A 56,741-nucleotide genomic window follows, 5' to 3' on the forward strand; every position below is an offset into this window, starting at 1 on the left:
GTCTGTATGGCAGATTGTCGGTGGTTGTGATGGCCTCATCGCGAGCAGGCTCGCTCCCACAGAGTTCAGTGTGTGGATAGGAAAGTGGATGTGCAGAAACAACAAAGCCCTCGCATTTCTGCGAGGGCTTCGTTTTGTATGGTGCCGGCACCAGGAGTCGAACCCGGGACCTACTGATTACAAGTCAGTTGCTCTACCAACTGAGCTATACCGGCGTGTGGGCGACGATTATAGCGATTGGGTGCGTTCTGTAAACCCCTGAATTCTGACTATTTTTGCAGGGCCTTGGCTCAGGCGCGGCGTACGAGGTTGCGTACTTTCTGCAAGGTTCGCCATGTGCGGCTGTTTTGCAGGGCATGGAGTTGGGCTTCGGCCCGTTCGGCGCGTTGCAGGGCGGTGGTGAGTTGTTGGTCGGGTTCGCTGAGGGGGTGGCTGAATTTGTGGCCCTTGCAGAACTGGAACCCGTCGAGGTTGCACGGGGGGATGTCGAAAGCGGGTTTGAGCGCCAGGTGTTCTTCGGCGAGGTAAAAAGTGTTGAGGCCGTCGAACAGGATGGGCTGGTAGCCGGCGTCGGTGACGAGGGTTTCCCAGGTCTGGTCGCGGGTCCATGGGGTTTCGATGAGGATGATCCAGGGGCGCCAGCGGCTGAAGTCCATGCCGCGCAGCACGGTTTCTTCGTGGCCTTCGACGTCTATTTTTAAGAAGTGGATGGGGCGGTGCTGGGCGTATTGCTCGCAGATCGACGTCAGGGTGCGGGACTGGACGGTTTGGACACTCACATTCATGCCGGCGTCACGGTGTTGTTGGGCGACGCTGGCTTCGACGGTGGACAGGCCTGTGTCGGCAATGGTGTAGAAGGTCAGGCTGTCGGCGTTTTCGCCGGCCACGCATTGCAGGTTGATGTCGTCGGGACGTTGTTGGCAGAGGGCATCGTAGTACGCCGGCACCGGTTCGATGTTGATCCCGCGCCAACCGTGGTCGTAGAAAGCCCGGGTCACCGAATCTTCTGTCGGATGGTTGGCGCCTACGTCCAGATAAAAGCCGTTTTCCACCGATTGAAGGGCGCGCCACAGGCGTATGTCTTCGAAGTTTTGTGCGTAGGAAATGAACGTCACGGCCAGTCCTTGTGTGTGTCGGCATTGTGTCAGTCACGATACGTAAGGCTGTTGTACTGCACGGGCGCGGTGGGCGCAATTGCAGGCGTGTGGGAGCACTGAGTTCGGCGGTTATGTCGTTTTGTTTGAGCGCTTATGCACAACGGGCGGGGCGGGGCGACTGTCATCTTGCGATTTTGTGACAGTTTTCTCGTTTGCTCGCAAATGCCTGTTTTAATGGTTTTTTATCCATATGAACAAAAAATGACCAGCCCCGGTTGCAGCAGAAAATCGCGGATTTCTTGGATCCAAGACTTTTTCATCAACAGAGTTATCCACAGGCTGTTTCGTATCAGTAACGCTCGGCCAGTAGCATCAGATTGCGTGGCGTCAGCGGCGTTTCGCAGAAGGTGCCGAGGCGGACGTGGTAATTTTTCTGGCTGAGAAAAAGTGCCCGATCCAGCACCAACCACAGCTCCAAAGGCCGCCGGAAAAGGCCTCGGACCAATTCCAGGTTGCGCACTTCGGCCAGACGCTGATGGCCGGCTGCTTCCAGTGCTGTCCAGTCGGGTGAGCCGACTGTGGATAAGTCTTTCATGGCGGCCAGATCGATGCAGTAGTCGGCGAAGGACTTTTCCAGCCAGGTGCTGGGAAGTGACGGGGTGGGCAGATAGTCGTCGCGGCCCCGGATTTGTCGTTGCAGCAGGTCAAAGCTCAGGCGCCGAGCCATGGACTGGTCCCGTTGCCGCCGGATACGTGCGCCGGCCGTGACGGTTTCTGTCAGGGGTAGACCGAGATCGTCCAGCGATAGCTGTAGGACCGAACCCTTGGCAGCGTCGGACAGTGGTTGATAGCGCTCGGTGCTGATGCGGTTGTAGCAGCACGGGGCGATGGCCAGTTGCGCGCAGCCAGCGGTACTCGCCAATTGCATCAGACGCACATGCAGGTCGCCGCAGGCGTGCAGGGCTACCGGCGTGTGTTCAGGGCGGATCGCCAGGTCGGCCTCTGCCGCCAGCACGTCTTGCTGCAAGTGCGTGGCGGGTAAACGGTGGCGTTGGCTCAGCTGCTGGCCGCTGGCGACCAGGGCTGGGTCGTATTCCAGGCAAGTCAGCTGTTGTTCATCCTGCAGCAAGCGTCGGCCAAGGTGACCTTTGCCGGCGCACCAATCGAGCCAGTGGGTCGGTCGGGTGGCGAAGTGCAGGCGGCTGGCGAACGCTTCGATCTGCTGCCATTTACGGCCTGGCACGTCGACGCTGAGGCGATGGGCGGCGGCTTTGAGCTCTTTGCCCGGCAGTTCTGCGACGGCGCTCAACGCATGGGAAATGGCCGCCAGTTCTGGAAATGGCGCGGGTGCATGTTGAATCAGCCAGGGTTGGTGATGGTCGTTTTCCGCGTCCTCCAGCGAGCGCTGGCGTAGCCATTGGGCCAGCTCAGGGTAGGACCCTTCCCATGGCAGTTGCAGGTGGGTGAACGGACGCGGTTTCCACAATGCCTGGTGCGTTGTGAGAAAAGCATCCAGCGCGGTGAAACGGGCGAGTAACGCCTCGCCCGTCAGCACGCCGCGGTCAGCGCCCTTGGCAGGCATCGACGCGCAACCAGCGCTCCAGCAGCTTGAAGCCCTGCACCAGCACGAACGCCATCAGCAGGTAGAACATGCCGGCCGCGAAGAAGATCTCCACCGGCAAGTAGGTCCGGGCAATGATGGTGCGGGCCATGCCGGTGAGCTCCAGCAGGGTCACGGTGCTCGCTAGGGCGCTGGCCTTGAGCATCAGGATCACTTCGTTGCTGTAGGCCGGCAGGCCGATGCGCGCGGCGCGAGGCAGGATGATGTAGAACAACGCTTTGGGGCGGGACATGCCCAGGGCTCGCGCGGCCTCGATTTCACCACGAGGGATGGCCTGGATCGCGCCGCGCAGGATTTCAGCGATGTAGGCGGCGGTGTGCAGGGTCATGGTGGCTGTGGCGCACCAGAACGGATCCCGCAGGTACGGCCACAGCGAACTGCTACGCACGGCATCGAACTGCGCCAGACCGTAGTAGACCAGGAACAGCTGAACCAATAACGGCGTGCCACGGAAAAAGAAAATGTAGGCGTAGGGTAAAGCCCGCACGTACCACAGGCGTGAGGAGCGGGCGATGCCCAGCGGAATCGCCAGCAGCAGACCGGCGATCACGGCGATGGCCACCAGTTCCAGGGTCAATGTCGCGCCTTGGGCCAGTTTCGGCAGCCACTTGATGATGACTTCCCAGTTCATTGGGTGCTCCTGGCAAAGCCGCGAGCGGCACGTCGTTCCAGAAAATGCATGCCGATCATGGCGAGCACGGTCAGGCCCAGGTACATGAACGCGGCTACCATATAGAAGGTGAACGGCTGCTTGGACACGGTCACGCCGATTTGCGCATGGCGCATGATTTCTTCCAGGCCGATCACCGACACCAGCGCCGTGTCTTTCATCAGGATCATGAACAGGTTGCCCAGGCCGGGCAGGGCGATGCGCCACATCTGCGGCATGATCAGCCGGGTAAAGATCCGCCACTTGGACAACCCCAGGGCCACGCCAGCTTCGCGATGGCCCTTGGGAGTTGCCAGGATCGCGCCGCGAAATACTTCCGTGGCGTAGGCGCCAAAGCACAGGCCCAGGGCGATGACGCCGGCGGCGAAGGCGTTCAGGGAAAGGTCCGGGTTACCGAAGTATTCGCCCAGGGCACGCATGAGGTTGACGGTGCCGAAGTAGATCAGCAGCACCCAGAGCAATTCGGGGACGCCGCGAACCAGTGTCGAATAAGTGCCGCCCAGCCATTGCAGCGGCTTGTACGGGGAAGTCTTGGCCAAGGCGCCGAGCAAGCCGAGCACCAGCCCCAGGCAGAGGGCCGAGAGCGCCAGTTTGACGGTCATCAGCGCGCCAGCGGCGAGCGCCGGTCCGAATCCGTAGAGATCGATCATCATGGGTGTGTGTTCATATCGCGGCAGGCTTTGCTAAGGGCCGGCGCCGCAATGAAGCAGCGCCGGCCAGGCACGTCAGGATCAATAGATGCTGAACGGGAAGTACTTGTCGTTGATCTTTTTATAGGTGCCGTCGGCCACGATTTCCTTGAGCGCGGCGTTCAGCTTGGTGCGCAGTTCGTCGTCACCCTTGCGTACGGCGATACCGATCTTGTCGCTTTCCACCACCGGGTCGCCCTTGAATTCGAAGGCGGCGCCGTCTTTGCTCTTGAGCCATTCATATTGCACGTATTTGTCCGCCAGGATGGCGTCAACGCGGCCGGAGAGCAGGTCGAGGTAGGCGTTTTCCTGAGTATCGTAGAGCGTGACCTTGATGTTGTAGTCATCTTCCATGTTGCGGTCATCCAGCCAGGTACCGGCCAGCGTCGCGCGTTGGGCACCAATGGTCTTGCCGCTCAGGTACGCCTTGTCGGTGCTGAAATCGGTGGTGGCCTTCGGCGCGATGAATTGCAGCTTGTTGGAATAGTACGGCTCGGTGAAGTCCACGGCCTGCTTGCGTTCCTCGGTAATCGACAGCGAGGAGATCAGGAAGTCGAACTTCTTGGCGTTCAGGGCTGGAATGATGCCGTCCCAGTCGGAGGTCACCACGCTGCATTCGACTTTCATCTTGGCGCATAGGGCGTCGCCAATGTCCTTGTCGAAGCCGACCACGTTGCCGCTGGCATCTTTGTTGTTAAACGGCGGGTAGGCCGCTTCGATGCCCATCTTCAGTGTTTCCGTGGCCATGGCGCTGGCCGAGAAGACCAGACTGGCGGCAGCGGCCAGGAGGAATTTCTTGTAGGTCTGCATAGGTACTGCTCCGTTAGCGGTTGCTGGACATGAATTGTTTGCAGCGCGCCGAAAGCGGGTTTTCGAAGACCTGCTGTGGCGATCCTTGCTCCTCGACCAGGCCTTGATGAAGGAACACCACCTCGCTGGAAACCTGACGGGCGAAGCCCATTTCGTGAGTCACCAGCAGCATGGTGCGGCCTTCTTCGGCCAGGGCGCGGATCACACTAAGTACTTCCTGGACCATTTCCGGGTCAAGGGCAGAGGTGGGCTCGTCGAACAGAATCACTTTAGGCTGCATCGCCAACGTGCGGGCGATGGCGGCGCGCTGCTGCTGACCGCCGGAGAGTTCGGCAGGGTAGGCATGACGCTTGTCGGCGATGCCGACCTTGGCCAGCAGGGCTTCGGCCACTTCCACCGCCTCGGCCTTGCTCTGGCCGAGCACCCGGCGCGGGGCTTCGATGATGTTGTCGAGCACGCTCATGTGCGGCCAGAGGTTAAAGTTTTGAAACACAAAACCGATTTCGCTGCGCAGGCGGTTGATCTGTTTGCCATCGGCGGCCACTAGTTCACCGTTTTTCGCGGCCTTGAGCTTGAGTTCTTCGCCGGCCACCAGGATCTGACCCTGGTTGGGGTTTTCCAGCAGGTTGATGCAGCGCAGAAATGTGGACTTGCCGGAACCGGAGGAGCCCAGGATCGAGATCACATCGCCGTCGCGGGCGGTCAGCGAGACGCCTTTGAGCACCTCCAGCTTTCCGTAGCGTTTGTGCAAGTTGCGGATTTCAAGCGCGGGCGTGGCCTGGGCCATGTGCGGTCCTCATGGTGTGTGCTCCCTTGCTGTTGGCGGCCTTCCTGGCGAGGCGGCCAAGCTAGCATAGCGCCCGAATGGCAGCCAACAGCGCTACGGGGGGTAAACGGTGAATGTGCGGCAGCTTGTCGCATCGGCGCAGCAGACTGTCGCGCCATCAACAACCAAACGGTCGTTCGAACTCTGTTTACCGGTAAAAATCCCGGGGAGTCGCGTAAAAAAAGGCGCGATGGTGCCAGCTTTGGGCGGGGGTTGGAAGGGTTAACCGGATGAGTGTTGCCGTTGTACGTTTTTATCGTCCATAGGAGATTTTAGCTGGCTGTTCTCATCTGCGTGAGGCTGATCGCGTTCTGTCATGTAGTCAGCAGTCGCGTCGCCATTGTCGAACCACCTATCCCAGTCTTGCGAATGCTCAGAGTTATTTGTCATGAAAGTGTTTACGGCCTCTTCTCCGTCGGGCAAGTACTCGGTATCGGTGCCACGCAGCAGTGAGGAATACCGCGACACCGCCGACGCAGGCAGCGGTGCTGCACGAATAGCTGGCCGGCTTATTCGCTGGCGGGCTCTTCCATCAACTGACGATAACGATCCAGCGCCTCGCCGAAGTCCTTGATGAACTCCGGGGTGCTGAGCCAGCGCTGCGCCGTCTCGCGGTCCATGTCGTCGGCCCACATGCGGTAGTCCACCAGCATGTCGGCGGCCAGGTTGGTGGCGGCCATGCTTTCGTTCTCGGCATTTTTCAGGTCCAGCAGGCCGGGGCGTTCGCTGATCATCACGCTGACGGACGCGAGGAGGGTGTCGAGCATTTCGCTGCGGCTGATGGCCTCGGCTTCGCGCAGCTTGGCGAACAGTTCGAGCACGTAGACCGGTGGCTGGGCGGTGGCGTGGGCCGGGTCGCCATACATAGGGATGGATTTACGCCCGCTCATGCGGATTTGTTTGGCTTTGTCTTTGGCACGCTTGGCGCGTTTTTGCTGTTTGTTCAGTGAGGCCATTGGGCTTCGGTTTCCAGTGGGTTAGGGGGCGATGCCCGGCTCAGTTGATTTTCGGCACGGTAAAGCTGAATTCACTGCCCTTGCCGGGTTGGCTTTCGGCATGCAGTTTACCGCCATGGGCCTGGACAATCCCCTTGGAAATATACAAACCCAGCCCGGTGCCGTTCGGGTTGCCTTCCTTGACTGTCCAGTAGCGGTCAAACACGTGAGGTAATTGTTCCGGCTTGATTCCTTCGCCGGTATCACGAACGCTGAACACGATCTCGTCACCCACCGACATCGCGCTGATGCCTACGCTGCCTTGCCGGGGCGTGAATTTGATGGCGTTTCCGATCAGGTTGGACAGCACCTGGAACAGCCGCTCGGGGTCGGCATTGATCTTCAGGTCGGGTTCGGCGTGGAACGAAATATCGATGGCCTTGGCGGTTGCCAGTGGCGTCAGCAGCGAGCAGGCGTCTTCGAATATCTGACTGACGTCCATCGGCTGGGGGTGGATGGTGTAGCGTCCGGCGTCGATGCGCGAAGTGTCCAGCAGGTCTTCGAGCAGTACGTTCATGCGGCTGGCGGCCTGTTGCATGGTGTCGATGGCTGAGGCAATTCGCTTGGAGCTATGGGAGCCGTCGGAGCTGAAGGACTTTTGCATCATGCCGCAGAGCATGGATATGACTGTCATCGGGTTGCGCAGGTCATGGGACACCACTGCCACCAGTTCATCACGCGCCTGCACGGCCTGACGCTCCTTGTGGACTTGCCGAGCCAGATCGTTTTCCAGGGCCGAGCGGCGCAGGTCGTTGGCGGCGAACAGATCGCCGTGGGTCCATTGGGTACTGATGCCGGCCATTTCGACTTTCCAGATCTCGAAAGACGTCCGCGGTCGCAGGCGCAAACCGGTCTCGCTGCTTTCCAGGTCCAGGGGTTTTTGCGGGTCGCCGCTCCACTGGATGGTTTGCTTCACCTCGGGGCGGAACCACAGCACGCCATTTTCCACAGGCTTGGGCAGATGAATCGCCAGCACGCCGCTCGCCACGTCCTGATAAGCCTGGGCCGGAGTGAAAACGCTGCTCAGGTTGTGGTGGGAGAAAACGGCCTCGCCAGTCTCCAGCATCCATTTATGCAGTTCGCGGATCTGCTCCGCTTCCGGACACTGACCGTGGCGGTGCAGCTTGTTGTCCTCGAGGATCGCGACGCCGGTGGCGCCGGCCAAGTCCATCAGCCGTTGGGGTTCGCGGGACAAGCCGTCAAAGACATTGTCGCTGGACTCGGCCATGGCGGTGGCGAGAACCTTGAGGTCCTCAAGCTTGGCGTCCCGTTGGCGGGTCAGCTCCAGTGCTTGCATGGCGCTGATCTGCAGCGACAGCACTTGGCCGATGGTCTGGCAGGCCATGCGCATCTCATGGGGCACGAGCAGTGGTTGGCGGTTACCGCAACTGATCAGGCCCCACAGCCGTTCGCCTTCCATCAGGGAAATGCTCATGGACGACAGCACACCCATGTTCTTCATGTATTGGCGGTGGATCGGCGAGACACTGCGCAGGGTGGAAAAGCTCAGGTCCAGGGCTGTTTGCGTGTCGGGGCGCAACGCCGGGACCAATGGTACCGGTGTGTAGTCAGCGTTGGGGATGATCCGCAGCCAGTTGGTGCGATACAGCTCCCGGGCCTGCTCAGGGATGTCGGATGCCGGGAAGAACAGGCCTTTATAGAGTTCCATCGACGGCGCGCTGGCCTCGGCTATCACCTGGCCGTGGCCTTCTTCTTCGAAGCGATAGATCAGCACCCGGTCGTAGCCGGTCATGGCCTGAATTTCCCGAACGCTGATTTCGTAGAGAGCCTGAAGGCTTTTCGCGCTTTGCAGGCGCTGCAACATGCGCCCCAGGTTGGCTTCGCCGCTGACACCTTCGGGACGGTAGTCGCTCAGGTGCTGTTCCAGTTCGACGATGAGGGCGCCTTGATGGCGGTGGACCAGGGCGTCAAAACGCAGTTGGTTCACGACAATCTCCACGGGCGCGTTGTCGCCATCCGCATCGGTGCGACAGGCCTTGAGGATGGCTTGGGCCTGCTGCTGCCCGAACAGTGCGTCCAGCGTCTGGCTCGGGAGACCGTGAGGATCGTGTCCCATCAATTGCAATACGTTGGCGCTGACCTGCCGAATGACGAAGTCGGGCTCGGACAGCATCAGCAGCACACCATGCGGCTGGATGGCCCCAGGGAAGCGAATCGGTTCATCTGCACAGTTGGCCAGCAGCTCTTCGAAGGCTTCCTGGTTTTCCGGGGTCATAACAATACCTTTTGGCTGTCCAGCCAGTGTTCAAAATGGGTAAAGGTCGCTTTGGCGGCACGTGTGACTTCGAGCGTTTGAGCGTCGCCAAGGTTCCTGTCGCCCAGGTACTGAAGGAAATCCTTCCAGCGCCGGCCGGTGAGTTCGCCATACACATTGAGAAACGCCGCGCCGCTGGAGGCATCAAGACCCAGCTGCTCGGCCACTCTGCGGCGCAGGATTTGCCCCCCGAGTGTCGCGCCTTCCAGCACATAGGAAACCCCGAGGGCAGCGGCACGGGAGTCGATCTGCGGCAGGTCCGCGCAGGTGGGCAGTGTTTCGATAGCGTGGTCACCCAGGCCCAGTGCCGTAAGGTCCGCCCGTAGTACGGGGAGTTTGATCCGCAGGGATTGGTCCAGCCCCGTCGGTGTCAGCGTCAGAACATGAAGTCGTTGTTCCAGCGGCTTATAAAAGCCGTAGTAGGCCGCCATCAGGCGCCGGTACAGGTCGAGGTCCAGCTGTTCGGAGAAAAACGGCAAGCGTTTTTCCAGGGCGACGTGCAGCTCAGCGGTTTCGGTCCGCAATGCCTGAATCAGAGAAGGGGGAGGTGCGGCCGGTGACATGCGCGATAGAGCTCGTTGACTGGAGCGTTGCTGGAAAAAAAGCGCATCAATCTTACACAGATTTTTTGCCGAGAACGGTCATCAGCTGTCGGCTGTCATTTCGCCCGTCGCCAGGCCCGGTTGCCAACTCTCAAGCCTTTCCCGTTCACGATCCAGCTCATTGCGCAGCTCTTCTTCCGTAGGGAGCACCAGTTTGTACTGACTGGCGAACAATTGTTCGTTGCCTTGCAGGACAGAGTAACGCACCACCGATTCATCTTTTTGGGCGCAGAGAATAATGCCAACAGTGGGTTTGTCATCGGGACTGCGCTTGAGGTCGTCGTAGAGACGCACATACATGTCCATCTGCCCAATGTCCTGATGGCTCAGCTCACCGCGTTTGAGGTCGACGATCACAAAACACTTGAGCAGGTAATTGTAAAAGACCAGATCGAGGTAGAAGTCTTTGCTTTCGGTGCTGATGCGTTGTTGGCGAGCGACGAAGGCGAACCCCTTGCCCAGTTCAAGGAGAAAGCCCTGTAGCTGGTCGATCAAGGCTTGCTCCAGGTCGGTTTCCAGCAAAGCGCCGGCATTGGGCATTCCGAGGAACTCCAGGACGACCGGATCCCTGACGATGTCTCTTGGGCTGAGATTGAGCTTTTCAGTATGGGAAGTCGCCTCCTGTTTCACTGCCGGGCGGTCTTGGCTGGCCAGCAGGCGTTCGTAATAGAAGGTGCCGATCTGACGTTCAAGGGCGCGCGTGGACCAGTTCTGCGCAGCGGCTTCGTCCATATACCAACGCCGCGCACTCTCATTTTCGACACGGAGCAGCATGCGATAGTGGGGCCAGCTCAATTCGTGACGCAGTGCGTCACACATTGGAAAGGCCTGATAAAAAAGACGCATGTAGCGCAGGTTCGAAGCATCAAACCCTTTCCCAAACCTCGCTGTCAGTACTTTCGCCAGCGACGGCAGCAGTCGTGCGCCATAAGTCGCCCGCTCGGCTCCTCCCTGTTCGAATTCGACGATGTGCCGCCCAATCTGCCAGCAGGTTTGAACCTGAATCGTATCGACGGCACGCAGCACTTTCTGGCGTGCCTGGCGGATCAGTTCACCTAGCTCATTAATCAGAGGGGCAAGCTTTGGGTCGTCTTGAGGGAGAAGTGCGGTCATCGAAATGTCAGCCGTGAGAATGGGCGGACCAAAAGGATGCTCTGGACGACGTTTCGATGATGCCGGGCGAGTCTGATTAAGCAGGAGGAAAGCCGTCCGATTCTTGCAGGACGGGTTTGACGCCGCCTGATCTTGGCTGACCCTGGCTTGTAGGAGCTATCCTGGTAGGGCGTCATCCACTGCCAACGTCCTCGTAACGCGGACGATGATCAGATCGAACCTTGGGCCAGCGCATTGGACGCGGCGACATAATCGGTCTGGAATTGTTCACTCTCGACCCAGTCCAGCGCGGCCTGCTCATCGACGCCCGTGGTCAGGCGACGGTATTCGATCAGGACGGTAATGATGAAGTCAGTGGCCTCTTCCTCGCCTTCCTGCTCCAACACAAGCGCCAGCAGCGGATGCCCCAAGAAGACCGCGCACATGGCCTGCTGGCTGATCTTTTCAGCCGCGCGCATGACTTGGAACAGCTCCGTCAGGTCCACGGTTTCCAGATCGATGCGCTCATCGTTCGGGTCCAGGAAATCGTTCGGCGCAGCGGCACGCTGAATACGGTTCTTTTTGGCTTTCGCCTTGGCGCGCTGGTTTCGTTTCTGCTGTTTGTTTGCCGATGACATGGTCAGATTCCTGACGTGAAAATAAGGCCGCCTATGCTACAGCTTCAGGGCAAACCCTTCGAATTTCTATCCGCCACAGACAGGGTGGCAGCGGAAATAAATTTCACGCAATAAAAAACCCCGATCAATTTCTTGATCGGGGTTTTCGGTATTTGGTGCCCAGAGACGGAATCGAACCGCCGACACGGGGATTTTCAATCCCCTGCTCTACCGACTGAGCTATCTGGGCAACGGGGCGCATTAAACGGGTTTTTCAGGGGGTCGTCAAGCACGTTATCAAAAAATATTTAATTATTACCGTCGCTTACGATCCGCCCCGGTTCTGGGTGGCCTATTCGGACGGCGGCACGTAGCCTTCGGCCTTGGCGTATTCTTCGCCGGAAAAGAACTTTTCCATTTCGCCTTGAAGGTATTTGCGGTCTTCGGCGTTCATCATGTTCAGGCGTTTTTCGTTGATCAGCAGGGTCTGGTGTTTTTGCCAGTCCGCCCAGGCCTTGGCCGAGACATTGTCGTAGATGTCCTGGCCTTTGACGCCCGGAAAGGGCGCGCGCTCCAGGCCTTCCAGTTGTTCTTTGTACTTGCGGCACATCACGGTGCGGGTCATTGCAACTCTCCTGCGTTCAATACGGCGGCCGCGCGTTCGAGCAAGGTCTTGACCGGGGCGGCGAGGCCCAGGCGCGGCGGGGTGGCGAGGTTATACCAGAGCCAGTCGGCCTCGGCCACGTGATGGCCGGTTTCCCGGACCCGGACCAGCCAGGGTTCGATCGCCAACTGAAAGTGGCTGAAAGTGTGTACCAGAGCTGGCATTTCCTGTTGTTTGCCCAGTTCCAGCGAGTGTTGCAGGGCCAGGTGTTGCAGGTCGTCGAGGTCGTCGAGTTCCGGCAGGCTCCATAAGCCGCCCCACAGGCCCGTGGAGGGGCGACGATAAAGCAGAATCGCGCCTTCGCGGTTGGCCAGCATTGGCATCAGCGTGCGTTTTTTGGGCACGTCCTTGCGGGGCTTGGGGATCGGGTAGCGGGTCTCCAGCCCCAGCATGTGGGCTTGGCAGCCATTTTTCAGCGGGCAAAGCAGGCAACTGGGTTTGCTGCGGGTACACAGTGTGGCGCCCAGGTCCATCATCGCCTGGGTGTAGGCATTGACCCGGTCTTGAGGTGTAAAGCGCTCGGCGGTCGCCCACAATTGCTTCGCGACCTTCGGCTCGCCCGGGTAACCCTCCTGGGCGGTGAAGCGCGCCAGCACCCGCTTGACGTTGCCATCGAGGATCGGTGCCCGCAGGCCCATGCTGATGCTGGCGATGGCGCCGGCTGTGGACAGGCCGATCCCCGGCAACTCGGTGAGTTTTTCCACGTCGCGGGGGAATTCACCGTCATATTGGTCGACAACGATCTTTGCAGTTTTCTGCAGATTGCGGGCGCGGGTGTAGTAGCCCAGGCCAGTCCACAGGTGCAGCACTTCGTCTTCCGGCGCGGCGGCCAGAGCTTGCACGGTGGGCAGCGAGGCCATGAACCGGTCGAAATAATTGAGCACGGTGCTGACCTGGGTCTGCTGCAGCATGATTTCCGAGACCCACACCCGATACGGATTGATGTCTTGCTGCCAAGGCAAGTCGTGGCGCCCGTGGCGGTCGAACCAGTCCAGTACGGCGCTGGAAAACTGCTCGGCGGTCATCGCTTGAACAACCCCTTGAGCGCGTCCTTCAGCTCGGGGCTGACCTTGTCGCCGAGCTTCTCGTCGATCTTCTCATTGAGCTTGTCGCCGAGGCGGTCGCCGGCCAGTTTCGCGGCGACTTTGCCCAGACCTTCGTTGTCCAGGCGACATGCCTTCGCGCCCAACTCCAGCGGACCGCGGCAGCGCAACGGCCATTCGACATCGACGTAACGTTCGTTGACCTGGCAAGCCGGATCGGGCATGTCGCTCTTGTCGCCTTCGATGATGATGCCGACGCGGTAATCCATGCCCAGCACACGCAGGTCGATATCGCCGTTACCGTTGACGGTCATGCCAGGAATGCGGACCTTCAGGTCCGGGTTGCTGGCCACGCCGCTGCGAAAGGTGAGATTGCCGTTGAGTTGCTCGAACGGCGTGTCCTTGCCCCGGGGCTCGCCACTGAGGGTTTTACGATTGAGGGTGGCGATGCCTCTGCACAATTGCTGCTCGAGGTTGGCATTGAGCAGTACACCATCGTTGATGACGAACCCGGCAGTGCCGTTGAGGCTGTCGATCAGGGCCTTTTGGCTGTTGCCGCTGGCAGTCACGGCGCTGTTGAGCGTCACCAGGCCTTTGACGGGCGGATTCTTGCCCTGGCTTTCGATGATTTTCTCGGCCGGTACCCGGTTGATGCGGGTCTGCAGGTTCAACTGCGGCATGGGCTGGCGCACGTCCAGCGTGCCTTTGACTTCGAAGTTGCCGTTGTACAGATCGCCCCGCAGGTTTTCCAGGGTCAGCAGGCCGCCCTGGCCGGTGGCCTTGAGGGCGGCATTCTGGATCGGCAGTTTATCGAGGGTCAGTTGGCCGAAGGTCAGGTCGGCATTCAGGTCCAGTTTGCCCAGGCGTTCGACCGGAAACAGCCGGTCGTTGCTCCAGGCGCCCTGGGTGGGCGCGCTCGGCAACGGTGTGCTGCCGGCGCCGGCCATGGCACTGGCTTCGGTGTTGCTGACCTCCGCCTCACGGGCTGCCTTGGAACTGTCGGCCTCGGCGGATTTTGGCGGCAGGTAGCGGTCAACGTTGAAGGTATCAGCCTTGAGCTGCGCACGCAGTGACTGCTTGGCAAAGTCTTCCACGGCGATACGACCGCTGAAGGTGCTGTCGTCGATTTTCAGATTGATGCTATTGAATTCGGCGCTGGTCGGCGTGGCCGCAATGCGGGTGACCAGTTCGACTTTGCTCAGGCTGCCTTCGGCCATGGCCGGCAGTTGCTGACCGACGCCGTCGACGAATTTCGCCAGGTCGAATTGGGCGATCGACATGCCGCCGCTCAGTTGCGGGGTCTTGTCCAGATCATTCACCTTCAGTTCGCCCAACGCCCGCAGTTGATTGATGGACAGCTTGATGCCGGTCCATTCGGCGACGTTCGCCGCTTTATCCAGGAGTAACTGCCCGTGTGCCGCGAACGTCACGGTCTTGCCTTGCAAAGGGTCGCCCGTGGCTTCGCCGGACAGCTTCAGGTCTTCGAACTTGTAGCGCTGCAAGGCGCGCTCAAAGCGCAGCTCGCCCGTGACTTCGGTGCGCACGCGCACGGCTGGCTGGTTGCTGGCCAGGAATGCGGTAAGGGTGACCGGAATGTTGGTGGAGTCATGGATCGGGCCGGTGCTCAGTTGGATGCTTTCGGCGGTGAACTGCCTGCCGGCCTGCTCGTCGGTGTATTCGACCCGGGCGTTGTTCACGGTCAGGCTGTCGATGTCCAGGCGGGTTGGCTGGGCCGGTTTCTGCGCCGGGGTGCTGTCCCCAGGGGCAGGTTGTTCGGCCGGTGCCGGGGCGTTTGCCGTGGTTTTAGACGCGGGGGCCTTGCCGATGTCTTCCCAATTGCCGTGGCCATTCTTGTCACGGTTGAGTCGCAGGTTCAGGCCTTCGACCCGCACGTCGCTCATCTGCACTTCCCGGCGCAGCAGTGGAATCACGCGCACGGAAAGGCCGAGCATCTGCAGGTCGGCGAACGGTTGTGTCGGGTTTGCCAGGGTGGCGACGCTGGCTTCGTGCAACTCCAGACCCAGCCACGGGAAAAGGCTCCAGCCGATGTCGCCATTGAGGGTCAGCTCAATATGGGCCTTGTCGCGGGCTATCTGGCGGATCTCTTCTTTATAGTCGTTGGGATCGAAGAGGTGGGTCAGGGCAAAGCCCAAGGCCACAATGACCAGCAACAGCCCGAGGAGTACCAGACCCAGGATTTTGCCGAACGCTTTCATGGGCGAGTCCTTGTAGGTTGAGTTCAAAAATTAGCCTGGGAGTATAACGCCCTGACCTGGTGGCGCGTTGGGTGATCGTTCTTTCTGACAGGCTTGGGGGCCATGGATCCGGTAGCGAGGGCTGCGCTGAGCTCCCGGAGCTAGGCCTGCTCCAGTGCCAGCTTCAATTTGGCCGCCAGCGCCTGGGCTTCCAGATGACCGGGTGGGGCCAAGAGCTTCAGTTCAGCACCGTGTTGCGTAGCCATTTTCCGTGCTTCGCTGACCAATCGTTCCGCCACCCCACGACGACGGGTAACGTTTCGCACACACATTTGGGACAAGTGCCAGACGTCCTGGTGCCGTTGCAGCCGTGCGGCACCGAGCAACCGGTCATTGAAGCGGGCTGCGATCAACGCGCCGTCCTCCAGGCATGTGCGTATCAAATGTGTGCCGTCAGTAAACGGCTCGAACAGCCAGGCCGGGGCATCCTGGTAGATCTTGTGCAGGTCCTGCTGGTCCCGACAGGTGGCGTCATTCAACTGCTCGACAACGATGGGCATATAAATTCCTGAAAAATAAACGATTCACACCCTACAGAAAACGTGCAACGGCGCGATAAGACAGAAGATGTAAAAAAGGTGATGGCATTTTGGCTTTTCTGTCATAAGCAAATGGTAACCTTTACCCGTTCGCCCGTCCTTCTGCGACTCAATGTCGCACCAAAATGAAGCTTCACCAGAAAATACAGTCGTGCTTTGCGTGCAATAAGGCTGAGGGTGATGCATGGCTGGCGAGCCATACCAATAACTGGGGGATACACAAATGAGCACGAGCATCACGGCGGACGGCTTTGCCGACCAGCCTGCGTTCCTCTCCAAGGAACGCATTATCGCCAAGCCCGGATTCAACCGGTGGCTGGTTCCACCGGCCGCACTGGCCATCCACCTGTGCATCGGCATGGCCTACGGCTTTTCGGTGTTCTGGTTGCCGTTGTCCAAGGCACTGGGCGTCACCAAGCCTGTAGCCTGTGCACCGGACATGAGCTTCATCGCACAAGTCTTTTCATCCCAATGTGACTGGCCGATCTCGATGCTCGGCTGGATCTACACCCTGTTCTTCATCTTCCTGGGTTGCTCGGCAGCCATCTGGGGCGGCTGGCTGGAACACGCTGGGCCGCGTAAGGCTGGCGTTGTATCGGCCTTGTGCTGGTGCGGCGGTCTGCTGATTTCCGCGTTGGGTATCTACACTCACCAGATCTGGCTGATGTGGGTCGGCTCCGGGGTCATCGGTGGTATCGGCCTGGGGCTGGGCTACATCTCCCCGGTTTCGACGCTGATCAAGTGGTTCCCGGACAAGCGTGGCATGGCCACCGGTATGGCGATCATGGGCTTTGGCGGCGGCGCGATGGTAGGTGCTCCGCTGGCTGCAGCCCTGATGAGCCATTTCTCTTCGCCGACTGAAGTGGGTGTATGGCAAAGCTTCCTGGTCATGGCTGCGATCTACTTCGTATTCATGATCGGGGGTGCCCTGTCATACCGCGTTCCGCCGACCGGCTGGAAGCCTGAAGGCTGGACTCCGGCGCCGAAGAAAGCGGCAAACGCGATGATCACCCATCGCCACGTTCACGTGAGCGTTGCCTGGAAAACCCCGCAGTTCATTCTGGTCTGGCTGGTGCTTTGCCTGAACGTGTCCGCTGGTATCGGTATCATCGGCATGGCTTCGCCACTGCTGCAGGAAGTGTTCGGCGGCAAGTTGCTTGGCAATGACCTGCCGTTCGGTCAACTGGACGCTGCGCAACTGGGTCAGATCGCTGCCATTGCGGCCGGTTTTACCGGTCTGCTGAGCCTGTTCAACATTGGTGGACGGTTCTTCTGGGCATCCTGCTCGGATTACCTGGGCCGTAAAAACACCTATTTCGTGTTCTTCGCCCTGGGCTTTGCCCTGTACGCGCTGATCCCGAACCTGGGTCATCTGGGCAGCGTCGCGCTGTTCGTGGCGGCGTTCTGCATCATCCTGTCGATGTACGGCGGCGGTTTCGCCACCGTGCCAGCCTACCTGGCGGACCTGTTCGGTACGCAAATGGTCGGCGCGATCCACGGTCGCCTGTTGACCGCTTGGGCTGCGGCGGGCGTGTTGGGTCCGGTATTGGTGAACTACCTGCGTGAATATCAGTTGAGCATCGGTGTTGAACGCGCCGCGGCCTATGACATCACCTTGTACATTCTCGCCGGCCTGCTGGTGCTGGGCTTCCTGTGCAACATGATGGTCCGTCCGGTCGCCGACAAGTACTTCATGACCGATGCCGAACTGGCCGCTGAACAGGCGCTGGGCCATGACAAGGGCGCCGACAGCACCACTTCGCTGGAGTGGAAAGCTGCGCCGGGCACCAAGCCTTTGGCGATCGCCGCCTGGCTGGTGGTGGGCATTCCGTTGGCGTGGGGTGTGTGGATAACCCTGCAGAAGACGGCGGTGTTGTTCCAGTAAGACTGTTGCCCGAACCTTCAAGGTGAGGGCAAACCTAATGTGGGAGCGGGCTTGCTCGCGAAAGCGGTGTGTCAGTTAACGATGATGTCGACTGATACGCCGCTTTCGCGAGCAAGCCCGCTCCCACATTTGATTTTGGGTGATGGCAAAAATGCTTGTATGGACATGTCTATCGCCGACAGCCGGGGATTCATCCCGTCAGTGATGTCACCTCTTATGTTTCTGTTTGCCGCTCGCGCCCCTATAATGGCTGCCTTTTTCGCCCAATGATTTTGCGGAGCTGGTGATGGCCGAACGTAAGGCGTCTGTCGAGCGCGACACTCTGGAAACCCAGATCAAAGCCTCGATCAACCTGGATGGCACCGGAAAGGCCCGGTTTGATATCGGCGTGCCTTTTCTTGAGCACATGCTGGACCAGATCGCCCGCCACGGGCTGATCGACCTGGATATCGTCAGCAAGGGTGACCTGCACATCGACGACCACCACACGGTGGAAGACGTCGGTATCACCCTGGGGCAGGCTTTCACCAAAGCCATCGGCGACAAGAAAGGCATCCGTCGCTACGGCCACGCCTACGTGCCGCTCGATGAGGCGCTGTCGCGCGTGGTCATCGACTTCTCCGGTCGTCCGGGCCTGCAAATGCATGTGCCGTACACCCGTGCCACCGTTGGCGGCTTCGACGTGGACCTGTTCCAGGAATTTTTCCAGGGCTTCGTCAACCACGCCAATGTGACCCTGCACATCGACAACCTGCGTGGGCACAACACCCACCACCAGATCGAAACCGTGTTCAAGGCTTTCGGCCGCGCGCTGCGCATGGCCGTGGAGCTCGATGACCGCATGGCCGGGCAAATGCCCTCCACCAAGGGCGTTCTGTAATGCAGACGGTCGCGGTTATCGATTACGGCATGGGCAACCTGCACTCGGTGGCCAAGGCCCTCGAGCACGTGGGCGCCGGCAAGGTACTGATCACCAGCGATGCCGACGTGATTCGTGAAGCCGATCGGGTGGTTTTCCCCGGCGTCGGTGCGATTCGTGACTGCATGGCCGAGATCCGTCGCCTGGGCTTCGACTCGTTGGTGCATGAGGTCAGCCAGGACCGTCCGTTCCTCGGCATCTGCGTGGGCATGCAGGCCTTGCTTGAAAGCAGCGAGGAGAACGACGGCGTCGATTGCATCGCGATGTTTCCAGGCCAGGTGAAGTTTTTCGGCAAGGATCTGCACGAAGACGGCGAGCACCTGAAAGTCCCGCACATGGGCTGGAACGAGGTGAAGCAGACGGTGGATCACCCGCTGTGGCACAACATTCCGGACCTGGCGCGCTTCTACTTCGTGCACAGCTACTACATCGCGGCCGGTAATGCCCGGCAGGTGGTGGGCGGCGGTCACTATGGAGTCGACTTCGCCGCGGCCCTGGCCGACGGTTCGCGCTTCGCCGTGCAGTTCCACCCGGAGAAGAGCCATACCCATGGCCTGCAACTGTTGCAGAACTTCGCGGCGTGGGACGGTCGCTGGTAATGGCCCGCAAGAAACCGCCGATCCTCACCCTCACGCCCGAGCAGGAGAGTGAGGCGAACCGCAAGATCCAGCGGTTCATGGAGGATCGTTTCGAACTGGAGCTGGGTTCGTTCGAAGCCGCGGAAATTCTTGAGCTGTTTACCCGCGAAATTGCTCCGCACTATTACAACAGGGCGATTTTCGATGTGCAGGCGCACCTTAAAGAAAGGTTCGAGAGCATCGAAAGCGACTTGTGGGCGCTCGAGAAAAACTGATTTCCGAGCCAAGCTGAACATTCGAATTTGAAGGTTTGCCAGATGCTGATTATTCCCGCTATCGATCTCAAGGACGGCGCTTGCGTACGTCTGCGTCAGGGCCGGATGGAAGACTCCACGGTGTTCTCCGATGATCCGGTGAGCATGGCCGCCAAGTGGGTGGAGGGCGGCTGCCGTCGCCTGCATCTGGTCGACCTGAACGGTGCTTTCGAAGGGCAGCCGGTGAACGGTGAAGTGGTCACGGCCATTGCCAAGCGCTATCCGAATTTGCCGATCCAGATCGGCGGTGGCATCCGCTCGCTGGAAACCATCGAACACTACGTCAAGGCCGGCGTGAGCTATGTGATCATCGGCACCAAGGCGGTGAAAGACCCGGCGTTTGTCGCCGAGGCTTGCCGCGCCTTCCCGGGCAAGGTCATCGTTGGCCTGGATGCCAAGGACGGTTTCGTCGCCACTGACGGTTGGGCTGAAGTCAGCACCGTGCAGGTGATTGACCTGGCCAAGCGTTTCGAGGCCGACGGGGTGTCTGCCATCGTCTACACCGACATCGCCAAAGACGGCATGATGCAGGGCTGCAACGTTCCGTTCACCGCCGCCCTGGCTGCCGCCACGAAGATCCCGGTGATCGCCTCCGGCGGCATCCATAACCTGGGCGACATCAAGGCGCTGCTCGACGCCAAGGCGCCAGGCATCATCGGTGCGATCACCGGTCGCGCGATCTACGAAGGCACACTGGATGTTGCTGAGGCCCAGGCCTTCTGCGATTCCTACAAAGGCTGAGGACTCACCATGGCGCTGGCAAAACGCATCATTCCCTGTCTCGACGTGGACAACGGCCGGGTGGTCAAGGGCGTCAAGTTCGAGAACATCCGTGACGCCGGCGACCCGGTGGAAATCGCCCGTCGCTATGACGAGCAGGGCGCGGACGAGATTACCTTCCTCGACATCACGGCCAGCGTCGACGGCCGCGATACCACGCTGCATACCGTCGAGCGCATGGCTAGCCAGGTGTTCATCCCGCTGACCGTGGGCGGTGGCGTACGCACCGTGCAGGACATCCGCAACCTGCTCAACGCCGGTGCGGACAAAGTGTCGATCAACACCGCTGCGGTGTTCAACCCGGAATTCGTCGGCGAAGCGGCGCAGCGTTTTGGTTCGCAGTGCATTGTCGTGGCCATCGACGCCAAGAAAGTGTCCGGCCCGGGCGAAACCCCGCGCTGGGAAATCTTCACCCACGGCGGGCGCAAACCCACCGGCCTGGACGCCGTGGAATGGGCGAAGAAGATGGAAGGCCTGGGGGCCGGTGAGATCCTGCTGACCAGCATGGACCAGGACGGCATGAAAAACGGTTTTGACCTGGGCGTCACCCGCGCCATCAGCGATGCCTTGGGCATTCCGGTCATCGCCTCCGGCGGCGTCGGCAACCTGCAGCACCTGGCCGATGGCATCCTTGAGGGCCATGCCAGTGCGGTACTGGCGGCAAGCATTTTCCACTTCGGCGAATACACCGTGCCGGAAGCCAAGGCTTACATGGCGCAGCGCGGAATCGTCATTCGATAAGCTGGCACAGACGAGCCCCGATGCTCACCTCAGGGAGCGACGGGTTGCGTTTTGCGCCCCTGTTGCAGGGCTCAGTACGTCAACCCTCGGCTCGGATGCCTGTCCTGATTTGTCGTAGGCGATTGTGCAGAATTTCAGCGGCAGTTCTGCATCCGGAAACCAGAAATCCATGTAGGTGTGGCTAACATATTGCTCATCCTTTGAACAATCTGTGGTGTCCAGCGGGCCAAATTTGACTGCGTAGGTCCGGTACTCGTTACCGCGTGCCAGCTCCACACCGACTCCGCTGCTGATCGACAAATCAGGCTGCGCCGTTGGCGTGTCATCGAGGACTTCCACCGCAAGGGACAGTCCATTCTTGATGAGTCCGACCTGCGCTCCTTGAGCCGCGGAATCAACGCCAAGAATGCAAAGGAAATAGAAACCGGGCTGGGTGCCAATCTCGCTGTTGATAAATGCGTCGTTAGAACTTATCGCGTCGCTGTAGTAATGGCCACTTTCGCAGTCCTTCGCAGCGCGCACGGTCTTGTGGCGATAAAAAGCGGTGCTGATGGAGAAGTGGTAATCCCATGTCGGAATCTCCGTCGTCCCGTCATCCCGTTTTTTGAGCCTCTTGTACCTTGCCGGCTCGTTGGTATCAGCACTCACGGTAAACGCTGGATAAAGCGGGCAAGAGGAAGTTGCCTCATTGGCAATGTGGCCTTGCACAAAGCATCCGTTGAGAAAGATTGTCGGGTTCCCATAAACGTTTTTGGGAATGGCTTTATAGACATCCCCAACCCGCGTACAGGGTGCATGTTCGTCGCATGGAGCGAAACCGGCCGCCAGGTTGCCGGTGCCTATTACGCCTATTATCTCGTTGGAGTGACGATCAAGAATCGGCCCCCCTGAACTGCCGCCAGCTATATCCTGACAGCGCGTCATTACGTTGTTTCGCCACACCCATGGGCCTTCCACTATTTCCCGAGCAGGCTGCAAAGTGCAGGCAGCCATGCGCAATGTGGTTTTGTCGAAACCCAGTGGGGCACTCACGATCAGCACATCAGTCCCGTCGGCAGGCTTTTGTCGGGCCAGCTCCAGGGGCTGTATACCTTCCTCAATGAGTTTCTGAAGGCTGACGTCCAGTTCTATGATCGCCAGATCAACGCCTTGCATACTGCGCCATGCCACCTTTTTCAGCGCGTAGGTTTTGAATAATCCGGTGTCGGCGAAGTAATCGAACTGCATGACCCCGCTGACCGGTTTATCCGTCACGATGTTGCCGTTGCCTTTTTCGATACAGTGTCCTGAAGTGAGCACATAGGCGGGTGTTGGTTGGGGTACCGATGCATCCTGAGTGTCGAGGAGCGTCGCGGTACAAGAGCCGTCGATAAACAGGCGTCCGACGCCTCGCCAGTGGTTGTGTGATCCATCCGCATTTTCAAGGACCTTTGAGGCCGTAAAATTTTGCATGCCTTCGCCAAAGTCCTGGCTGTGGGCGATACCCTGCAAACTCAGCGAGCAGAACAGGCCGGTCAGCAGAAAGGAGATCGATTTCATCGAGTGATGCCTTTGGTTAGTTGAATGAAAACCGGCGTGGCCGGTGTTCTCCAATTAATCAGGTAGGGGCTGACGGTTGGCGGTAAATAGTTACCTCAACGGTGAGAGTGCTCTTTTATATTTTGAGTCGTTGAGCCGCCTGGGTAGCAAAGGGCTGTGGACATGCTCGCAGGCCCGAGGCACTCTTGGGCACGCCATGGATTCGGGTAGCCAGACATGTTCAGACGCATTCTTTTGGTTCTTGCCAGTGCCTCTTTATTGTTCGTCAACGGGGCACAAGCTCAAGATCGCCGTGATGTCGGCCTGGTGTTGCTGACGGAAAACTTCCCGCCCTACAACATGGCCAAGAATGGCAAAAACTTCGCTCAGAACGAGAACATCAATGGCATCGCCGTGGACATTGTCCGCGAGATATTCAAGCGTGCCGATATCAACTACAGCCTGACGCTGCGTTTCCCGTGGGAGCGAATTTATAAACTGGCCCTGGATAATCCCGGGTACGGCGTGTTTGTCACGGCGCGATTGCCCGAGCGTGAAAAACTCTTCAAATGGGTCGGCCCGATTGGCCCGGACGACTGGATCATGCTCGCCAAGGCCGATAGCAAGATTTCGCTGGACTCGTTGGAGCAGGCGCGTCAATACAGGATCGGGGCTTACAAGGGTGACGCGATTGCCGAGACCTTGGCCAAGCAAGGGCTGAACCCGATTGTCGTGTTGCGCGATCAGGACAACGCCAGGAAGCTGGTCAATGGTCAAATCGATCTGTGGGCCACCGGGGATCCGGCCGGGCGCTATCTGGCGCGTGAGGAAGGGGTGAGCGATCTCAAGACCGTGCTACGGTTCAACAGTGCCGAGTTGTACCTGGCGTTGAACAAAAACGTGCCCGACGACATGGTCGCCCGCCTTCAAGCGGCCCTGGATGAACTGCGCCAGGAAGGTGCGGTGGACACGATCATGGCGCGGTATCTCTGAAGACCACGGCGCCGCCATCGCGAGCAGGCTCGTACACAGGTATCGGGGGCGATCACAAATACTGCCTTCACCACGGATCATTGTGGGAGCGGGCTTGCTCGCGAAAGCGGTGGGTCAGCTTGCATCCATGTTGAATGTGCCGGCCCCTTCGCGAGCAAGCCCGCTCCCACAAGGTCGCTTGGGTGTTCATAGGCCCATTGTGAGAGATTGCTCGCGATGGCAGCAACACAGTCGCCGCTACCGATAAACCCCATCTTTCCCATGCCCGGCCATCGCCCGATTGCTGCGCAAGCTGATCATCGACTTGATGTCGATCCATTCGATGCCCTGGGCCTTGAGCCTGGGCAGTTCGCGTTCGAGCACTGCCAGGGTCTGCGGATAAGGATGGCCAATCATCACCGCCGAGCCCTGCTGGCGAGCCAGCTCTATGGCGACCTGAAGCTGATGGGCGATGGCTGCTTCGGTGCGCTCATCGTCCAGGAACACATCGCGCGACACACTGGCGAGGCCGATCTTCTGCGCCTCGGCGGCGGCGACTGTCTGGGCGCTGGTGCGGCTGTCGACAAAGAACTTGTGCCGTTGCTGCAAGTTCGCCATCAACCACGCCATGGCCCGCGGCTGGGACGTCATGCGGCTGCCCATGTGGTTATTGATCCCGCTGGTGAAGGGCACGGCGGCGAATGCGGCGTCGAGGCGTTTTTCCAGCTCCTCCAGGGGCAGTTCCGGATGCCAGGCGAACGGCCCGGTGGCCGGGTCCATGGGCATGTGCAGCATGACGACCTTGCCGGCGCGATGGGCTTCACGAGCCAGTTCGGCGGCATGGGGTGTGTCGGGCATGATTGCTGCGGTGACTGGGCCGGGCAGAGCCAGCACGCGGCGATCCCGGGGCAGGTTTTGCCCCAGGTCGTCGATGATCAGGCTCAGGTAGGCCTTGTGTGGTGCCGGAGGCTGTGTAGCGGGTGCGGCAAAGACAGCGCCCGCCAGACAGCACACCAGGCCCAGGATGAAGCGCAGGCCCATCTCAGCGGCCGGAGGTGATGTTCAGTCCTTTGAGCAGGCTCAGGGCCTGAGCCAACTGATAGTCGTCATCCTGCGGCATGGGCTTGGCCTTGGCGCCGGAACCGGTCGGTTTGTCGGCGCCGCCGTTGCCATTGCCCAAGTGACCCTGCAAGTCAGCTTCCTTGAAGTACTCGCTGTCCTGCTCGCTGGTGATCTTGGCCTTGCGCACCTCGATGTCCGGGACGATGCCCTGGGCCTGGATGGAGCGGCCGTTAGGGGTGTAGTACAGCGCAGTGGTGATCTTCAGGGCGCGGTCATTATTGAGCGGCAAGACGGTTTGCACCGAGCCCTTGCCGAAACTGGTGGTGCCCATGACGACACCGCGCTTCTGGTCCTGCAGGGCGCCGGCGACGATTTCCGATGCCGAAGCGCTGCCACCGTTGATCAGTACCACAAGCGGCACGGCTTCGCTCAGGTCGTTGCCGGTGGCCGAAAAGCGCAGTTCGGAATTGGCAATGCGGCCCTTGGTGTAGACGATCAGGCCCTTGGTGATGAAATGGTCCACCACCTCCACCGCCGATTGCAGCACGCCGCCGGGGTTGTTACGCAGGTCCAGGACCATGCCGTTGAGCTTCTTGCCGTTGTCCTTGCGCAGCTTGGCCAGGGCTTTGGCGACTTCTTCGCCGGTCTTGACTTGGAACTGGGTGATGCGGATGTAGCCGTAGCCCGATTCCAGCAACTGGCTCTTCACGCTTTTGACCTGGATGATCGCACGGGTCAGGGTCACGTCGAACGGCGTGCCGCCATCGCGCACCAGGGTCAGGGTAATCTTCTGGCCGATTTTGCCGCGCATCTTGTCCACGGCTTCGGTCATGCTCTGGCCGCGAGTCGGCTGGCCGTTGATCTTGACGATGAAGTCACCGGCCTGGATGCCGGCCTTGGAAGCAGGCGTGTCGTCGATGGGCGAAACCACTTTGACGAAGCCGTCTTCGCTGCCGACCTCGATGCCCAGCCCGCCGAACTCGCCGCTGGTGCTTTCCTGCAGCTCGGCGAAATCTTCCGGCCCCAGGTAGGCCGAGTGGGGATCAAGGTTGCTGAGCATGCCCTTGATGGCGTTCTCCAGCAGCAGCTTGTCGTCCACCGGTTCCACGTAGGCGGCCTTGATCCGGTCCATGACTTCAGCAAAGGTGCGCAGTTCGTCCAGCGGCAGCGGGGCCTTGGTGGTCGCGGCCGTAGCGGCTGTCGACGAGGGGGCCGGTTCAGCGGCGAACGCCAGGGGCGCACCGATCACAAGGGCGATCGTCAGGGCCAGCGAGGTGAGGCGGGACAAATGCAGCATGTCGAACGAACTCCTGAGTTGGATGGGCGCGCTTATCCTTGCGCACGACACCATTGGGTCGGGTCACTGGGGCGACCCTGCTGACGAATAGCGAAATACAGCGCTGGCGTATCCTGCCCGCCACTGTTACCAACCGTAGAGATGGACTCGCCGGCCTTGACTACATCGCCGGCCGCCTTGAGCAGCGTCTGGTTATGGCCATACAGGCTCAAATAGCCGTTACCGTGATCCAGGATCACCAGCAGGCCGGCGCCGCGCAGCCAGTCGGCGAACACCACGCGACCGCCATGCACGGCATGCACCTGGCTGCCGGCAGTGGCGCTGATCATCACGCCGTCCCACTTGGTGCGGGTATCGTCGCCGCGGGTTTGGCCGAAGCGTGCAAGCAATCGACCATTGACCGGCCATGGAAGTTTGCCCCGTGCCGAAGCAAAAGCGCCGCCGAAGGTTTCCCCGCCTGTCGAAACCAGTGGGCCGGGGCTTGATCGGGCAGGCTTGCGCGGTGCATCGCCGGCGTCGGCCTGGGCTTCACGCAAGCGCTTTTTTTCGGCTTCCTGCTGGGCGATCAGCGCCTTTTGGCGCGCTTCTTCCGCCTCTCGAGCCTGGCGTGCCAGGGTTTCTTCGATGGTCTTCAAGACTTTTGCCAGTTGAGCCTGGTCCTGCTCGCGAGCCTTGAGCTTGCTGTCGCGGGCCTTCACGTCCTCATTGAGCTTGGCCAGGGCGACCTGACGCTCCTTGCGAACCTTCTCGAGTTCTTCGCGCTGGGTGTCGAGGCTGCTTTTCTGCACCAGCAACTGGGCCTGCTGCAATTCAATCTCTTTTTCGACATTGGCCAGCTGGCGCAGGGTTTCGTTAAAGCTCTTGAGTTGCTCCAGGCGCGCCTGGCTCAGGTAATCGTAATACGTGAGCGTGCGGGCGAATTTTTCGGGGTTCTGCTGGTTGAGCAGCAGCTTGAGGTACTCCTGACGGCCGTTCTGGTAGGCCGCCCGGGCCTGGATGGCGATCAGCTTTTGCTGTTCAGTGCGCGCGCTCTGGAGTTTTTTTTTCTCCGTATCGAGCCGCTGCAACTCGGATTCACTTTTCTTGAGCTCTTGTTGCAGGGCGTCGACCTGCTTCTCCAGCTTGCCCATCTCGGTCTCGGTACCGCGCAGGTCTTTCTGCACGCCGGACTTTTCTTCCTGCAACTTGCCCAGCAGCTTTTTCAGCTCGGCAATGTCCTGACGCGTGGCGTCCAACTGCTGTTGGGTTTGTGCGCGCTCGTCAGCGAAGGCCGGTTGGAGCAGGCAGGTCAGAGCGAGGGCTATCAGAACGCGAAGCATAGAGGCGGGCGACACCAGGGAAAGGGACGGCCTAGTATGCCCGCCCCACGCTGCAAAAAAAACGCCCATTTGGGGCTGTGTGATAACTGGCCCAAAAAACACCTTGAACCCTGTGGGAGCGAGCCTGCTCGCGATGAGGCCATAACATCCAACATAGATGTTGACTGTAATACCGCTATCGCGAGCAGGCTCGCTCCCACATTGGTAAGTGTTGGGTCAGACCAGGATCGACGTCCCGGTCATCTCCACCGGCTTCTCCATCCCCAGCAACATCAGCATGGTCGGCGCCACGTCAGCCAGTACGCCGCCATCGCGGACCTTGAAGGCGCGCTTACCGACATAGATGAACGGCACCGGCTCGGTGGTGTGGGCGGTGTGGGCCTGGCCGGTGGACTCATCGGACATTTGCTCGACGTTCCCGTGGTCGGCGGTGATCAGCGCTTCACCGCCGACTTTTTCCAGCGCCTCGACGATGCGCCCGACGCAGGTGTCCAGGCATTCCACCGCTTTCACCGCAGCGTCGAACACACCGCTGTGGCCGACCATGTCGCCGTTGGCGTAGTTGACCACGATCACGTCGTAGCGCTGGTGCTCGATGGCATCGACGATGCGATCGGTGACCTCCGGTGCGCTCATCTCCGGTTGCAGGTCATAGGTGGCGACCTTCGGCGACGGGATCAGGATGCGTTCTTCGCCGGGGAACGGCTCTTCACGGCCGCCGGAGAAGAAGAACGTCACGTGGGCATACTTCTCGGTTTCAGCGATGCGCAGTTGGGTCTTGCCGTGCTTCGCCAGGTAGTCGCCCAGCACGTTTTCCAGGCTGCCGGCGGCGAAGGCCGACGGCGCGGGGATGCTGGCGGCGTATTGGGTCAGCATGACGAAACCGGCCAGTTTCGGCTGGCGGGCGCGTTCGAACTCCTTGAAATCGTCTTCGACAAACACGCGGGTCAGCTCGCGGGCACGGTCGGCGCGGAAGTTCATGAACACCACGGCATCGCCGTCCTCGACTTTGACCGGCTCGCCGATGGTGGTGGCCTTGACGAATTCGTCGCTTTCACCCCGCTCGTAGGCGGCTTGCAGGCCTTCCTGGGCGGTGGCGGCGTTGAACTCGGCGTTGCCGTCGACGATCAGGTTGTAGGCCTGGGCCACCCGGTCCCAGCGGTTATCGCGATCCATGGCGTAGTAACGGCCGACGATGCTGGCGATACGACCCTTGCCGAGGGCCTGGAAGGTGCTGTCGAGCAGTTCGATTGACGAAGTGGCGCTTTTGGGTGGCGTGTCGCGGCCATCGAGGAACGCGTGCAGGTAGATTTTTTCCGCGCCGCGCTTGGACGCCAGCTCGGCCATGGCGATCAGGTGGTCCTGGTGGCTGTGCACGCCACCATCGGACAGCAGGCCCATGAAGTGCACGGCTTTGCCAGCAGCCACGGCTTTATCCACAGCCGCGCAGATGGTCGGGTTTTCAAAGAACTCGCCGTCGCGGATCGCTTTGGTCACGCGGGTGAAGTCCTGATACACCACGCGGCCCGCGCCGAGGTTCATGTGGCCGACTTCGGAGTTGCCCATCTGTCCGTCGGGCAGGCCGACGTCCATGCCGCTGCCGGAGATCAGGCCGTTCGGCACGGTGGCCCACAGGCGGTCCAGCACGGGCTTCTTGGCCGCGTACACGGCATTGGATTCGTGGCTGTCACTGTGACCGAAGCCGTCGAGAATCATCAGGACCAAAGGTTTAGGCGTGGTAGTCATGGAATCCACTCGTGGCTGATTAAAAGAAGGCGATGGAAAAGGGACGGGCAGTTTAAAGGTAAGTTCCGGTGCCGTCACCGCCGGGCGGGGTTTGGCCGGCCTTGTGTGCTGTGTATACTGGCCGACATTTTAACGCCCTGGAACCTCCTTCGATGGTTGCTCACCTGATTGAATTTGCCACTAACCACTACCTTCTCGTCGGTATCTTCGTCGTACTGCTGGCATTGCTGGTTGCCCATACGATGCAGGGCGGCGGCCGCAGCCTGAGCACCGGCGAACTGACCGCGCTGGTCAACAAAGACTCCGGCGTAGTGGTAGACATCCGTCCGAGCAAGGATTTCGCCGCTGGTCACATTGTCGGCGCGGTGAATATTCCCCAGGACAAACTGATCGCCCGTATCGGTGAACTGGAAAAGCACAAGGCCAAGACGCTGATCCTGGTGGATGCCCAGGGCCAGCACGCAGGCACGCATGCCCGCGAACTGATGAAGTCCGGCTTTACCGCCGCCAAGCTGTCCGGTGGCGTTGCAAGCTGGAAAGCCGACAATCTGCCCCTGGTGAAGTGAGATGACCCACGTCGTTGTCTATTCCAGCGATTACTGCCCCTATTGCTCCCGAGCCAAGTTCCTGCTCAAGAACAAAGGTGTGGCTTTCGAAGAGATCAAGGTCGACGGCAAGCCGCAACTGCGCGCCGAAATGACTCAAAAGGCCGGACGTACCTCCGTGCCGCAGATCTGGATCGGCAGCACCCACGTGGGCGGTTGCGATGATCTGTTTGCCCTGGATCGCGCCGGCAAGCTCGATGCGATGCTCAAGGCCTGAATTCCCTACTAAGAACCTGAAAGTAAGAAGGATCTGCGATGACTGACCAACAGAACACAGCTGCCAGCGAAGAAGAAGCCGCACCGCAATTCTCCTTGCAGCGCATTTACGTGCGTGACCTGTCCTTCGAAGCCCCGAAAAGCCCGGCGATCTTTCGCCAGCAATGGGAGCCGAGCGTAGGCCTGGATCTGAACACCCGCCAGAAAGCCCTGGAAGATGACTTCCACGAAGTGGTGCTGACCCTGTCGGTAACCGTGAAGAACGGTGACGAAGTGGCGTTCATCGCCGAAGTGCAGCAAGCCGGGATCTTCCTGATCAAGAACCTGGATGCCGCTTCGATGAGCCACACCCTGGGTGCCTTCTGCCCCAACATCCTGTTCCCGTACGCCCGCGAAACCCTCGACAGCCTGGTGACCCGCGGTTCGTTCCCGGCCCTGATGCTGGCCCCGGTGAACTTCGATGCCCTGTACGCGCAAGAACTGCAGCGCATGCAGCAAGAAGGCGGCGCGACCGTTCAATAAGTCGACGCAAACCCTGTGGGGGCGGGCTTGCCCGCGAAAGCGGTGTGTCAGGCGACATTGATGTCAACTGACACGCCCTATTCGCGAGCAAGCCCGCTCCCACATTTGTTATGGGGTGTTATTGGAAACCGTTCTGCCGCCAGGCCTCGTAAACGGCCACGGCCACGGTGTTGGACAGGTTCAGGCTGCGACAGCCTTCGCGCATCGGCAGGCGCAGACGCTGGTCGGCTGGCAGGGCGTCCAGTACCTCCGCCGGCAGGCCACGGCTTTCCGGGCCGAACAGGAACGCATCGCCGGCGACGAAACTGGCGTCATGAAACGGCCGCGAGCCCTTGGTGGTGAACGCGAACAGTCGCGGATGCCCCAGGCTTTCCAGACAGCTGGCGAGGTCGGCGTGGCGCTGCAGGGTGGCATACTCGTGGTAGTCGAGACCGGCACGGCGCAGGCGCTTGTCGTCCATCTCGAAACCCAGTGGTTCGATCAAATGCAGGTGGCAGCCGCTGTTGGCGCACAGCCTGATGACGTTGCCGGTGTTCGGCGGAATTTCCGGTTGAAAAAGGATGACGTGAAACATGCACGGCTCCGCAGATAAAGATGAGCGGCATTCTACGCCGCAAACCGATCAGCGTTCGAAGCTATTACCTCGGGTGATGGGGTCTTTGGCGATCTTCGGTCTGATGGTCGGCTTGATGATCGGTCGCCTGACCACGCCCGAGCCGAGCATGCTGCAACAGGTCGAAGTGATCGACGGGACGCTGGTGGTCTGGTTCAACAACGAGCCCAAGCTGCACGGGGAAATCATCGACGGCTCGGTGGCGCTGTTGTTACAGGCACAAGGCCGCCCGCAGAAGGGCCAGCTCAAGCTCAACGGCAAGGACGTGAACTGGCGGGTGCGTTTGAGTGACAAGGGGTTGTTGCTGACGCTGGTGGCGGCGCGTCCGTTGCGGGGGGAATGGGCCGGCAGCGAGGTCGATGACCGCTGGCGGCTGGAGATCCGTCTCCAGGAGCAATAAAAGAGGGAATCCCCGGCCTGCCTGTACCAAGGTCCCCAAACGGGAGGGGCTTGCGTTAAACGCGCAGCCCCGGTGTAAAGAAGGGAAACCTTGACCTGCCTGTATCAAGGCCCCCAAAACAGTGGGCTCGATGAGCCCGATATAAAATGGGGAATCCCCGGCCTGCCTGTACCAAGGTCCCCGAAACTGGGTAGTGATTGAGTTACTGCAGGGGGCGTGCCAGTTTTAAATGGCTTGTCACAAAAAGTTTGCTGATGATGCGAAAAGCCCCGTATTCCGGGGCTTTTGCTTTTATGTAGGTTTATTTTTTCGAGACGGGCCGATGGGTTCGGGCTTGTAGCGCATGAGCAATTGCGGATCGTAGTGCATTAGGGTGGTGCACAAACTCCATTGTGGGAGCGGGCTTGCTCGCGAATGCGGTGTATCAGACGCATGGATGTCGACTGATACACCGCATTCGCGAGCAAGCCCGTTCCCACAGGTGTTGCGGCGCCGGCTGAAAACTATTTCAGCCCTCATCCCCCTCATCATCATCCCCACCATCGACCTTCATCCCCAATTCCTTGATCTTGCGGGTCAAGGTATTGCGGCCCCAGCCCAGCAGCACCGCGGCGTCGCGGCGGCGGCCGGCGGTGTGCTTGAGGGCGGTCTCGATCATGATGCGCTCGAAGCTCGGTACGGCGCTGTCCAGCAGGTTCGATTGGCCGCGGGCCAGAGCCTGGTCGGCCCACTGGCGCAGGGCCTGTTCCCAGTTGGTCACCGGGGCCGAGTCCTGGGGCAGGCTGAGCAGCTCCGGCGGAAGATCGCTGATGTGCACTTCGCGACCGGACGCCATCACCGTGATCCAGCGGCAGGTGTTCTCCAGTTGGCGCACGTTGCCGGGCCATGGCAGGTTCTTGAGGTATTCCTCGGTTTCGCTCTTGAGCAGTTTGGGCTCCACCGCCAGCTCTTGGGCCGCGCGGCTGAGGAAGTGCCGGGCCAGGGTCGGGATGTCTTCGCGACGGTCCGCCAGGCGCGGGATATGAATGCGGATCACATTCAGGCGATGGAACAAGTCTTCACGGAATTTTCCCGCGTGGACCAGGGTTTCCAGGTTCTGGTGGGTCGCGGCGATGATGCGTACATCGACCTTGACCGGGGTATGGCCGCCCACCCGATAGAATTCGCCGTCGGCCAGTACGCGCAACAGCCGGGTCTGGGTGTCAGCCGGCATGTCGCCGATTTCGTCGAGGAACAAGGTGCCGCCGTCGGCTTGTTCGAAGCGTCCGCGCCGCAAGTTGGCCGCGCCGGTGAACGCGCCTTTCTCGTGGCCGAACAGCTCGGACTCCATCAGGTCCTTGGGGATCGCCGCCATGTTCAGCGCAATGAACGGTGATGCCGCCCGTGGACTGTGGCGGTGCAGGGCATGGGCGACCAGTTCTTTACCGGTGCCCGATTCGCCGTTGATCAACACGGTGATGTTGGAGTGGCTCAAACGCCCAATGGCGCGAAACACTTCCTGCATTGCCGGCGCTTCACCGATGATTTCCGGGGTGCGGGCCAGCGCCGGCACCTCTTCCATGCCCTGTTGCTCCTGGGCGTGCTGGTTGGCGCGCTTGACCAGTGACACGGCCTCATCGACGTCGAACGGCTTGGGCAGGTATTCGAAGGCGCCACCCTGGTAGGACGCTACAGCGCTGTCCAGGTCCGAATGGGCGGTCATGATGATCACCGGCAGCCGTGGGTGCTGCTCGCGAATCCGCGCCAGCAGGTCCAGACCGCTGGCGCCGGGCATGCGGATGTCGGAGATGATGACGTCCGGTTGCTGACGGGCCAGACGGCTCATCACTCCGTCGGCGCTGTCGAAGCTCTGGGTGGTCATGCCTTCCTGTTGCAAGGCTTTTTCCAGGACCCAACGGATAGAACGGTCGTCATCGACGATCCACACGGTTTCACTACGGCTCATGTCGATGTGGCTCCTTGTTCCAGTGGCAGGAAGATCGAAAAGGTGGTGTGGCCGGGATGGCTCTCACATTCGATCAGGCCCTGATGCTGACTGATGATGTTCTGGGTAATGGACAGGCCCAGCCCGGTACCGTCCGGGCGACCGCTGACCATGGGAAAGAAGATGGTTTCCTGCAACTCCGCGGGAATGCCCGGGCCGTTGTCGATGATTTCGATCTTGGTCACCAGGCGATGACGCACATGGCCGATGGTGAACTGGCGCATGGCGCGAGTGCGCAGGCTGATGCGGCCCAGGCGCAGCTCGTTCTGGCTACTGATGGCCTGCATGGCGTTGCGCACGATGTTCAGCACCGCCTGGATCATCTGCTCGCGGTCGATCAGTACATCGGGAATGCTTGGGTCGTAGTCGCGCACCAAGGTGATGCACCCCTGGCTCTCGGCTTCCACCAGGCTACTGACGCGCTCCAGCACTTCGTGGACGTTGCACATCGCCAGGGACGGCAGCTTGTTGGAGCCGAGCATACGATCCACCAGATTGCGCAAGCGGTCGGCTTCTTCAATGATGACGTTGGTGTAGTCCTTGAGGCTTTCTTCGGGCAGTTCCCGCGCCAACAGTTGCGCGGCGCCACGAATCCCGCCGAGGGGGTTCTTGATCTCATGGGCCAGGCCACGCACCAACATCTTGCTGGTTTCCTGCTTGGACAACTGAGCCTCTTCCTTGGTGATGCGCAGCAGGCGATCGCGGGGATGCACCTCCAGCAGCAACAGCGTGGCACCGTTATTGAGGATCGGTGTTACCGCGTAATCCACGGTCAGCGTCTGGCCGGTCAGGGCGGTAAGCATCGCTTCGCGCTTGGTGAACGGATGCGCCTGTTCCACCGCCTGGCGCAAGGAATTGAGCGCCTCGGCCGACTCTGTGAACAGCTCACTGATGAACTGCCCATGGCTGCGCTGGCCGCTGACGGCCAGTAGCATCTCCGCTGCCGGGTTCATGTACTCGAGGCGCAGTTCGGCATCGAGCAGGATGGTTGCGGTGGTGAGGTTATCGAGTAGCAAGCGGTGTAGTGCGTCGCTAATGGTCATCAGGACCTCTTTTGGAGCGTAAGCAAGCACGCGTATGACGCGCTGATACAAGGAAAATGCAAAAACCAAACCAAGGCTCCGAAAAGAAGCGTTTAGAGCCTCAAACGAACCTTTTTCGCCCGATTGCGTGGCGTTCTGCCAGCTTTTTCGGGTACTTTCGAACCAAAATGGGCTGGAATTTGAGTAGGGTGCAGACACTTGCACCAATATAGTGCGTCATCCGGGAGGGCGTTAAAAGAACGGCAGGATGCTGCTTTGCTCTTCTGCGGGCTTGTCGCTGAGGGGGCATTCGGGACGCTGGCCGTAGTCGACTGTGGCGCAGGGTGTGATGCGGCGTTTCTGCGCCAGGGAAATGCGCTGCATGTGGAAGGGCTGGTTGGCGGTACGTTCGACGATACGGCCCTGCTCATCGAGAATCTCTACCGCCAGATGATGGCTGCCTCGATCGATGTTGCTCAGCGCGAACACTGGGCTGGGTCCCGGTTCGCCTGTGGGGTTGCCGTCCAATAGCAGGCGGTAGCGGTGGCCTTTTTGCAAGCTGGGTTCGCTGGTGACCGTGACGATCAGTTCCCCCGCTGTGCTGCGTATCGTGGCATCCGGTTCAGGGATCAACAGTCGCAGCATTTCGTAGCGGAACATCGGATCGGGAGTTTTTGCGGGGGGCGTTGTTGAGGCTGCGCCGGAGGGTGGTGTCGCCATCCGGTTGGCGGGCGGCAGTTGCACTTTTTGGGCGTTACCGGGGCGCGGTTGATCGGTGAAGACCCGATTGCCCTGGGCGTCGATGTAGGTATAAACCTGCCCCACCGCCGGCAGCACGGCCAGGGACAGGCACAGCGCGAACGGCCAGCGGATCATGGACGGTGCACCCGTTGCACGGTGAAGATGACGGTTTCGCTCTGTTGCACAAGCTGTTCGCCATCGATGACCTGCACCGCCAGGCTGTGCTCGCCCCGGTCGATATTCACCAGTTGCAGGCGCGGCACGTTGCTCGGCTGGCCATAGGGCTGGCCGTCCAGCAACAACCTGAACAGATGAGGGCTTTGCAGGCGCGGCCGAGCCAAGACGCCAACGGTGAAGGTGCCGTTGTTGGCGCGCAGGGCCTCTTCGCTGGGGATGTCTGTCAGCTCCAGGGTTTCGTAGGCGTTGTTTGGCTCCTCCCGGTTCGCGGCAGGCGCAGTAACGTTCGGGGAGGCAGGGGGCTGGGATTCGACACTGTTGAGTGGCGGCAGCTCCACTGCCTGGGCCGGTACGCCATCGGGGGGCTGGTTGCTATAGGCGGTGTTGCCGTCGGCGTCGGTGTATTTGTAGATCTGTGCGGCGGCTGGCAGCGCCAATAGCAACAACAGCATTCCTGGAAAGCCACGACCCATAAAATCAACCGAAAACCAAAAGTGTTGGATTGCAGCATAGGTCAGGGGAGGCGGTTGGCCCAAGTTGTTGCACGCAATCCCTTGTGGGGGCGGTGTTCATAGTCTCCAGGTTCGACACTGGCCCCCAGTGGGAGCGAGCAGGCTCGCTCCCACTGGGGAAAGATGTGTGGGCTCAGGATTTTGTGAAGACGCACAGCTCTGCGGTCGCCCGAACCAGCGCCATTTGCCGCAACGGGTCACTACTGACGGTATGGGTGGCCTGGGCCAGCCATTGTGGGCATTGCGGGTCGGTGCGGTAGGGGCTGAAGTCGGCCAGTTGTTGCAGCAGGCGTTTTTGCAGTTGATCCAGTTGCGGGCGGATCTGCCCAACCAGGTCCGGGCGCGGCGCGTCCGGGGCTTTGCCTTGCAGTTGCCAATCGGACAGATGCGCGTATTGCACCAGTTTGTTGGCTTCTATTTGTGCGGCGAAAAACGCCTCTACCGCTTCACTGCTCAGTTTGTAAGCCGGTGCCTGGGCGACGGCGGCGGCGATCACCTCGCGTTCGCGCTGGCGATCTTCCACCGGTTTGCGGCTGTCCCATTTGCTCAAGGCGACCTGGTCGGCAATGGCCAGACGCTCGCCTATGGTGCCCAGCAGCGGGGCGAGGGTGGTGGGTGCGGTGGCGGCCTGGGCGGCGGAGCCCAACAACGCGGCAGACAGCGCAAGGTAGAGTGAAAGGCGCGAAGTCATGGGTGATCTCGTCTTCGAATAGTGGAGGGCGCAGACAATCATGCACGTAACCTGCGCCCATAAAAAAGGCCTCCCGAAGGAGGCCTCTTTTTTATTCACGCCGCGTGGGGCGACGCTACCGGATCAGCAGCTGTAGTACAGCTCATATTCCAGTGGGTGTACGAAGGTGCGAACCTTGATTTCTTCTTCGCTTTTCAGTGCGATGTAAGCGTCGATGAAGTCATCGCTGAATACGCCGCCCTTGGTCAGGAACGCACGGCCCTTGTCCAGCTCTTCCAGGGCTTCTTTCAGGCTGCCACACACCTGTGGAATTTCCTTGGCCTCTTCAGGCGGCAGGTCATACAGGTTTTTGTCGGCGGCATCGCCAGGGTGGATCTTGTTCTGGATACCGTCCAGGCCAGCCATCATCAGTGCGGCGAAGGCCAGGTACGGGTTGGCAGCCGGGTCCGGGAAACGGGCTTCGATACGGCGAGCCTTAGGGCTGTTGACGTAAGGAATACGGATCGAGGCGGAACGGTTGCGAGCCGAGTAGGCCAGCATGACCGGCGCTTCAAAGCCTGGCACCAGACGCTTGTAGGAGTTGGTCGACGGGTTGGTGAAGCCGTTCAGGGCCTTACCGTGCTTGATGATACCGCCGATGAAGTACAGGGCGGTGTCCGACAGGCCGGCATAACCTTCGCCAGCGAAGGTGTTCTTGCCGTCTTTGGAGATCGACATGTGCACGTGCATGCCCGAACCGTTGTCGCCGTACAGAGGCTTAGGCATGAAGGTCGCGGTGCGGCCGTAGGCGTCAGCAACGTTGTGTACGCAGTACTTCAGGGTCTGGACTTCGTCAGCCTTCTTGACCAGCGTGTTGAATTTAACGCCGATTTCGTTCTGGCCGGCAGTCGCCACTTCGTGGTGGTGAACTTCGACGGTCTGGCCCATCTCTTCCAGTGCGTTGCACATGGAGGTACGGATTTCGTGGTCGTGGTCGAACGGTGGAACCGGGAAGTAGCCGCCCTTGATACCTGGACGGTGGCCTTTGTTACCGCCTTCCACGTCCTGATCGGACATCCACGAACCTTGTTCGGAGAAGATCTTGAACATGGAGCCGGAGATGTCGGACTTGAACTTGACCGAGTCGAAGATGAAGAACTCAGGCTCAGGACCGAAGAAAGCGGTGTCGCCGATACCGGTGGACTTCAGGTATTCCTCGGCACGGTGGGCGATGGCGCGTGGGTCGCGGTCATAGCCTTGCATAGTCGAAGGTTCGATGATGTCGCAGACCAGAATCAGGGTCGGCTCTTCGGTGAACGGGTCCAGGACAGCCGTTTCGTCGTCCGGCATCAGGATCATGTCGGAGGCTTCGATGCCTTTCCAGCCAGAAATGGAGGAGCCGTCGAACATCTTCCCGATTTCAAAGAATTCGTCGTCCAGCGCATCACGGGCCGGCATGGTCACGTGATGTTGAGTGCCTTTGGTGTCAGTGAAGCGCAGATCAATCCACTTGACGTCATGATCTTTGATGAGTTGAACCGACTTCGACATATGTCCTCCGGGTGGCTTCGGGCGGGTAATGGTGTGCCCTTAGATATGGGTGATGCCGGCGCGAATACTCTGCCAAGGCAACCTGCCTCACAAGGGAGCAATTTGCATGCCAGTGCCCCAGCATGGGTTTTTTGCACCAAATCCACGCTTTTAAAGCCTTGAAACCCAGATTGTCGAACAATTGCGCACTGCAATGTGGCGCGACTTGCGAGACATGACCTGTTTTGGTGCGCTGAAAACGGAGTGCAGATTAACTGGTTAAACCTTGAGCAATTTCCGCTATAATCCGCGCCCCCCTTTTTCGGCTGGCCGTTCGCGCGCTGTTTTCATGAAACTAATCGTAAAAGTCTTCCCCGAGATCACCATCAAGAGCCGCCCGGTACGGATGCGTTTCATCCGCCAGTTGGCCAAGAACATCCGTGCCGTGCTCCGCGATCTGGACCCGGCTGTGGTGGTGAACGGCGTGTGGGACAACCTCGAGCTGGAAACCCGCGTCAGCGAACCCAAGATCCTCAAGGAAATGACCGAGCGCCTGAGCTGCATGCCGGGCATCGCGCATTTCCTGCAGGTCGACGAATACCCGCTGGGGGATTTCGACGACATCCTCGCCAAGTGCAAGCTGCATTATGGTGATGCCCTGGCCGGCAAGATTTTCTCGGTGCGCTGCAAGCGCGCCGGCAAACACCCGTTCAGTTCGATGGATGTGGAGAGATACGTCGGCAGCCAGTTGCGCAAGCAGTGTGGCGCCGCCGGAATTTCATTGAAAGACCCGCAAATTGAAGTACGCATCGAAATTCGCGACCAACGGTTGTTCGTGATCCACAGTCAGCACGACAGCATTGGCGGGTATCCGCTGGGTTCGCTGGAACAGACCCTGGTGCTGATGTCCGGCGGTTTCGATTCCACGGTCGCGGCCTACCAGATCATGCGTCGCGGGCTGATGAGCCATTTCTGCTTCTTCAATCTCGGCGGGCGCGCCCATGAACTGGGCGTAATGGAAGTGGCGCACTTCATCTGGAAGAAGTATGGCAGCTCCCAACGCGTGTTATTTGTGAGCGTACCGTTCGAGGAAGTCCTGGGCGAGATTCTCGGCAAAGTCGATAACAGTCATATGGGCGTCATTTTGAAGCGTATGATGTTGCGTGCCGCGTCCAGCATCGCCGATCGGCTGCACATCGATGCGCTGGTCACCGGCGAGGCGATCTCCCAGGTGTCGAGCCAGACGCTGCCGAACCTGTCAGTGATCGACTGCGTGACCGAAAAACTGGTGCTGCGCCCGCTGATCGCCAGCCACAAGCAGGACATCATCGACACGGCCAACGCGATCGGCACCGCCGACTTTGCCCGGCACATGCCGGAATACTGCGGGGTCATCTCGGTCAATCCGAAGACCGCGGCCAAGCGCGGGCGTGTGGAGCATGAAGAGAAAGAATTCGACATGGCGGTGCTCGAGCGTGCGCTCGAAAACGCCAGGCTGGTGCCAATCGATCGGGTGATCGATGAATTGGGCCAGGACATACAGATTGAAGAAGTCGGCGAAGCGCTGGCCGGTCAGATCATCATCGACATCCGTCACCCGGACGACGCTGAGGACGACCCGCTGAGTATCGCCGGTATCGAGGTACAAACGATGCCGTTCTATGCAGTGAACGCGCGTTTCAAGGAACTGGACCCTACTCGCCAGTACCTGTTGTATTGCGACAAAGGCGTGATGAGTCGCCTGCATGCCCACCATTTGCTCAGTGAGGGGCATGCCAATGTGCGCGTTTATCGACCGAGCTAAGTGCCCGGGGCTGTTTGCCTGTGGCCTGCGTCACCGGCCCCCCGACGCCGCCGACAGGCTGTAACGGCTTTGTCGGACTCAACGTAAATCGCTGCCACGACCTGTCAGCACACCGAATCCTCTGATCGAGATACACAAGTGATCGAAAATCTACGCAACATCGCCATCATTGCTCACGTTGACCATGGTAAGACCACCCTGGTAGACAAACTCTTGCGTCAATCCGGCACCCTGGAGCGCAACGAGCTCAACGACGAGCGCGTGATGGACTCCAACGACCAGGAAAAAGAGCGCGGTATTACCATCCTGGCGAAAAACACCGCCATCAACTGGAATGGCTACCACATCAACATCGTGGACACCCCGGGCCACGCCGACTTCGGTGGTGAAGTAGAGCGCGTAATGTCGATGGTCGACTCCGTGCTGCTGCTGGTCGATGCCCAGGACGGCCCTATGCCGCAAACCCGTTTCGTGACCAAGAAGGCGTTCGAAGCCGGCCTGCGTCCGATCGTGGTCATCAACAAGGTTGACCGTCCAGGCGCGCGTCCGGACTGGGTTCTGGACCAGATTTTCGACCTGTTCGACAACCTCGGCGCCACCGAAGAACAGCTGGACTTCAAAGTCGTCTACGCCTCGGCCCTGAACGGTATTGCCGGTCTGGACCACACCAACATGGCCGAAGACATGACCCCGCTGTACCAGTCGATCGTCGACGACGTACCTGCGCCGAAAGTCGACCGTGACGGTCCGTTCCAGATGCAAATCTCGGCTCTGGACTACAACAGCTTCCTGGGTGTGATCGGTGTTGGCCGCATCGCCCGTGGTCGCATCAAGCCGAACACGCCGGTCGTGGCGATCGACGCCGACGGCAAGAAGCGCAACGGTCGTATCCTCAAGCTGATGGGCCACCACGGTCTGCACCGCATCGACGTTGAAGAAGCAGCTGCCGGCGACATCGTCTGCATCAGCGGCTTCGAGCAACTGTTCATCTCCGACACCCTGTGCGACCCACTGAACGTCGAAGCGATGAAGCCGTTGACCGTCGACGAGCCAACCGTTTCCATGACCTTCCAGGTTAACGACTCGCCATTCTGCGGTAAAGAAGGCAAGTTCGTGACCAGCCGTAACATCAAGGAGCGTCTGGACAAGGAGCTGCTCTACAACGTGGCACTGCGCGTTGAAGAAGGCGACTCGGCCGACAAGTTCAAGGTTTCCGGCCGTGGTGAGCTGCACCTCTCGGTTCTGATCGAAACCATGCGTCGCGAAGGCTTCGAAATGGGCGTAGGTCGTCCTGAAGTGATCATCCGTATGGTTGACGGCGTCAAGCACGAACCGTACGAAAACGTGACCATCGACCTGCCGGAAGAATCCCAGGGCGCGATCATGGAACAAATGGGCCTGCGCAAGGGCGACCTGACCAACATGGTTCCGGATGGCAAGGGCCGTGTGCGCCTTGAGTACAACATCCCGGCCCGTGGCCTGATCGGTTTCCGTAACGAGTTCCTGACCCTGACCTCCGGTGGCGGCATCCTGACTTCGATCTTCGATCGTTACGACGTGATGAAGTCCGGCGACATGTCCGGCCGTCAGAACGGTGTTCTGGTATCGGTTGCGACCGGCAAGGCACTGACCTACTCGCTGGAAACCCTGCAAGCGCGCGGCAAGCTGTTCGTCGAGCACGGCCAGGACATCTACGAAGGTCAAATCGTCGGCCTCAACAGCCGCGACAACGACCTGGGCGTGAACCCGACCAAAGGCAAGAAGCTCGACAACATGCGTGCTTCGGGCAAAGACGAAACCATCGCATTGGTTCCGCCGGTCAAGTTCACCCTGGAGCAAGCGCTGGAGTTCGTGCAGGAAGACGAACTGTGCGAAGTGACGCCTAAGTCGATTCGCCTGCGTAAGAAGATCCTTGGCGAAAGCGAGCGTACCCGCGCTGCCAAGAAAAGCGGTAACTGAGTTTCGACTTAGTTAATGGCTGAAAAAAACGCCCTTGATTGTGAGATCAGGGGCGTTTTTTTATGCCTGGAAGTTATGTAGCGCCTGTCAGGGCCCCTTCGCGAGCAAGCCCGCTCCCACAGTGGATCTTCAGTGGACACAGATTTTGTATCCGGCTCAGATCTACTGTGGGAGCGGGCTTGCTCGCGAAGGCGGCCGAACAGGTGTTGCGACATCAGCGGTCGATCAGAACTTGTCCAACGTCCGCGGATTACGCTCGCGCTCCACTGCCTTGGGCTTGTAGGCGCAATACCCTGGCCTTGGCCCGACCCGCGGATGGTTGCGGCAAGTGTCCGGGCGCTTCTCATAAATGGTGCACAACCGGCTCTTGCGATCCAGATACAGGCAATCGTTGTTGCTCATGCGCTGGAGCGTGAAGATTTCGGATTTCTGGTTATAGCGCTCGACGATCCCTTCCTTTTGCAGGCGCTTGGCGATGTTTTTCGGCGGGTCGCCCAGTTCGAATTCATCGACGATACCGATCCGGATCAGGTCCTTGATCTTGACCTCCACCGGCAGTGTGCAGCAGCTCGACACGCAGGAACCGCACATTGGCGCGGAATACTTGGCCCAGGTATCGATTCGGTCGATCTCCGCGGCGGCGATCAGGTTGGGCTTCATCATCAAGGTTTACCAGCATGCATCAGGGCGCGCGATCATACCGGGACTGGTGAAATTTTGAACGACCATCTGCCGGTTTTTTTATGCCCGGCAAAAACACTGGCTGGATAGGCACGGCCCCTGCATTCATTCGCTCATATGGCAATTCCCTGGCGGCGATTCTCCGTCACCCTGGAAAAACCAACGAACCTGCGCCTGCAGTGCCTGTCAGACCGTCTAGGCTCAGACAATTTCATGCTCGTTCGAGGTCTCATCAATGACTCAAGAACCACTTGTTCGCGAAGCCGAAGTGGCTGCATTTCGCGATGCCGTGTTGACCAAACTCACTTACGCCGTCGGCAAGGACCCGGATCATGCGTTTGATCACGACTGGTTCGAAGCCATTGCCCTGGCCGCCCGCGACCATATGGTCGAACACTGGATGGACCACACGCGGCAGATCTACCGCAAGGGCCAGAAGCGCGTCTATTACCTCTCCCTGGAGTTTCTCATCGGCCGCTTGCTCTATGACAGCCTGAGCAACCTCGGTCTGCTGGACACTGCGCGCGAAGCCCTGACCGAACTGGGCGTGGATCTGGAGCGCATTCGCCTGCTCGAACCCGATGCGGCGTTGGGCAACGGCGGCCTTGGCCGGTTGGCGGCATGTTTCATGGAAAGCATGTCCACCTTGGGCATTGCCGGCCATGGCTACGGTATTCGTTACGAGCACGGGCTGTTTCGCCAGGCGATCGTCGATGGCTGGCAGCAGGAGCAAACCGAACACTGGCTGGATTTCGGCAACCCTTGGGAGTTCGAGCGGCCTGAAGTGGTCTACCCGATCGGCTTCGGCGGCAGCGTCGAGACCGTGACCGACGCCTCCGGCAATACCAAGCAAGTCTGGTCTCCGGGCGAAACCGTGCGAGCCATCGCTTATGACACGCCCGTGGTGGGTTGGCGCGGTGCCAGCGTCAACACCCTGCGTCTGTGGCGCGCTCGTGCCGTGGAAGATTTGCACCTGGAACGCTTCAACGCCGGCGACCATTTGGGTGCCGTGGCGGAAGTGGCCCGGGCCGAAAGTATCTCCCGCGTACTGTACCCGGCCGACAGCACCGAGGCGGGTCAGGAACTGCGCCTGCGCCAGGAGTATTTCTTCGTCGCCGCTTCGCTGCAGGATTTGCTGCGCCGTCATCGCAATATGCATACCTCGGTGTTGACCTTGGGCGATCACGCGGCGATCCAGCTCAACGATACGCACCCGTCGATTGCCGTGGCCGAATTGATGCGCCAATTGGTGGACGTCTATGACGTGGCCTGGGACGCCGCCTGGCAGATCACCCAGGACACGCTCTCCTACACCAACCACACACTGCTGCCCGAAGCCCTGGAAACCTGGCCGGTGGGGCTGATGGAGCGCATGTTGCCCCGGCACATGCAGATCATTTACCTGATCAACGCCCAGCACATCGATGCGCTGCGGTCCAAGGGTGTGCACGATTTCGACGTGCTGCGCGCGGTGTCGCTGATCGAAGAAGACAACGGCCGTCGGGTGCGCATGGGCAACCTTGCCTTTCTCGGCTCCCACAGCGTCAATGGTGTGTCCGGGTTGCACACACAACTGATGCGCAGCACGGTGTTCTCCGAACTGCACAAGCTTTACCCCGAGCGGATCAACAACAAAACCAACGGCATCACGTTCCGCCGCTGGCTGTTTCAGGCCAACGCTGAACTGACCTCGATGATGGTCGATGCCTTGGGCCCGAGTGTGCTCGACAACCCCGAGGAACGCCTGATCGAGCTGGAGCCGTTCGCGGATCAACCGGCGTTTCGCAAACAGTTCGCCGAACAGCGCCTGCACAGCAAAAAAGCCTTGGCGCACCTGATTCACGAGCGCTTGGGTGTGGCCGTGAACCCGGCGGCGATGTTCGACGTGCAGGTCAAACGGATCCATGAATACAAGCGCCAATTGCTCAACCTGATGCACACGGTGGCGCTGTACCAGGCGATCCGCGCCGAACCGGAAGTGGACTGGGTGCCACGGGTGAAAATCTTCGCTGGCAAGGCCGCCGCCAGTTATCACCAGGCCAAGTTGATCATCAAGCTGACCAACGATATCGCCCGTGTGGTGAACAACGACCCGACCGTGCGTGGTCTGCTCAAAGTGGTGTTCCTGCCCAACTACAACGTCAGCCTGGCCGAGAGCATCATCCCGGCGGCGGACCTTTCCGAGCAGATTTCCACGGCCGGTTTTGAAGCGTCAGGCACCAGTAACATGAAGTTCGGTCTTAATGGTGCGCTGACCATCGGCACCATGGACGGCGCCAACGTGGAGATGCATGAGCGCGTGGGCGGTGAGCACATGTTCATCTTCGGCCTGACGGCCGAGCAGGTGGAGGCCCGCAAGCAGAACGGCGAGTTCAGCGCCGCGCCGGACATTGCCGCGTCCCATCGCCTCAACGATGTGTTGCAGGCCATTCGCGGCGGGGTGTTTTCGCCGGACGATCCGATGCGTTACACCGGGCTTGTCGATTCGCTGGTGGATTACGATCGCTTTCTGGTCTGCGCCGACTTCGACTCTTACTGGGATGCCCAGGCCAGGGTCGAAGAGCGTTGGCACGACGCTCAGCACTGGTGGCGTTCGGCGGTGCTCAATACCGCGCGCATGGGCTGGTTTTCCTCCGACCGGACTATCCGCGAATACGCCACCGACATCTGGAAAGCCTTGGAGTAGCCGTTGCAGGAAATGTGAGCGAAGCCCAACGGTGGTTGGGCTGGGTCGATATACTAAGCGCCAGTTTCGCCGGGCTGTGTCCGGGTTCAGTCATTGGAGCACCTGTAACCTCATGTGGGAGCGGGCTTGCTCGCGAAGGCGGCGTGTCAGGCAATGTTGATGTTGTCTGGCACACCGCCTTCGCGAGCAAGCCCGCTCCCACGAGGTTTGTGTGGTTCCACTAGACTGAACCAGGCACCGCTTCACCCCGGTTACGCCCGCAAATGGCCGCTTAGGGATATCGACCATGCAATGGATTTTGACGCTGTTGGGCCTGGCACTTGGCTGGGTGGTGGATGAGTCGTTCGCCGATGCGCTGATAGGCGCGTTGCTGGGCCTTGGCATCGCTCAGGGGATTGGTCTGCGCCGCCTCGGTGCCCACGCCGCCGAACAGCAGAACCAGTTGCAAACGGCCCAGCGCACCTTGAGCTCACTGGAGCAGCGGCTGATCGTGCTTGAGCACAGCACGGTCGCCGCCTCGAGCGAACCGGCGCCATCGCCCGAGATCGTCGTGGCCCAGGCGCCAGAGCCCGACATCCAATCCGAACCGGAGCTGGTCTGGGAACTGCCGCCTGACCTTGAAGCCCTTCCGGTGATGACCGCACAAGCCAGCCAGCCGTTGCCCGACGACGTATGGAGGTCTGCGCCGGCCGCCCCCAAACCGGTTCAGCCGGAACCGGCTGCCCCACGTGGTCCGAATCTGTTCGAGCGTGCCGTCGCGGGGGCGCGTAACTGGCTGTTCGGCGGTAATACTGTATTGCGGGTCGGGGTGGTGCTGTTGTTCCTCGGCCTGGCGTTTCTGCTGCGCTATGCCACTGAAGGCATGGTCGTGCCCATCGAGTTGCGTTATGCCGGCGTCGCGGCCAGTGCGTTGAGCCTGCTAGGCCTGGGCTGGTGGCTGCGCCAGCGCAACAGCAACTACGCGTTGATGTTGCAGGGCACCGGGATCGCCGTGCTGTACCTGACCGTGTTCGCCGCCATGCGCCTGCATCCGCTGCTCGACTCGACAGCGGCCCTGGGCTTGCTGGTGGCGGTCACGGTGTTCTCGGCGATTCTGGCGGTAACCCAAAATGCCCTCGGCCTAGCTGCGGCAGCGGCGTTGGGCGGGTTTGCCGCGCCGATCCTGACGTCCACCGGCAGCGGCAACCATGTCGCGCTGTTCAGCTACTTCATCCTGCTCAATGCCGGCATTCTGGCGATTGCCTGGTTCAAGGCCTGGCGTCTGCTCAACCTGATTGGTTTTGTCGGCACCTTCGGCATCGGTTTCGCCTGGGGCTTGCGCTCTTATGGGCCAGAACTGCTCTGGAGCACCGAGCCGTTCCTGATTGTTTTCTTCCTGATGTATCTGGCGATCGGCTTGTTGTTTACCCGACGCAAGCTGCTGGAAATGGGCGACGGGCCCGAGGACGAAGGCCGCGATGCGCTGTTGCGCTGGTCGGCGCGCAAGGGTGACTACGTGGACGGCACCCTGCTGTTCGGCCCGCCGCTGGTGGGGTTCGGTCTGCAGTTCGCGCTGGTGCAGCATGTGGAGTTCGCCGCTGCGTTCAGCGCCTTGGCCCTGGGTATGATCTACATGGGGCTGGCGCGGGTATTGATGGAGGGGCGCGCTGTCCTGTTGGCTGAAACCTGCCTGGCCCTGGGGGTGATTTTTGCCAGCTTGGCGATTCCCCTGGGCCTCGACGCTCGGTGGACCGCGGCGGCATGGGCTGTGGAAGGCGCGGGGATCTTCTGGCTGGGCCTGCGTCAGCAGCGGCCATTGGCGCGGGCTTTTGCCTTGCTGCTGCAACTGGGCTCGGCGCTGGCTTTTATCAGCGAGTTGCGTCAGGGCGACAACAGCCTGATCGATGGCGCGCCGCTGGGGGCGTTGATGCTGGGTGGCGCCTTGCTGTTCAGTTTCTACCAGTTGCGCAAGACCGCGCCTGAGCACACCGCCAATTGGGAGCGCCAAGGCCTGCCGGTGCTGGCTGTGCTGGGCTTGAGCTTTCTCTATCTGCTGGCGCCGCTGTTCTTCTTCACTCACGGCACCGCCATCACCTGGGCCCTGGCCGGCCTGGCGACGCTGTTCGCGGGCCTGCGCCTGCAATCGCGCAGCTTCCTGTTTACCGCGTTCGCGGTGCAGCTGCTGGGCGGTGCGCTGTTCCTGTTGCGTTTGCAGGGGGCCGAAGGGGATTCGACCGCCGTGTTCAGCGCTGGGTGGAGCGGTTTGCTCAGCGCCTCCCTGATCGGCCTGGCGCTGATTGGCGGCATGCTGCTGGCGGCACGCGATGACATGGTGCGCAACGATGTCCGATTGCTGCGCGGGTTGTCGGTGGTGCTGCTGGCCGGGTTGGTGCTGATCAACCTCGCGGTGCTCTTCGTCCTGCCCTGGCAAACGGCGAGCGGTGTATGGGCGGCCAGCGGCCTGCTGATCATCTGGCTGAGCCTGTACCTGAAGCAGCGCGTGAGTTTCGTGTTCGGCCTGTTGTTGCAGTTGATCGGCGGCGCGGCCTTTCTTGCCGCCGGGTCGGCGCTGCTCGGGCCGCTGAGTGCCGAGGATCTGCGGCCCGTGGCCCACAGCGGGTTCTGGACGCCGCTGGTGCTGGGGCTGGCGGCGCTGGTAGGCGCATGGCGATTGCAGCGTGGTCATCCGTCGGCGGTGTTCCAGGCCTTGAGCTTGCAGCGGTTGTCCGAGTTGTTGCTGATCTGGGGCGCCGGCTGGTGGGCGCTGGCGTGGGGCAGCGAAGTGCTGCGCTTTGCGCCGCAGAACCTGCAAGGCCATTTGATGCTGATCGTCGCGGCAATCAGTGTGGCGCTGTGGGCATTGCTGGCGCTGCGTTTGAATTGGCCGGCGATGGGGCTGTTATGCACCTTGCTGATACCTGTGGCTGGCTGTGTGCTGGTCGCGACCGGGCACAGCCGTTATCACCCGGCGGCGGATTTCGGCTGGCTGGCCTGGTTGGCCGTGTTCGCTGTGCATTGGCTTTCCCTGAAACGTCTGGCGCCGCTGCTACCGGCCCGGGCGCGCAGCAGCGCCCATGTGCTCGGTTGCTGGCTGCTGATCGGTGTGCTAGCGCTGGAGGTGCGCTACGGCCTGATGCTGTTGTCCGAGCAGTACAACGCCTGGCGCTGGCTGGGTTGGGCGATTCTGCCGAGCCTGTACCTGGTGCTGATGGCCGCGTCGCGGGCCTGGCCGTGGCCGGTCTCGGCCCATCCTCGCGAATATCGCGTGTACGCGGCGGCGCCCCTGGCCCTGTTGATGCTGGGCTGGTTCTGGCTGGCCAATACCTTCAGCGACGGCAGCGCCGAGCCGTTGCCCTATGTGCCGCTGCTCAACCCGTTGGAACTGGGCTTGCTGTTCGCCTTGTTTGGCGTCTACGCGTGGGCCCGCAGCGCAGTGGCGCAACTGGCAATCCGATGGGGTCATGCCGGACACGTCGCCCAGTTGATCGCCGGCGTGTCGCTGTTCGCCTTCTTCACTGCTGTGGTGATGCGCAGCGCCCATCATTGGATCGGTGTGCCGTTCGAGCTGGATGCGTTGCTCGAATCCATGTTTGTCCAGGCCGGGCTGTCCATCGTCTGGACCCTGATTGCCCTGGGCCTGATGATCGGCGGGCATCTGCGCCATCGTCGTGAGGTGTGGCTGATCGGTGCGGCGTTGATCGCCGTGGTGGTGGCCAAACTGTTCTTTGTCGAATTGAGTAACCGTGGCGGTCTGGCGCGGATCGTGTCGTTTATCGGCGTGGGCGTATTGCTGTTGGTGGTGGGCTATTTCGCGCCGCTGCCGCCAAAACGCCCGGAAGGGGGCTCGCAGACCGAGCCGCCAATACCTGTCAGTGAGGGAGTGTCGTCTTGAGTCGCAAGTTGAGTCGCATCGGGCTGGGCGTGGTGGGGTTGTGGGTGGCCTTGTCGGTGACGGCCCAGGAGCAGCCGGCGGACTTCGCCCATCAGGTGCCATTGGCCTTGAGCGGTGAGGGGCCTTGGTATCGCCTGGCGTTGCCCCTGGAGATTCAGTTGCAAGCGCGCCAGACCGACCTGAGCGACCTGCGGGTGTTCAACGCCGCCGGGCAGGCCCAGGCCTATGCCCTGGTTCGCGAGACCGCCCAGAGCCGGGAAAACCGCACCCTCACCGACGTGAAGTGGTTCCCGTTGTACAACGCCGCCGATGATCACGAGCGCGCGCCGAGCGTACGGGTGCAATCGAGCGCCGACGGTACGCTGGTGCAGGTGCAACCGTCCAGCCGGCTCGAGGCGGGAGAGGAGGCGTTGCGTGGCTGGCTGCTGGATGCCAGCGCGATCAAGGCGCCCTTGCAACAATTGATCCTCGACTGGAGCAGCGAGCGCGACGGCTTCCAGCGCTTCACCATCGAAGCCAGTGACGACTTGCAACACTGGCAGGCGTGGGGTGAAGGCCAGGTGGCGCGGCTGACCTTTGCCGATGAGCGGGTCGAGCAGCATGAGGTGAACCTGCCGGGACAACCGGCGCGTTATCTGCGGTTGTTGTGGGAGTCGCCGTCATCGGCGCCGGTGCTGACCTCGGTCCAGTTGCAAAGCTCCCGCTACGAAAGCGCGCCGCTGGTCTGGTCGCAGCCTTTGGCCGGCAGCACCACGAAGGCCGGTGAGTACACCTGGCAGTTGCCCATGGGGCTGAATGTCGAGCAGGTGCAGATCGAACTGAGCCAGGCCAACAGCCTGGCACCGGTGACCCTGGCCGGGCGGCGTGAAAGCAGTCAGCCGTGGCAATCGCAGGGCAGTGGCTTGCTGTATCGCTTGACTCAGAACGGCGAGGATGTGCTGCAAAACCAACTGCAACTGTCGGGGCAGACCGTGCAGCAATTGAAGCTGACGGTGGACGAGCGAGGCGGCGGCCTCGGTGCCGAAGCGCCCGCTTTGCGTTTTGCCGTGCGTCCGACCCAGGTGGTGTTCCTGGCGCGTGGCGAGGGCCCCTACAGCCTGGCGCTGGGCAATGCGACGGTGAAAGCGGCCAGCCTGCCATTGGCCACGCTGGTGCCCGATTACAAACCGTCCCGTCTGGCGACGCTGGGGATGGCGAAGGCCAATGGTGCCGCGATCGCGGCACCGGCCGCCGCGCTGAGTCCTGCAACCATCGATACCAACTGGAAGAAAATCAGCTTGTGGGCGGTGTTGCTGATCAGCGTACTGGTCCTCGCGACGATGGCGTTCAGCTTGCTGCGCAAGCCGCCGGTCAAGTCCTGAGCTGAGCACATCCTGTAGGAGCTGGCGAAGCCTGCGATCTTTTCCAATCAATTGAATCTGGAGCGAAAGATCAAGATCAAAAGATCGCAGCCTCGCTTCGCTCGACAGCTCCTACGCAGGTGGGCAGGCCCGGATATGAACTCAATCCTTCATTCCCCGTCTCATAGGAGGAATTAAGTCCCGACTCGCGCTAAACTGCGCTGGTTTTTCCGCCCCCTATTCTTCGGAGCCGTCCATGTCCCGCGTTACCTTGAGTCGCTATTTGATTGAGCAGACCCGCAGCAACAACACCCCTGCCGATCTGCGCTTTTTGATCGAAGTGGTGGCGCGTGCGTGCAAGGAGATCAGCCACGCCGTATCCAAAGGCGCGCTGGGTGGTGTCCTGGGCAGCATGGGCACCGAAAACGTGCAGGGCGAAGTGCAGAAGAAGCTCGACGTGCTGTCCAACGAAATCCTGCTCGAAGCCAACGAATGGGGTGGTCACCTGGCCGGCATGGCGTCCGAGGAAATGGACAATGCCTACCAGATCCCGGGCAAATACCCCAAGGGTGCCTATCTGTTGGTGTTCGACCCACTGGACGGTTCGTCGAACATTGATATCAACGCGCCGGTCGGTACTATCTTCTCGGTATTGCGTTGCCCGAACGAATACCTGAGCCAGAACGAAGCCTTGAACGAAAAGGCTTTCCTGCAGCCAGGCACCGAGCAGGTAGCCGCCGGTTATGCCATCTACGGCCCGCAGACCATGCTGGTGCTGACCTTGGGCGACGGCGTCAAAGGCTTCACCCTGGACCGCGAGATGGGCAGCTTCGTTCTGACCCACGAAGACATCACCATTCCTGAAACCACCCAGGAATTTGCCATCAACATGTCCAATCAGCGCCACTGGGAAGCCCCGGTACAGCGCTACGTCAACGAATTGCTGGCCGGCGAAGAAGGCCCGCTGAAAAAGAACTACAACATGCGTTGGGTCGCCGCGATGGTGGCGGACGTGCACCGTATCCTGACCCGTGGCGGTCTGTTCATGTACCCACGTGACAGCCGCGAGCCGTCCAAGCCGGGCAAACTGCGGCTGATGTACGAAGCCAATCCGATGTCGTTCCTGGTGGAGCAGGCCGGTGGCGCTTCCACCGACGGTCACCAGCGCATTCTCGACATTCAGCCTGAAGGCCTGCACCAGCGTGTGGCGGTGTTCCTTGGCTCGACGGAAGAAGTCGCCCGCGCCACGGCCTACCACAAGGAATAAAGCATGGCCCAGCCTTGGCAGCCGTTGCTCGATTGGTGGTTTGGCTCAGCCACGTCGCCGGACGAAATAGCCGCTGACAAGGGCAAGCTGTGGTTCGGCAAACGCCATGATCGCCAAGCGCACGAGCGCTTCGGCGATCAGGTCGAGCAGGCACTGGCCGGTGAATTGACCGACTGGGCGCAACGCCCCGAAGGCTGGCTGGCCCTGGTGCTGCTGCTCGATCAACTGCCGCGGATGATCTTTCGCGACACCCCCAAGGCTTTTTCTGGTGACCTGCGTGCCCAAGCGCTGGTGGCCCAAGGCATGGCGGCGGGCTTCGACCGGCAACTCGAACCGATCCAGCGGGTGTTCATCTACCTGGTGCTTGAGCATTGCGAAAATCTGGCGGTGCAGAACGAGGCCGTGTCGCGCTTCATCGACCTGGTCCGAGAGCAACCGGAGGCGGATCGGGCAGTGTTTGAAGACAACCTGGATTACGCCGAACGGCACCAGAAGATCATTGCGCGGTTTGGACGCTTTCCCCATCGCAATGCGGTGTTGGAGCGTGAGTCCACGGCTGAGGAAGTCGAGTTTTTGAACAGGCCTGGGTCCAGGTTCTGATCCTTTCGATGTAGCTGACGCCGCTATCGCGAGCAGGCTCGCTCCCACAGTCGATCGTGTTTCCCTGACGGAACTCGGTCAACTGTGGGAGCGGGCTTGCTCGCGAAAGGGCCCTTGAGCGCACTAGATCCGAAAACTACCCACCAACTGCTTCAACCGCGCCGCTTGTTGCTCAAGGTCGGCACAGGCGCGCAAGGTGGCTTGCAGGTTTTCCACGCCCTCGTGGTTCAGCGTGTTGATTTCGGTGATGTCGACGTTGATCGATTCCACCACGGCGGTCTGCTCTTCGGTGGCGGTGGCCACGGATTGGTTCATGCCGTCGATTTCACCGATGCGCTGGGTCACGCTGCCCAGGCGTTCACCGGCCTGGTTGGCGATGCCGACGCTGCTTTCGCTCTGGCGCTGGCTGTCGGTCATGGTCAGGACCGCTTCCCGGGCGCCGACTTGCAGTTCCTCGATCATCTTCTGCACTTGCTGCGCCGAATCCTGGGTGCGATGAGCCAGGTTGCGCACTTCATCGGCCACCACCGCGAAGCCGCGACCGGCTTCACCGGCCCGGGCGGCTTCGATGGCGGCGTTCAGGGCGAGCAGGTTGGTCTGCTGGGAAATGCTGGTAATTACCTCAAGGATCTGGCCGATGTTCACCGTGTTGCTGTTCAGGGTTTCGATGTTGCCGCACGAATCGCTGATCTTGGCGGACAACTGCTGCATCGCGGTGATGGTTTTATCCACCACTTGTTGACCGTCTTCGGCCAGGCTGCGGGCATCGCTGGAATGTTGCGAGGCGAGGGCGGCGTTCTGGGCGATTTCCTGAGCGGCGGCACCGAGCTGGTTGATCGCTGCGGCCACGCTGCTGGTGCGCGAAGCCTGCTGATCGGAATTGACCATCGACGAGTTGGACGCGCTGACCACACGCAGCGCGACTTCGTTGACCAGCCCGGTGGCCGAGGCCACTTCGCGAATGGACGTGTGAATGCGCTCCACGAAACGGTTGAACGACGTTCCCAGGGCGCCGAATTCGTCCTGGCCATGGATGGTCAGGCGGCGAGTCAGGTCGCCTTCGCCTTCGGCGATGTCATGCATGGCGCGGCCCATGGTCAGCAGCGGTTGCATCAGCACGCGGATCAGCATGCCCAGCAGGGCGATGATGAACACCACGGCAATGACCATGGCGATCAGCGCCGAGGTACGGAACTCGCTGAGCATCGCCAGGGCAGTGTCCTTGTCGAGCACCAGCGCCACGTACCAGTCGGCCCCCGGTACACCGTTGACCCGCGTGAAGGAGAGGTATTGGGTCTTGCCGTCGAGTTCGACTTCCTTCATGCCTGGGCTGATTTGCAGGGCGCCGTCAGGGTAGGCCTCGGCCAGGGTCTTGAGCACGCGCTGGCTGTCGGGGTGGATCAGGATCTTGCCGTCGGCGCTGACGATGAAGGCATGGCCGTGGCCGCCGAAGTTCAACGAGTTAATGATGGTGCTGACGCTCGACAGGTCGATGTCCGCACCGGCTACGCCGATCATCTGATTCTGATGCTGTACTGGGGTGGCGACGGTTATCACCAGTTTGCCCGATGAGGCGGCGATGTAGGGTTCGGTGACGATGGTTTGTTGGGCGCTGTTGGCAGCCTTGTACCAGCCACGGGCGCGGGGATCGTAGTCGGCCGCACGATTGCCGGCCGGTACCGAGAACATCACGCCGTCGGTGCCACCGAAATAGCTGAGCTGGAAGTTGCCGGTGTAGGCCGGTAGACCCACGGCGCGCTTGAGGCTATCGGCACTGCTGCCGTCCACCGCAATCTGCTGGGCCAACGATTGCAGCAATTGGGTGCGGCCTTCGACCCAAGTTTGAATGTTGCGGCTGGTCAGGCTGCCGAGCTCCTGCATGGAAGTCTCGGTGCTGGCATGCAAGCCCTGGCGCTGACGGTAATCGTTGAACAGGATGAAGCAGGCGAATGCAACGGCTACCACGAGCGCAGCAGCCAGCAGGATTTTGTGGCTGAATTTCATGTTTCTGGTCATTAAGAACGCTACCGCAGAGGAGCTGGTCAGGAAGGGGCGTCAATTTGCCATAACGCCTGGCATTGCGCTGCTCTTTTTATCGACTCCAGAACGCTTTGAATCAGGCGTTCGCAGGCTAATCCCGACGAAATGCACGACGGCGTCACAAACTGGGTGATTCACCCATGAAACACCGCCCCAACGCCCAACAAATACTGGGTCTGTCGGGGAACCAGATAGGGGTTTTCTCTTCTAAGGTTCTGGTTGGCACCCTGCCACCCCCTTCCGTTCCAGGAGTTACACCATGTCGCTGCGATCTATCGCCCTGTTGTCCTTGTGCGTCTTGTTGACGGCATGCAGCAAGGTCAACCAGGAAAACTATTCGAAACTGTCGGCCGGCATGCCCAAGGCCGAAGTTGAAACGTTACTGGGGAAACCGACCGATTGTTCGGGCGCGCTCGGCATGTCCAGTTGTACCTGGGGCGATCAGAAGAGCTTTATCAGCGTGCAGTACGCCGGTGACAAAGTGTTAATGTTTTCCGGCCAAGGCCTGAAGTAAACCGGGGCCACCGGCCCGCGGGAGAAAAATAATGATGCGGTTATTGTTAGTGCTTTTTGCCGGCCTGGTATTGGCTGGCTGTGCCACTTCTGGCGAAGACCCGTTGGCGCCAAAGACTGTCAACAGTGTCGACCTCAAGCGTTACCAAGGGACCTGGTACGAGTTGGCCCGTCTACCGATGTACTTCCAGCGCAACTGCGCACAATCCGAAGCCCACTACACCCTCAAGCCTGACGGCAATGTGGATGTGTTCAACCGCTGCCTGACCTCGGACTGGCAGTGGGAAGAAGCCAGGGGCACCGCAACGCCTCAAGTGCCGGGCAAGACCGACAAGCTCTGGGTCGAGTTTGATAACTGGTTTTCGCGGATCGTGCCGGGCATGGCGAAGGGGCAATACTGGGTCCTGTATGTCAGCGATGATTACAAGACCGCCATCGTCGGTGACCCGAGCCGTCGTTACATGTGGCTGCTTTCCCGAACCCCGACGGTCAACGGCGTTGTGCGCGAAGAAATGCTGAGCAAGGCTCGCCAGCAGGGTTACGACACGACACGGTTGATCTGGCGTGCGTCGGACCGGCAGATGGCCAAGACTTCGGATTGATAGTCACCGGGATCAAATGTGGGAGCGAGCCTGCTCGCGATGAGGTCGTCACATCCAACACAATTGTTGACTGATAGACCGCCATCGCGAGCAGGCTCGCTCCCACAGGTTTTTGTGGTCAACCCAACAGTTCGCGCAATACCTGGGTAAACGCCCGAGCGCTTTCCTCTTCCGCGGCGTGATGCCCGTCCCGCACAACCCACTGTCCGCCGACCATCACATCCCGCACCTGACGATCCCCGCCGGCAAACAGCCAGCGATTGAGAATCCCATCGCCGTTGGCGGTGGCCAGGTAAGGATCGTTGCCATCGAGCACCAGCCAGTCGGCGCGCTTGCCGACTTCGAGGGCGCCGACCGGTTGTCCCAACGCCTGGGCACCACCTTGCAGCGCAGCATCGAACAAGGTGCGCCCGACCATCGGTTGATCCGCCCGATACAAGCGATTGCGCCGCTGATCTCGCAGGCGCTGGCCGTATTCCAGCCAACGCAGCTCTTCCACCACGCTCAACGACACATGGCTGTCGGAACCGATCCCAAGACGTCCGCCCTGGGCGAGGAAATCCACGGCCGGGAAAATCCCGTCGCCCAGGTTGGCTTCGGTGGTCAGGCACAGGCCAGCAATCGCCTGGCTCCTGGCCATGAGGCTGACTTCGTGAGCATTGGCGTGAGTGGCGTGGACCAGACACCAGCGCTGATCCACCTCGGTGTTTTCGTACAGCCATTGCAGCGGACGGACGCCACTCCAGCTCAGGCAGTCGTCGACTTCCTTTTGCTGCTCGGCAATGTGGATGTGCACCGGGCAATGGCGGTCGCTGGCGGCCAGCACTTCCTGGATTTGCCCGGGCGTCACGGCGCGCAGGGAGTGGAAGCACAAACCCAGCGCCTGGGCCGGTTGCCCGGCCAGAATCGGCTGCAAGCGTGCCTGAAGTTTCAAGTAGTTTTCGCTGCTGTTGATGAATCGACGTTGCCCGTCATTGGGGGCCTGGCCGCCGAAACCGGAATGGCTGTAGAGCACCGGCAGCAGGGTCAGGCCGATGCCGGCGGCGCTGGCGGCCTGGCTGATGCGCAGGGCCAGTTCCGCCGGGTCGGCGTAAGGCGTGCCGTCGGTGTCGTGGTGTACATAATGGAATTCGGCGACCGAGGTGTAACCGGCCTTGAGCATTTCGATGTACAGCTGTCGGGCGATGATGCCGAGCTGATCGGGGCTGATTTTTCCGACGAGGCGGTACATCAGGTCGCGCCAGGTCCAGAAACTGTCGTTGGGGTTGCCCGCCACTTCCGCCAGCCCAGCCATGGCCCGCTGGAAGGCGTGGGAGTGCAGGTTCGGCATGCCGGGCAACAGTGGCCCGCCCAGCCGCTCGGCGCCGTCTGCCTGGGAGTCGGCCTGGATATGAGTCAACACGCCGCTGGCGTCGACTTCAAAACGTACATCATGGGCCCATCCACTAGGCAGCAGTGCG

50 protein-coding genes and 2 tRNA genes (1 of these 52 running past the window's edge) are annotated in these 56,741 nt (G+C 60.5%); 20 read left to right on the top strand and 32 right to left on the bottom strand.

The genetic code is table 11. The features are described from left to right. Positions 1-139: 139 nt before the first annotated feature. The 17 genes from BMY45_RS21775 to BMY45_RS21855 form a co-directional block, all read right to left on the bottom strand. Positions 140-215 (bottom strand) — tRNA-Thr (locus BMY45_RS21775). Positions 216-290: 75 nt separating this feature from the next. Beyond that, positions 291-1,115: an FkbM family methyltransferase gene (locus tag BMY45_RS21780; protein ID WP_092401354.1), complete on the bottom strand. Its 825-nt coding sequence runs from the start codon at positions 1,113-1,115 to the stop codon at positions 291-293. A gap of 331 nt (positions 1,116-1,446) precedes the next feature. After that, on the bottom strand, positions 1,447-2,679 hold the full coding sequence (locus BMY45_RS21785; RefSeq protein WP_092401357.1) for a methyltransferase: 1,233 nt from the start codon (positions 2,677-2,679) through the stop codon (positions 1,447-1,449). Beyond that, the gene (locus BMY45_RS21790) at positions 2,660-3,349 is read right to left on the bottom strand and encodes an ABC transporter permease (protein ID WP_092401360.1); all 690 of its coding nucleotides are present in this window, start codon (positions 3,347-3,349) and stop codon (positions 2,660-2,662) included. The genes BMY45_RS21785 and BMY45_RS21790 overlap by 20 nt, the downstream gene beginning before the upstream one ends. Beyond that, entirely contained in the window at positions 3,346-4,041 is a 696-nt protein-coding gene (locus BMY45_RS21795) for an ABC transporter permease (RefSeq protein ID WP_092401363.1), read from the bottom strand. The genes BMY45_RS21790 and BMY45_RS21795 overlap by 4 nt, the downstream gene beginning before the upstream one ends. A 78-nt stretch (positions 4,042-4,119) precedes the next feature. Then, positions 4,120-4,887: an ABC transporter substrate-binding protein gene (locus BMY45_RS21800; protein WP_092401366.1), complete on the bottom strand. Its 768-nt coding sequence runs from the start codon at positions 4,885-4,887 to the stop codon at positions 4,120-4,122. A 13-nt stretch (positions 4,888-4,900) separates the two neighbouring features. Next, positions 4,901-5,674 (bottom strand): ABC transporter ATP-binding protein, encoded by a 774-nt coding sequence (locus BMY45_RS21805; protein WP_092401369.1) that lies wholly within the window; start codon positions 5,672-5,674, stop codon positions 4,901-4,903. A 548-nt stretch (positions 5,675-6,222) separates the two neighbouring features. Next, positions 6,223-6,669, bottom strand: a complete 447-nt coding sequence (locus tag BMY45_RS21810; protein WP_092401372.1) for a hypothetical protein — start codon at positions 6,667-6,669, stop codon at positions 6,223-6,225. A 40-nt stretch (positions 6,670-6,709) separates the two neighbouring features. Continuing rightward, positions 6,710-8,944: an ATP-binding protein gene (locus BMY45_RS21815; RefSeq protein WP_092401375.1), complete on the bottom strand. Its 2,235-nt coding sequence runs from the start codon at positions 8,942-8,944 to the stop codon at positions 6,710-6,712. Then, positions 8,941-9,546, bottom strand: coding sequence for a biliverdin-producing heme oxygenase (locus BMY45_RS21820; protein ID WP_092401377.1), 606 nt, complete (start codon positions 9,544-9,546; stop codon positions 8,941-8,943). Before BMY45_RS21820 ends, BMY45_RS21815 begins: the two co-directional genes overlap by 4 nt. Before the next feature lie 81 nt (positions 9,547-9,627). Continuing rightward, positions 9,628-10,698 carry a PDDEXK nuclease domain-containing protein gene (locus tag BMY45_RS21825; RefSeq protein ID WP_092401380.1) on the bottom strand — a complete coding sequence of 357 codons (1,071 nt, stop codon included), beginning with the start codon at positions 10,696-10,698 and terminating at the stop codon, positions 9,628-9,630. A gap of 209 nt (positions 10,699-10,907) precedes the next feature. Next, complete coding sequence (locus BMY45_RS21830) at positions 10,908-11,315, bottom strand: hypothetical protein (RefSeq protein WP_092401383.1); 408 nt, start codon at positions 11,313-11,315, stop codon at positions 10,908-10,910. Positions 11,316-11,468: 153 nt separating this feature from the next. Beyond that, positions 11,469-11,544: transfer RNA gene (locus BMY45_RS21835), tRNA-Phe, on the bottom strand. Between the two features lie 102 nt (positions 11,545-11,646). Then, positions 11,647-11,919 (bottom strand): oxidative damage protection protein, encoded by a 273-nt coding sequence (locus BMY45_RS21840; protein ID WP_092401386.1) that lies wholly within the window; start codon positions 11,917-11,919, stop codon positions 11,647-11,649. Beyond that, complete coding sequence (gene mutY / locus BMY45_RS21845) at positions 11,916-12,983, bottom strand: A/G-specific adenine glycosylase (protein WP_092401389.1); 1,068 nt, start codon at positions 12,981-12,983, stop codon at positions 11,916-11,918. Before mutY ends, BMY45_RS21840 begins: the two co-directional genes overlap by 4 nt. Next, positions 12,980-15,217: an AsmA family protein gene (locus tag BMY45_RS21850; RefSeq protein ID WP_092401392.1), complete on the bottom strand. Its 2,238-nt coding sequence runs from the start codon at positions 15,215-15,217 to the stop codon at positions 12,980-12,982. Before BMY45_RS21850 ends, mutY begins: the two co-directional genes overlap by 4 nt. A 140-nt stretch (positions 15,218-15,357) precedes the next feature. Beyond that, entirely contained in the window at positions 15,358-15,756 is a 399-nt protein-coding gene (locus BMY45_RS21855; protein ID WP_092401395.1) for an acetyl-CoA sensor PanZ family protein, read from the bottom strand. A gap of 262 nt (positions 15,757-16,018) precedes the next feature. Between BMY45_RS21855 and BMY45_RS21860 the strand changes: the two genes are divergently transcribed. The 6 genes from BMY45_RS21860 to hisF all read left to right on the top strand — a co-directional run bounded on the left by BMY45_RS21860 (position 16,019) and on the right by hisF (position 21,012). Further along, on the top strand, positions 16,019-17,680 hold the full coding sequence (locus BMY45_RS21860) for an OFA family MFS transporter (RefSeq protein ID WP_092401398.1): 1,662 nt from the start codon (positions 16,019-16,021) through the stop codon (positions 17,678-17,680). Positions 17,681-17,966: 286 nt separating this feature from the next. After that, on the top strand, positions 17,967-18,560 hold the full coding sequence (gene hisB, locus BMY45_RS21865) for an imidazoleglycerol-phosphate dehydratase HisB (protein WP_003186751.1): 594 nt from the start codon (positions 17,967-17,969) through the stop codon (positions 18,558-18,560). Continuing rightward, positions 18,560-19,198 carry an imidazole glycerol phosphate synthase subunit HisH gene (gene hisH / locus BMY45_RS21870; RefSeq protein ID WP_047226898.1) on the top strand — a complete coding sequence of 213 codons (639 nt, stop codon included), beginning with the start codon at positions 18,560-18,562 and terminating at the stop codon, positions 19,196-19,198. The genes hisB and hisH overlap by 1 nt, the downstream gene beginning before the upstream one ends. Continuing rightward, complete coding sequence (locus BMY45_RS21875) at positions 19,198-19,452, top strand: DUF2164 domain-containing protein (RefSeq protein WP_092401401.1); 255 nt, start codon at positions 19,198-19,200, stop codon at positions 19,450-19,452. Before hisH ends, BMY45_RS21875 begins: the two co-directional genes overlap by 1 nt. A 42-nt stretch (positions 19,453-19,494) precedes the next feature. Continuing rightward, positions 19,495-20,232 carry a 1-(5-phosphoribosyl)-5-[(5-phosphoribosylamino)methylideneamino]imidazole-4-carboxamide isomerase gene (gene hisA, locus BMY45_RS21880; RefSeq protein ID WP_047226900.1) on the top strand — a complete coding sequence of 246 codons (738 nt, stop codon included), beginning with the start codon at positions 19,495-19,497 and terminating at the stop codon, positions 20,230-20,232. Between the two features lie 9 nt (positions 20,233-20,241). After that, positions 20,242-21,012, top strand: coding sequence for an imidazole glycerol phosphate synthase subunit HisF (gene hisF / locus BMY45_RS21885; protein WP_047226901.1), 771 nt, complete (start codon positions 20,242-20,244; stop codon positions 21,010-21,012). Positions 21,013-21,036: 24 nt separating this feature from the next. Here the strand turns inward: hisF and BMY45_RS21890 are convergent, their stop codons facing one another. Continuing rightward, positions 21,037-22,551 (bottom strand): trypsin-like serine peptidase, encoded by a 1,515-nt coding sequence (locus BMY45_RS21890; protein WP_092401404.1) that lies wholly within the window; start codon positions 22,549-22,551, stop codon positions 21,037-21,039. Between the two features lie 216 nt (positions 22,552-22,767). Between BMY45_RS21890 and BMY45_RS21895 the strand changes: the two genes are divergently transcribed. After that, positions 22,768-23,523: a substrate-binding periplasmic protein gene (locus BMY45_RS21895; protein WP_092401407.1), complete on the top strand. Its 756-nt coding sequence runs from the start codon at positions 22,768-22,770 to the stop codon at positions 23,521-23,523. A gap of 237 nt (positions 23,524-23,760) precedes the next feature. Here BMY45_RS21895 and BMY45_RS21900 read toward each other — a convergent pair whose 3' ends face one another. The 4 genes from BMY45_RS21900 to gpmI form a co-directional block, all read right to left on the bottom strand. Continuing rightward, positions 23,761-24,543, bottom strand: coding sequence for a divergent polysaccharide deacetylase family protein (locus BMY45_RS21900; RefSeq protein WP_092401410.1), 783 nt, complete (start codon positions 24,541-24,543; stop codon positions 23,761-23,763). Position 24,544: 1 nt separating this feature from the next. After that, on the bottom strand, positions 24,545-25,861 hold the full coding sequence (locus BMY45_RS21905) for a S41 family peptidase (RefSeq protein WP_047226905.1): 1,317 nt from the start codon (positions 25,859-25,861) through the stop codon (positions 24,545-24,547). 32 nt (positions 25,862-25,893) lie between these two features. Further along, positions 25,894-27,180 (bottom strand): murein hydrolase activator EnvC family protein, encoded by a 1,287-nt coding sequence (locus BMY45_RS21910; protein ID WP_092401413.1) that lies wholly within the window; start codon positions 27,178-27,180, stop codon positions 25,894-25,896. Between the two features lie 216 nt (positions 27,181-27,396). Next, the gene (gene gpmI, locus BMY45_RS21915; protein WP_092401416.1) at positions 27,397-28,926 is read right to left on the bottom strand and encodes a 2,3-bisphosphoglycerate-independent phosphoglycerate mutase; all 1,530 of its coding nucleotides are present in this window, start codon (positions 28,924-28,926) and stop codon (positions 27,397-27,399) included. Positions 28,927-29,078: 152 nt separating this feature from the next. Here gpmI and BMY45_RS21920 point away from each other — a divergent pair, with 152 nt between their 5' ends. The 3 genes from BMY45_RS21920 to secB are packed head-to-tail and all read left to right on the top strand — an operon-like array spanning position 29,079 to position 30,269. Next, positions 29,079-29,492 (top strand): rhodanese-like domain-containing protein, encoded by a 414-nt coding sequence (locus BMY45_RS21920; RefSeq protein WP_092401419.1) that lies wholly within the window; start codon positions 29,079-29,081, stop codon positions 29,490-29,492. A gap of 1 nt (position 29,493) precedes the next feature. Beyond that, entirely contained in the window at positions 29,494-29,748 is a 255-nt protein-coding gene (gene grxC, locus BMY45_RS21925) for a glutaredoxin 3 (RefSeq protein WP_047226909.1), read from the top strand. A gap of 38 nt (positions 29,749-29,786) precedes the next feature. Further along, the gene (gene secB / locus BMY45_RS21930; protein ID WP_024618249.1) at positions 29,787-30,269 is read left to right on the top strand and encodes a protein-export chaperone SecB; all 483 of its coding nucleotides are present in this window, start codon (positions 29,787-29,789) and stop codon (positions 30,267-30,269) included. Between the two features lie 118 nt (positions 30,270-30,387). Here secB and trmL read toward each other — a convergent pair whose 3' ends face one another. Further along, complete coding sequence (gene trmL / locus BMY45_RS21935) at positions 30,388-30,843, bottom strand: tRNA (uridine(34)/cytosine(34)/5-carboxymethylaminomethyluridine(34)-2'-O)-methyltransferase TrmL (RefSeq protein ID WP_092401422.1); 456 nt, start codon at positions 30,841-30,843, stop codon at positions 30,388-30,390. Here trmL and BMY45_RS21940 point away from each other — a divergent pair. After that, entirely contained in the window at positions 30,842-31,282 is a 441-nt protein-coding gene (locus BMY45_RS21940) for a hypothetical protein (RefSeq protein WP_092401425.1), read from the top strand. The genes trmL and BMY45_RS21940 overlap by 2 nt on opposite strands. Before the next feature lie 508 nt (positions 31,283-31,790). On the opposite strand, the gene ntrC is transcribed toward BMY45_RS21940, so the two are convergent. The 6 genes from ntrC to glnA form a co-directional block, all read right to left on the bottom strand. Beyond that, positions 31,791-33,227, bottom strand: coding sequence for a nitrogen regulation protein NR(I) (gene ntrC, locus BMY45_RS21945; protein WP_047226913.1), 1,437 nt, complete (start codon positions 33,225-33,227; stop codon positions 31,791-31,793). After that, positions 33,224-34,309: a nitrogen regulation protein NR(II) gene (gene glnL / locus BMY45_RS21950; RefSeq protein WP_047226914.1), complete on the bottom strand. Its 1,086-nt coding sequence runs from the start codon at positions 34,307-34,309 to the stop codon at positions 33,224-33,226. Before glnL ends, ntrC begins: the two co-directional genes overlap by 4 nt. Before the next feature lie 231 nt (positions 34,310-34,540). Continuing rightward, entirely contained in the window at positions 34,541-35,164 is a 624-nt protein-coding gene (locus BMY45_RS21955) for a DUF4124 domain-containing protein (protein WP_092401428.1), read from the bottom strand. Further along, positions 35,161-35,679 carry a DUF4124 domain-containing protein gene (locus BMY45_RS21960; RefSeq protein WP_092401431.1) on the bottom strand — a complete coding sequence of 173 codons (519 nt, stop codon included), beginning with the start codon at positions 35,677-35,679 and terminating at the stop codon, positions 35,161-35,163. The genes BMY45_RS21955 and BMY45_RS21960 overlap by 4 nt, the downstream gene beginning before the upstream one ends. Positions 35,680-35,851: 172 nt before the next feature. After that, complete coding sequence (locus BMY45_RS21965) at positions 35,852-36,409, bottom strand: chorismate mutase (RefSeq protein WP_092401434.1); 558 nt, start codon at positions 36,407-36,409, stop codon at positions 35,852-35,854. 123 nt (positions 36,410-36,532) lie between these two features. Further along, positions 36,533-37,939 (bottom strand): type I glutamate--ammonia ligase, encoded by a 1,407-nt coding sequence (glnA, locus tag BMY45_RS21970; RefSeq protein WP_003196860.1) that lies wholly within the window; start codon positions 37,937-37,939, stop codon positions 36,533-36,535. A gap of 328 nt (positions 37,940-38,267) precedes the next feature. On the opposite strand from glnA, the gene thiI reads away from it, so the two are divergent. Further along, a complete protein-coding gene (thiI, locus tag BMY45_RS21980) occupies positions 38,268-39,722 on the top strand; it encodes a tRNA uracil 4-sulfurtransferase ThiI (RefSeq protein WP_092401437.1) in 1,455 nt (484 codons plus the stop codon). Between the two features lie 138 nt (positions 39,723-39,860). Further along, positions 39,861-41,681 carry a translational GTPase TypA gene (gene typA, locus BMY45_RS21985; RefSeq protein WP_047226918.1) on the top strand — a complete coding sequence of 607 codons (1,821 nt, stop codon included), beginning with the start codon at positions 39,861-39,863 and terminating at the stop codon, positions 41,679-41,681. 225 nt (positions 41,682-41,906) lie between these two features. On the opposite strand, the gene BMY45_RS21990 is transcribed toward typA, so the two are convergent. Then, on the bottom strand, positions 41,907-42,344 hold the full coding sequence (locus BMY45_RS21990; RefSeq protein WP_092401440.1) for a YkgJ family cysteine cluster protein: 438 nt from the start codon (positions 42,342-42,344) through the stop codon (positions 41,907-41,909). 253 nt (positions 42,345-42,597) lie between these two features. On the opposite strand from BMY45_RS21990, the gene BMY45_RS21995 reads away from it, so the two are divergent. The 5 genes from BMY45_RS21995 (at position 42,598) to BMY45_RS22015 (ending at position 52,126) form a co-directional block, all read left to right on the top strand. Next, entirely contained in the window at positions 42,598-45,048 is a 2,451-nt protein-coding gene (locus BMY45_RS21995) for a glycogen/starch/alpha-glucan phosphorylase (RefSeq protein ID WP_092401443.1), read from the top strand. Between the two features lie 286 nt (positions 45,049-45,334). Next, positions 45,335-48,919, top strand: a complete 3,585-nt coding sequence (locus BMY45_RS22000; protein ID WP_092401446.1) for a DUF2339 domain-containing protein — start codon at positions 45,335-45,337, stop codon at positions 48,917-48,919. Beyond that, complete coding sequence (locus BMY45_RS22005) at positions 48,916-50,280, top strand: DUF3999 domain-containing protein (RefSeq protein ID WP_092401449.1); 1,365 nt, start codon at positions 48,916-48,918, stop codon at positions 50,278-50,280. The genes BMY45_RS22000 and BMY45_RS22005 overlap by 4 nt, the downstream gene beginning before the upstream one ends. A 235-nt stretch (positions 50,281-50,515) precedes the next feature. Beyond that, complete coding sequence (locus tag BMY45_RS22010) at positions 50,516-51,526, top strand: class 1 fructose-bisphosphatase (protein ID WP_092401452.1); 1,011 nt, start codon at positions 50,516-50,518, stop codon at positions 51,524-51,526. A 3-nt stretch (positions 51,527-51,529) separates the two neighbouring features. Next, positions 51,530-52,126 carry a DUF924 family protein gene (locus BMY45_RS22015; protein ID WP_092401456.1) on the top strand — a complete coding sequence of 199 codons (597 nt, stop codon included), beginning with the start codon at positions 51,530-51,532 and terminating at the stop codon, positions 52,124-52,126. Between the two features lie 123 nt (positions 52,127-52,249). Here the strand turns inward: BMY45_RS22015 and BMY45_RS22020 are convergent, their stop codons facing one another. Further along, positions 52,250-54,142: a methyl-accepting chemotaxis protein gene (locus BMY45_RS22020; protein ID WP_218189649.1), complete on the bottom strand. Its 1,893-nt coding sequence runs from the start codon at positions 54,140-54,142 to the stop codon at positions 52,250-52,252. 283 nt (positions 54,143-54,425) lie between these two features. Between BMY45_RS22020 and BMY45_RS22025 the strand changes: the two genes are divergently transcribed. Further along, positions 54,426-54,680 carry a hypothetical protein gene (locus BMY45_RS22025; protein ID WP_025211369.1) on the top strand — a complete coding sequence of 85 codons (255 nt, stop codon included), beginning with the start codon at positions 54,426-54,428 and terminating at the stop codon, positions 54,678-54,680. 31 nt (positions 54,681-54,711) lie between these two features. Next, positions 54,712-55,281, top strand: coding sequence for a lipocalin family protein (locus tag BMY45_RS22030; RefSeq protein WP_092401462.1), 570 nt, complete (start codon positions 54,712-54,714; stop codon positions 55,279-55,281). Between the two features lie 118 nt (positions 55,282-55,399). On the opposite strand, the gene BMY45_RS22035 is transcribed toward BMY45_RS22030, so the two are convergent. Further along, positions 55,400-56,741: the 3' portion of a formimidoylglutamate deiminase gene (locus tag BMY45_RS22035; RefSeq protein WP_092401465.1), read on the bottom strand. Its footprint extends 23 nt past the window's final position; 1,342 of the gene's 1,365 nt are visible here — the last part of the coding sequence; its start codon lies off the right edge, out of view — the gene reads right to left on this strand; its stop codon occupies positions 55,400-55,402.

Origin of the sequence: Pseudomonas sp. NFACC39-1, from assembly GCF_900110355.1 — a bacterium.
Taxonomy (GTDB): Bacteria; Pseudomonadota; Gammaproteobacteria; order Pseudomonadales; family Pseudomonadaceae; genus Aquipseudomonas; species Aquipseudomonas tehranensis.

Bases quoted from the DNA above. Each gene is read 5' to 3' on its own strand.
- grxC (WP_047226909.1), top strand. From the start codon at position 29,494: ATGACCCACGTCGTTGTCTATTCCAGCGATTACTGCCCCTATTGCTCC.
- BMY45_RS21790 (WP_092401360.1), bottom strand. From the start codon at position 3,349: ATGAACTGGGAAGTCATCATCAAGTGGCTGCCGAAACTGGCCCAAGGC.
- BMY45_RS21855 (WP_092401395.1), bottom strand. From the start codon at position 15,756: ATGCCCATCGTTGTCGAGCAGTTGAATGACGCCACCTGTCGGGACCAG.
- BMY45_RS22015 (WP_092401456.1), top strand. From the start codon at position 51,530: ATGGCCCAGCCTTGGCAGCCGTTGCTCGATTGGTGGTTTGGCTCAGCC.
- BMY45_RS21965 (WP_092401434.1), bottom strand. From the start codon at position 36,409: ATGACTTCGCGCCTTTCACTCTACCTTGCGCTGTCTGCCGCGTTGTTG.
- BMY45_RS21960 (WP_092401431.1), bottom strand. From the start codon at position 35,679: ATGGGTCGTGGCTTTCCAGGAATGCTGTTGTTGCTATTGGCGCTGCCA.
- BMY45_RS21900 (WP_092401410.1), bottom strand. From the start codon at position 24,543: ATGGGCCTGCGCTTCATCCTGGGCCTGGTGTGCTGTCTGGCGGGCGCT.
- trmL (WP_092401422.1), bottom strand. From the start codon at position 30,843: ATGTTTCACGTCATCCTTTTTCAACCGGAAATTCCGCCGAACACCGGC.
- BMY45_RS21910 (WP_092401413.1), bottom strand. From the start codon at position 27,180: ATGCTTCGCGTTCTGATAGCCCTCGCTCTGACCTGCCTGCTCCAACCG.
- BMY45_RS21820 (WP_092401377.1), bottom strand. From the start codon at position 9,546: ATGTCACCGGCCGCACCTCCCCCTTCTCTGATTCAGGCATTGCGGACC.
- BMY45_RS21810 (WP_092401372.1), bottom strand. From the start codon at position 6,669: ATGGCCTCACTGAACAAACAGCAAAAACGCGCCAAGCGTGCCAAAGAC.
- mutY (WP_092401389.1), bottom strand. From the start codon at position 12,983: ATGACCGCCGAGCAGTTTTCCAGCGCCGTACTGGACTGGTTCGACCGC.
- BMY45_RS22010 (WP_092401452.1), top strand. From the start codon at position 50,516: ATGTCCCGCGTTACCTTGAGTCGCTATTTGATTGAGCAGACCCGCAGC.
- BMY45_RS21840 (WP_092401386.1), bottom strand. From the start codon at position 11,919: ATGACCCGCACCGTGATGTGCCGCAAGTACAAAGAACAACTGGAAGGC.
- BMY45_RS21990 (WP_092401440.1), bottom strand. From the start codon at position 42,344: ATGATGAAGCCCAACCTGATCGCCGCCGCGGAGATCGACCGAATCGAT.
- BMY45_RS21785 (WP_092401357.1), bottom strand. From the start codon at position 2,679: ATGCCTGCCAAGGGCGCTGACCGCGGCGTGCTGACGGGCGAGGCGTTA.
- BMY45_RS21995 (WP_092401443.1), top strand. From the start codon at position 42,598: ATGACTCAAGAACCACTTGTTCGCGAAGCCGAAGTGGCTGCATTTCGC.
- secB (WP_024618249.1), top strand. From the start codon at position 29,787: ATGACTGACCAACAGAACACAGCTGCCAGCGAAGAAGAAGCCGCACCG.
- hisF (WP_047226901.1), top strand. From the start codon at position 20,242: ATGGCGCTGGCAAAACGCATCATTCCCTGTCTCGACGTGGACAACGGC.
- glnA (WP_003196860.1), bottom strand. From the start codon at position 37,939: ATGTCGAAGTCGGTTCAACTCATCAAAGATCATGACGTCAAGTGGATT.
- BMY45_RS21955 (WP_092401428.1), bottom strand. From the start codon at position 35,164: ATGATCCGCTGGCCGTTCGCGCTGTGCCTGTCCCTGGCCGTGCTGCCG.
- BMY45_RS21905 (WP_047226905.1), bottom strand. From the start codon at position 25,861: ATGCTGCATTTGTCCCGCCTCACCTCGCTGGCCCTGACGATCGCCCTT.
- thiI (WP_092401437.1), top strand. From the start codon at position 38,268: ATGAAACTAATCGTAAAAGTCTTCCCCGAGATCACCATCAAGAGCCGC.
- hisA (WP_047226900.1), top strand. From the start codon at position 19,495: ATGCTGATTATTCCCGCTATCGATCTCAAGGACGGCGCTTGCGTACGT.
- BMY45_RS21860 (WP_092401398.1), top strand. From the start codon at position 16,019: ATGAGCACGAGCATCACGGCGGACGGCTTTGCCGACCAGCCTGCGTTC.
- BMY45_RS21805 (WP_092401369.1), bottom strand. From the start codon at position 5,674: ATGGCCCAGGCCACGCCCGCGCTTGAAATCCGCAACTTGCACAAACGC.
- BMY45_RS22025 (WP_025211369.1), top strand. From the start codon at position 54,426: ATGTCGCTGCGATCTATCGCCCTGTTGTCCTTGTGCGTCTTGTTGACG.
- BMY45_RS21815 (WP_092401375.1), bottom strand. From the start codon at position 8,944: ATGACCCCGGAAAACCAGGAAGCCTTCGAAGAGCTGCTGGCCAACTGT.
- BMY45_RS21850 (WP_092401392.1), bottom strand. From the start codon at position 15,217: ATGAAAGCGTTCGGCAAAATCCTGGGTCTGGTACTCCTCGGGCTGTTG.
- gpmI (WP_092401416.1), bottom strand. From the start codon at position 28,926: ATGACTACCACGCCTAAACCTTTGGTCCTGATGATTCTCGACGGCTTC.
- BMY45_RS21890 (WP_092401404.1), bottom strand. From the start codon at position 22,551: ATGAAATCGATCTCCTTTCTGCTGACCGGCCTGTTCTGCTCGCTGAGT.
- BMY45_RS21895 (WP_092401407.1), top strand. From the start codon at position 22,768: ATGTTCAGACGCATTCTTTTGGTTCTTGCCAGTGCCTCTTTATTGTTC.
- BMY45_RS21830 (WP_092401383.1), bottom strand. From the start codon at position 11,315: ATGTCATCGGCAAACAAACAGCAGAAACGAAACCAGCGCGCCAAGGCG.
- BMY45_RS21940 (WP_092401425.1), top strand. From the start codon at position 30,842: ATGCACGGCTCCGCAGATAAAGATGAGCGGCATTCTACGCCGCAAACC.
- BMY45_RS22000 (WP_092401446.1), top strand. From the start codon at position 45,335: ATGCAATGGATTTTGACGCTGTTGGGCCTGGCACTTGGCTGGGTGGTG.
- hisB (WP_003186751.1), top strand. From the start codon at position 17,967: ATGGCCGAACGTAAGGCGTCTGTCGAGCGCGACACTCTGGAAACCCAG.
- BMY45_RS22030 (WP_092401462.1), top strand. From the start codon at position 54,712: ATGATGCGGTTATTGTTAGTGCTTTTTGCCGGCCTGGTATTGGCTGGC.
- ntrC (WP_047226913.1), bottom strand. From the start codon at position 33,227: ATGAGCCGTAGTGAAACCGTGTGGATCGTCGATGACGACCGTTCTATC.
- BMY45_RS22020 (WP_218189649.1), bottom strand. From the start codon at position 54,142: ATGACCAGAAACATGAAATTCAGCCACAAAATCCTGCTGGCTGCTGCG.
- BMY45_RS21920 (WP_092401419.1), top strand. From the start codon at position 29,079: ATGGTTGCTCACCTGATTGAATTTGCCACTAACCACTACCTTCTCGTC.
- hisH (WP_047226898.1), top strand. From the start codon at position 18,560: ATGCAGACGGTCGCGGTTATCGATTACGGCATGGGCAACCTGCACTCG.
- BMY45_RS21825 (WP_092401380.1), bottom strand. From the start codon at position 10,698: ATGACCGCACTTCTCCCTCAAGACGACCCAAAGCTTGCCCCTCTGATT.
- BMY45_RS21800 (WP_092401366.1), bottom strand. From the start codon at position 4,887: ATGCAGACCTACAAGAAATTCCTCCTGGCCGCTGCCGCCAGTCTGGTC.
- BMY45_RS21795 (WP_092401363.1), bottom strand. From the start codon at position 4,041: ATGATGATCGATCTCTACGGATTCGGACCGGCGCTCGCCGCTGGCGCG.
- BMY45_RS21875 (WP_092401401.1), top strand. From the start codon at position 19,198: ATGGCCCGCAAGAAACCGCCGATCCTCACCCTCACGCCCGAGCAGGAG.
- glnL (WP_047226914.1), bottom strand. From the start codon at position 34,309: ATGACCATTAGCGACGCACTACACCGCTTGCTACTCGATAACCTCACC.